Below are 54,938 nucleotides of genomic sequence, written 5' to 3'. Positions count from 1 at the left end.
GATGGTGGCCATGTACGGGGATTGTGCTGGCCGCCATCGCGCCACCGTAGAGGCCTGGCCGAAGCAGCGTTGATAGCCGGATTTCTGCGGGTTAAAGATGCGCCCAAAGTATCGCCATCGCTCGCCCGGCTCTCATGGATTGACGTTCAACAACGCGAGCTTACCTAAGACACAGTGTTCCGTGCAGATGACCATGCTGATTCGCCCGACGAATGGATCGAACTCGCAGAGCGCTGGGCCAATATTGCTACAGCGGCTCACTCAAAACCGGGAAGTGAGTCGGAAGTTTGGTCGATCGCAGGTTTTGTTTGCGAATGCCTGCTAAAAGGGCTGGCAATGAAACGTCTTGGCTTAAATTCTTGGCCGTCCCGCGACACGTGTAAAATGCAGAATTACCAAGCGCTCTACTCCCACGATTTGAGGGCTATCGCAGCCTTGGCTGGCCTGAACGTAAATGCTCATGACGTGATCGCGCCGCGCTGGAAAATCGTTTTGCAGTGGCGGCGCTATCATATGTACGCCTCTGGACACGGTATGTCTGAGGCGGTCAAACGAGATTTGATTGAGTCGGCTATTGGTTCGAATGGAGTGGCGGAATGGCTCAAAAAACAGATCAATTGAGGCAAAAATTGCCACCCGAATATTTCGAACTTGGCAAGACTTATCTTCGCGAGTTACGCCGACTTGGCATAAATCCTGAGGCTATGATGTGGGCATTTGAGCGGGATACACAGAAATTCGCTCTGTTGATTGTCTGGTCTGGCGTTGAAAAATATGGACCGCTTAGGTTATCGGAATTGCTCTTCAAAGCATATCGTTTAGGTGCTTTGCCGCAGCAAATTGATCCGTTTGCGGTTCATGTTTTTGGATACGGCCATTTGATATCCAGTTTGCTGCTCTCCACCCCGCCCGAAGGCGCGCATTATTTGAATATTTTTCACTCTGAAAATGGTGGGGCACCTGTCGAACTGGACGATGAGTCGACAATCTTCTGGGCAGAAACCTCTTGGGTGTATTGCCGCGCTGATCGTAAAAAAAGCGGCTTGGCAGTCGGAACCGAATGGCGCCGATTTCAGAGAAATGTGGAAAGACTTGCTGCTTAGTCGAGGGCGGGTTTCCCCGAGTTTTCAGTAGCTACTTAATATACTGTGCTCAATGCGCGACCTGCTTCTCAGCCAAAGCATGGACTTTCCGAATTGGCATCAAAGCAGGTCAGAGCTGTACTGAGCCGCCACGCAACTACTCGGTCAGCGCCGCCAATGCATTGGTCAGGCACCGTCGCGCCCAGCGTATCTCGGTCTCCGTGGGTGTCCGGTACTGCGCACGCTTCAGGATCGCGGCAGCATGCTCGGCTTGAAGGTAGGCGGGCAGGTCAGCCTGGTTGTCGTTCTGCTCCCGCGCGCTCCCGATCACCATGAGACCCAATCCAACTCCGCGTCGTCGACCGCCTCGAACATCTCAGGATCGGCGCCGGTGTCCCCCAGGCGCTTGCGCACCGCATCTGGGGTGCCGTCTTTCGGGAAACCGCGATCTGACTTCGCGATCGAGGCGAGCTGTCCGACGAAGCCGCCCCGCTCAGTTTGCTCCAAGATCCATCGGCCAAAAGGCAGCGACTTTGTTCGGGTCTCGGACGCTCCGAGGTCGAGCGGACCGTCCATTTTGGCGAGGTGGGGCATCTCAGAATCACTCCGTGCTGGAACGCCCTGAGGCTATATGTTCCACATTCGTTCCGCAATCGGTTATGGGGAACGTCATGGGAACGAAGCGATTCGAGACGGTCTTCGATTACAGCAAGCACGGCGTCGACGTGGGGGTGAAGTGCACCTGTGGCCATACCGCGCGCCTTGACCCGAAGGCCATCTCCAAGACCTGCATCACGAAGGGCCTCGACACCCGCATGCCGGCGATCAAGGCGCGCCTGAAGTGCAAGGCGTGCGGTAGCCGCGACGTCGAATGCTCGCCGGTGGAGCGCGACTGATGGCTTGCCGCTTCTGCACCACGAATGACGAGGAAGCCTTGGTCGAAGAGTTGGCCGCCCGGATGTGGGCATCGTGCGAGACATCGGACCCAGTTACGGAGTGGACCAAGGAATGGGAGAAGGCCGGGCCGCACTGGCAGTTCGTCTTCCGGAACTACGCTCGCACTTTCGTATGGGCGATCCGTAGAGATCACGATGAGTAAGCCGAACCCGGGACGCATGAACCGGTTCGCTATCGACATTCTCGACGCTGCAGCGGCCGAGGCGGAGAAGGAGCCGATACAGCCTTCCCCGGCGATCCGGCTAGCGCTGGCCTGGCTATCGACCAGCGGCGTCGCCGAGGAATGGCAGGTCGAGCGGTTCTGGACCTGCATCACAAAGCCGCCTGGCACGCACGGGATGGACCCGTACTGCCGAACGCGGGACATGCAGATCTATCTCAACCGCTGGAAGCTCGTTGCCAAAGGGCAAGGTAGACGGTGATAGGCTCCCTGTTCACGCAGGAGAGAGATTCGCCATGGACATGATCGATCGCGCCGCGCGGGCGCTTGCAAAGGAGCAAAGCGGCGTCGACGTGTGGGACGGCCTCGATGCTGAATTGCAGAATGACCTGCGCCGCGATGTCCGAACCGTTCTCGAAGCGATGCGCGATCCAGAACCGGACTTCGGCATTCCAGGCGAAAGGCTACTCGGCGATGCGCGTGGCCATTCGGTCAGCCGCAACGATATGACCGATGCTTGGACCGCTATGATCGATGGGCTGTTCGACGACTGAGCGCGAGGCTGATTTCGTCTTCAAATTGTCGCAGCGCTGACGCATGATGCTATTGCGATCCGAGGGCTACCCTGCCCTTGCAACAAACTGGCCCGGCCTGCCCTTGCAGCGTCGGGCCTTCTTGCGAAGTCAGTCTGCTGGCGCTTTCTCGACGGCAGCTTGGTCCGGCCCCGGTTGATCGAAGATGCCAGCGCTCATGGCCATGATCCCGCCTGCAACGATTACCATCAGGATCAGACCAACGATGAGAAAGCGGAACCTCATGGGTTTACCGCCTTCATGGCCACCGGGGGGTGTCATGCCACTTTTCCGAGTATCCGACATTCGATGCTCCACAGAATTGATATCGTCCGAAACGAGAGTTGCCTGAACTGCCAGCACGGCCCAAAGTTTCTTGCTGCGTTGACACATGCGAGCCGGGTTAGGATCATGCCCCCATGTGCAATCTCTACCGCATGAACACGAAGGACGCCGAGGTCGCGAGGATGTTCGGCACGCGCTTCACCCCCGGCGCGAACTATGCGTCCGAGATCTGGCCCGGCTACACCGGCCTTGTGATCGAGAGTGGCGAGCTGCGGCCGATGACATGGGGTTTCCCACGGCATGCCAACAGCAAGAAGACCGGCAAACCGCTCAAGCCCTCTCCGGTGAACAATGCCCGCGACGACAAGCTGCGGATCTACCCCATCTGGAAGGAGGCGTTCCGACACCGGCGCTGCCTGATCCCGGTCACGCAGTGGTGCGAACCGGAAGGCGAGGATCGCCGGAACACACGCACCTGGTACTCGGTGGCTGGGGAAGAGGTGTTCATCGTTGCCGGGATCTGGACGCCGACCGACGAATGGGGCGATGCCTACTCGATGGTCATGGTGCCGGGGTCGGACCAGATGTCCCTCGTCCACGATCGCATGCCGACTATCCTGCGCCCCGATGACTGGTCGGTATGGACCGATGGCACGCCAGACGAGGCGTTCGCCCTGCTACGCACATGGGATGAGGATCTGGTGGTCGATCAGACTGATGAGCTTTGGTTTGAGAAGCGCGGATCCTCAGCAACGCTGCTTTAGGGTTAGACATTGGCCACCGGAGGCCGCAGGAACGCGTGGGACGGTCCGGGCAAGTTAGACATCCAACGCCCGCGGATTTCCGCAGATCGCGAAGCCCGGCTCGGAAATCCACTCCTTATTGACGAAATCTGGTGCAAATTCCTAGATAGCGATGTCGAGGGGCCCTGAGTGTACCTGGTGAGAGATGACTCGCTTTGTGTGACGGACGGCCTTAACAGCAAGTTTGTTTTTGATTGGAGGATCTGATGCTCGAAGGCGTAGATGGCATAACAGCCGTCTTTTTTGGCCAGCCCGCGTTGAGGGAGCAGCCAGACGCCACCGACGTATGGGCAAAGCTCTTCGATGGCGCAAAGCCGGACGCATATAATCGGAATGTCTCTGGACCGCTCCCGTTTAGCACTGCGCAGGGATTGTGGGGAAACGATAATGTGCAGGTTACGGCGCAAGTTGGCCGAATTGACCTTCAATGGACCAGACCGCCTGCTGACGAAATGGGAAGGCCCCAGCAGTTTCATGATGTCCAGAAATCACTTCGCACGGTTGTTGATGCGCTAAAGCGCCTTGCCGCTACCACTTCGCCTGCCAGACTTGCGCTGTTAGTTAACACCAGTTCGAAGACACTAGATTCCGATCCAGCAGAGGCACTTTCGTCTCTTCTCGGAAAAGTCTTCTTTCCTCCTGAAGCGACTGACGCAATATATCGCCTGAACTTGAGGCGAGAATTGACATCGGCACCGAACATTAGCCTCAATAGACTTTCCGTTTGGCAGACGGGAGTGCATCAACTTTTCGGCTTCAATCCGAATGACGCCACGCCCGCTGTATTGGAATCTGCAAACTTTATTGCACATAATATTGACGTTAATACAATTGGTATTTTGTCTCAAGATCGTGAATATTCTGCTGTTATAGACGAAATGGAGTCAGAGGCGTTACTCATTCTAGAGCAGGGTATCTCCTTCTATGGCTGAAGTAATCGTTCCGGCCGATAGCGGGCTTCTTGATCCAGACATTTATTCGTCTGTCGGCAACGTGAGAGGCGAATATCAGCGGCTTTTTAAAGCCCGATGGTCAACCAATGCAGCCAGACGTTTCTTCTCGGACGTAACAGTACACGGTAACATGCTCGATAAAGCAGAGCCCATCACTAGGCCGACGTTTCCGATCTATTACGTCCGAACCGCAGCAAGCGCTCCTCCGGCCTTAGCAAGTAGTGTTGACACGCCAATAAACTTGTTGGCGGAACAATACTACAATCAGGTTCAAAACCATCTTGTTGACCTGCGTGACTTGAGTGACACTGAAGACGAGGTTGTTGAGCGTGGTGCAATCAACACGGCGCTCACCGTTTTGGACAAGCTTCACGAGCGCCACGTCGCCCCTCCAGAAATCACCCATCATGGTGGAGATGCTGTGGTAATGCTCTGGGCGTTAGGTAGCGCGACTTACGCAATCACGATTACCGAAGGTGAAGTTGGCTGGGTGGTACAGCGAGACCGGCGCCAAATTTCTTCAAAAGATTCCGTCCGCATCGAAAACTTTAGACTGATGGACCTGCGTTGAATGGCTGAGCCTATGTCGTCCGATGACGAGTTAGCCCGTAGTTTGGTCTTCAATCGTTTTTTTCCAGGTAACATCCATACGGATGAGAGCCTCTGGGCCTTCGGTAAAACGAGAGACGACGATAAGGCCCATGAATCGGGGCTGGCACTCTCGTTGATAGCGACGGAAGAAAACATTCACTCTGCTGGATGCCAGATTGCCGCTGCTCAAAACGCAGAGCGCGGCGAGCCGGAGCCTGGGCCCAAACGCAAATACTATTGCGGATATCGCAAGGCAAAAGTGAATGAGTTGCCCTTAGTAGGTGATGACTATGAAGTTTCACTTACGATCGATGGAGAAGGCGGTAACCCCGCGCATGTCGATGTCGCTCTTGCTTACAAAGTAGACACTAAGCATTTGCGGGCCCATGCACGAACGAAGGCCGGGTTATTACTGGCTGCAGCCTTCGCTCCAGCCGTTCCCCATATCTGCGAGTGCGCAAACGATGACGACGAGCATCCACTAGTCAAAAATGGTCTTGATTGCTTAACAACTGCATTTGCTGATCGATGGCCCGACTTGAACCTTGGTACAGTGGTTCGAGGGAGCCACGGCTGGTCAATTGAAGCAGGGCCGCCCCATTCAGAAACACCGCAGTTGCCTGAAGGCGGCGGCTAAGGTCGATTGAGGGTGGAGGCAACATTAAGTGATAATTGTTAGCCCCTTCGCCAGCAGCCAATGTGCCCAACAATGTGACGCGCTTGTGCCTCCATGTGCCGAACCTTGCCGCTTTGTTCCGCCCGGGCTTGACGGACGATCTTCCCCGACATAGGCGAATTGCGCGGAAACGCTGGCCTTCAATGGCGCGCCGGCTTAGCTCAGTTGGTAGAGCACCTGATTTGTAATCGGCAGTGCCGCCGACCCATGCCGCTACCGCAGCATGCCTCCCCATGATACCCTACCGGCATGCAACGCCCTCTCATGGAACGCATCGCCCGTGCCCTCTGCACGCATGACGGCAATCCGCCGAATGCCACGATGGACGGCAAGCCACTCTGGCAGGACTACCTCCCAGAAGCGCAAGTCGTGCTGCTGGCGATCCGGGAGCCTAACGATGACATGGTCGATGCAGGAATAGGCACTGGAGTCGAGCGGCCGGTGCGTCTCGACATCTCTCCACGCAGTGCCTGGGAAGCGATGATAGACGCTGCCCTCGACGGTCGCTGAGCTGAGCCTTTTCGTTTTCCGCACTGCCTCTAAGCCATTGAAATGAAATAACGGCAAAAACGGCCGTTTTCCAATAAGGTTGGCTGAAACGCTGGATTGCCGAGGGCTTGGGAAGCTGCTGCTCTACCATTGAGCTACACCCGCAAACCGGGCCGGAGCCGCAGCATGCGCTGTCCGGCAGTGCCGGAGCGACGGGCCTAGTGCCACGGCGACGGGCGCGTCGTCAACGTCTCTCTTGCACGTCACTGCGGGTCTGACCACGCGGGCGCGCGTTTCTCGAACAGGGCCTTGCCACCTTCGCGCACGTCGGGGCCGGTGAACATCGCGCGCACTTCGGGCAGCGCGAACATCTCGCGGTTGGAGGCCTCCATTCCGAGGTCGTGGTAGGCCTTGATGATCGCCTTGGTGGCGATGATCGAAGCGGGGGAGCAGGCGGCGATCTCGTCCGCCCAGCGCCGGGCGCAGTCCATCAGGTCGGCATCGGGGACGACTTCGGCGACGAGGCCCCAGTCCTGCGCCTGTGCGGCGGAAATGCGCCGCGCGGTCAGCAGCATGGCGTGGGCGCGCTTGGGGCCGAACTCCTGCACGATGCGCTGGATGCCGCCGCCGAGCGCGGCGAGACCCACCTTGGGTTCCGGCAGGCCGAAGCTGGCGCTTTCTGCCGCCACGATAACATCACAGGCGAGCGCCGCCTCGAACCCGCCGCCGAGCGCGAAGCCGTTGACCGCCGCGATCACCGGCTTGCGGCGGGCGAAGCGCCAGGTGAGGCCGGCGAAGCCCGTCTCCGGCACCGGCATCCCCTTGAAGGCGCGCGGATCGTCGTTGTTCGAGGGCGTGCGCAGGTCTGCTCCGGCGGAGAAGGCCTTGTCGCCCGCGCCGGTCAGGATCGCGACCCAGAGCGCCGGGTCGGCCTCGAAGCGGTCGAACACGTCTCCCAGTTCGAAGTTCGCCTCGCCGTGGAGGGTGTTGCGCAGGTCCGGGCGGTCGATGGTGACGGTCATGACGCGGCCCTCGACCGCGACCTTGCAGAACTTCGTGTCCATGGCTGTTCTCATCCTCTCGCGCCACGGTTGCAGGCGGCGGCTTCGCGGTCCACCGTGGCGCAATGAGACAGGCATCGACCATACTTTCCATCGACACACCGGGCCGCGGCTTCACCGATATCACGCGCGCGATGGCGGAGTGGCTGGCGGGCGTGGGCATCGAGGAGGGCCTGGTGACCCTGCTCTGCCGCCACACTTCGGCCTCGCTGCTGATCCAGGAAAACGCCGCGCGGGAGGTGCGGGTGGACCTTGCGAACTGGCTGGATCGGCTGGCTCCCGAGGGTGGGCACTACGTTCATGACGACGAGGGGCCGGACGATATGCCCGCCCATCTCAAGACCGTGCTGACCGGCGTGAACCTGCAAATTCCGGTGATCGACGGGCAGATGGCGCTCGGCACCTGGCAGGGGATCTATCTGGCCGAGCACCGCAAGCGGCCGCACCGACGCGAAATCGCGGTGCATGTGATGGGTGACTGAACGGCACCTAGACGTGCCAGAGCGTCCTTGAGGGCGCCCTCAACGCGACGGAACGATGCCGCAAAGGGGCGGTTTGCCTTGCCAAGACATCGTCTTGTCACAATAAGGGCCCATGCAGGAAAATCGCATTGCGCCCCCCGCCCGAATCCAGCGCAACCTCCTCGCCATCGGTGAGCGTCGCCTTCTCAACTGGCTCTGCGCGCGCATGCCCGCCTGGGTGAAGCCCGACCTGCTGACCGCGCTCGGCATGGCGGGCGCGGTGCTGATCTTCGCCGGTTACGCCACCAGCCTGCTCGACGAGGACTGGCTGTGGCTGTGTATCCCCGGCTACCTGCTGCACTGGTTCGGCGATTCGATGGACGGCAGCCTCGCCCGTTTCCGTCATATCGAGCGGCCGCGTTACGGCTACTTCCTCGACCATAGCTGCGACGGGATCGCGACGTTCCTGATCCTGCTCGGCATCGGGGTGAGCCCCTATGTGCGGCTGGAAGTCTCGCTGATCGCGCTCGTCGGTTATCTGCTGCTGTGCATCCACGCCTTCCTGGCGGTGCGCGTGCTGGGCGAGATGCGGCTGTCCTACCTCAACGCCGGGCCGACCGAGCTGCGCCTGATCCTCATCACCCTGACGTTCGCGATGCTGGTGCTGGGCGACAAGCAGCGCGACATGGAGGCGATGACCGGGTTCGACTGGTTCGTCGGCAGCGTCGGCGTGGTGCTGATCGGCCTGTTCGTGGTGCAGACCGCGCGCTCGGTGCGCAGGCTGGCAGGAATCGAACCGGCCAAGTAACGGCGCAAAAGGCGCGGAGACATTCCGCGCCGCCAGCCCATATCGGCTGGCGCAATGGTCGACACATGATCGACAACGATAAATCTCCTTGCCCTTCGTCGATGCTGCATTAAGCATTCCAGCGGGGTATTTTCGGGGGAATTTATCGTGCGTTACAGGATGTTTGTCGCTGCCGTCATGGTGGCTGCCTTGCCGTGTCAGGAACTGCTGGCCCAGGGCATGATGATGGTTCCCGTCGGGGGCGGCGAGACCAGGCCGGTGCCGCAGGATCCGGCGGTCGATCCGAAGGACAGCCCCGAAGAGATCGCGCGGGACTCTGCACGCGATCTCAACGGCAGCCGTTTCTACAACAAGCCGGGCGCCACCCGCGCCGACTATGACGCCGCGTGGCAGGACTGCCGCCTGATCGCGCGCGGATCGCGCACGCCATCTGGCATGGTGCCGTACTATTACAATCCTGCGGTGGTCTCGCCGCTTGCAGCAGGCGTCGGCGCGGGTCTCGGCGGACTGCTGGCCGGAGCGATTATCGAAGGCGAGCAGCGTCGCGCCAATCGCCGCAATTGCCTGCTGATCCGCGGATGGCGTCAGGTCGAACTGCCAACGCAGGAAGCCGCGCGCGTCACCGCGCTCGGCGAAGCGGATCGCAATGCATACTTCAACACGATCGTCGGTGCCGTCGACGTGCAGGGCGAGGTGACGAGCCGCACCAGCTTCACGCCGCCGCAGGATGCATCCATTCCCCTCGACGCGCCGCTATCTGGCCCGGCGAGCCTGTTCCTCGGGAAGAAGATCGACCCCGCGACGCCCTTCGTGCTGGCGCCCGGCGAGGGTGCGGTGGTCATCGCCTATCGCCGTTCGGCCAAGCCGTTCCAGGGGCACGGCATGGTCCAGTTCGCCCGCTACGACCCGGCCGGTCGGGATCTGGTCTATCAGCCGAAGGACTGGAAGAAGAAGGGCGACAAGACCACCTATCTCCTCAACGCGAGCAGCGCCGACGGCAAGGCGGCCTACGAGGTTCAGGTCGTGCGGCTGACGGCGGGCGACTATGTTCTCGCCACTAGCGGGCTGGGCCGCATTCCGCTCGGCGGGTCGAACTGCTTCGGCGCGCCGACCTTCCATGTCGGTGAAGGCGAGGTCAGCTATCTCGGCGACTTCATGCCCGCCGCCGGTGCCAGGCTGGCCGATGGCAAGAAGTTCTCCGGCCTCGCTTACGCCTCGCACATCGAGGACAGCAGGCAGGCCCTTGCCGCCCGGCAGCCGGATCTGGCGAAGGCGCTGAAGCCCGCGACGATCAGCAACGCGGCGACTTACGCCTGCGCCGGGACGGTCATGGATCGCTGGGATGTTCCGGGTGCGGGTGCCGTCGGACACGATGCTACGACCGCGGCGGCTCCCGGCACGCCGGTCGCTTCGACGCTCTGAGGAATACCGTGCCCACGCGCCGGGGATTGGCCTGAAAGGCAGTCTCCGGCGCTTGCGTCCCGATGCGACGGCCAGCCCGAGGCGGGAAATGGCGGGAATGCCCGGCCTGTCCGGCCGCTGCGGGATCAGCCCTGCTTGGGCAGGTCCGCGAAGGCGGTCAGGAAGGTGTCCGAAGGCTTGGTGGTTTCGGTCGCCAGCGTGCCGGCTTCCGCGCCCGGGGCGTAGATGAAGCCGAAGGTCGGGCTGGCGCGCAGGCCCAGCGACTGGGTGGGGGCGTACCACACGCGAACGCTGCTCCAGTCGCCCTTGGCCGAGACGTCTTCGGCCATGGCCGACTTCTCGATCATGCCGGGGCGCGACCAGTTGGCGTGGTTGAGGACGACGTGACGGTCATCGACGATCTTGCTGACGACGGCGACATGGCCCACCGGCATCGCGCCGGTCGCCTTGAACACCAGCACCGAACCGGTAGCCGGGGTGTTGCCGCGGGCGTAGGAACCTTCGGCCTGACCCCACCAGGTCGCTGCGTTGCCGTGCAGGTCGATGGCCGAATGTTCCCGCGCGTAGGGTGCGCACTGCAGCGGACGGGCCATGGCGGGCTGGGTCACCAGGGCAAGGGCGGTCAGAGCAATCGCGGGAACGAATTTCATGGTTGGGAGTTATAACGCGCAAACCTTGCTGCGATAGCGAAGGGGCCGGGCAGCCACCGTCCCTCCCGCACGGTTCGTCGCACCGTTCACCGCTCATCCACAGCGACGAAGCGTTGGCTTTAACGGGTTGGCCGGAAAGGCGAATCGTTGGGCTGTGTTGTGACCCTTCGACAAGCTCAGGGTGAGCGGAGGTAGTGCGAGAACCTCTCAAACCCGCTCAGGCTGAGCTTGTCGAAGCCCCCGGACCATCAACCAACGCCGTCATTGCGAGCGCAGCGAAGCAATCCAGCGTCGTGGGCCGACCGTGGATTGCTTCACTACGCTCGCAATGACGACAAGTGAGGAGCGCTGGGGCCGATCCCCGGCCAGCCTTATCCGACCGCCAGCGCCAGCTTCGCCGCTTCCTCGCGCACGACGCGGGGCTGGTCGGGCCAGATGCCGCGGGTGTCGTAGACCAGCTTGCTCGCGCGCTCGGCCAGGGGCACGACACGGAACACGTCGTGGTCCACCAGCACGATGAGGATGTCGCACTGCTCCAGTGCCTCGTCGACGTCGATCTGCTGCGCGCCGGTGTCGGTGAATTCGATGGGCAGTTCCGCCGCATAAGGCTCGACGATGTGGATGCGGCTGCCGAACTTGCGGGCGAGGCGGCTGGCGACGAAACGCGCGGGGCTCTCGCGGAAGTCGTCGATGTTGGCCTTGAACGCGAGGCCGAGGCAGGCGATCTTCGCGTCCGGATGCGCTTCCACCAGCGCCTCGGCCTTGGCGATGACGTGGTGCATCTTGCCGTCGTTGACGCCGCGCGCGGTGCGGATCAGCGGGGTTTCCTCGGGCGCACCATGGACGATGAACCACGGGTCCACCGCGATGCAGTGGCCGCCGACGCCGGGGCCGGGCGAGAGGATGTTGACGCGCGGGTGCCGGTTGGCGAGGCGGATCACCTCCCACACGTCGAGGCCCATGCGGTCGGACACGATCGACAGTTCGTTGGCGAAGGCGATGTTGACGTCGCGGTAGGCGTTCTCGACCAGCTTGGTCATCTCGGCCGAGCGGGCGTCGGTGGTGACGCATTCGCCGCGCACGAAGCGCTTGTAGAACGCCAGCGCCTTGCGGGCGCAGCGCGGGGTGATGCCGCCGATCGAGCGGTCGTTGTTGGTCAGTTCCTCAAGGATGCGGCCGGGCAGCACGCGCTCGGGGCAGTAGGCGATCGAGATGTCGGGCGTCTCGCGGGTGAGGCCGGGGATCTTCAGGTCCGGGCGCATCTCGGCGATCATGTCGCGCAGCTGCTCGGTGGTGCCGACCGGAGAGGTGGATTCGAGGATCACCACGTCGCCCGCCTTCAGCACCGGCGCGATGGTGCGCCCGGCGGCGAGGACGTAGGAGATGTCGGGTGCGTGATCCTTGTCGAACGGCGTGGGGACCGCGATCACGAAGACGTCTGCGGGCGCGACCTCCAGCGAGGCCGACAGCAGCCCGCGCGAGACGACGCCCTGCACCAGACCGTCGAGGTCGACTTCCTCGATATGGATCTCGCCGCGATTGATGGTGTCCACGACCTTCTGCGACACGTCGAGGCCGAGCACCCTGCTGCCCGAACGGGCGATCACGGCGGCGGTGGGAAGTCCGATGTAGCCGAGGCCGACGACGCAGACGGCGGGCTTATTGTCCGATTTCATTCGCAAGCAGCTCCACGATTCGGCGCGAAGTCTGCCCGTCTCCGAAAGGATTGTGGGCGCGCGCCATGGCCTCGTAGGCATCCTTATCGTCGAGCAGGGTTGATAATTCGGTAACGATGCGAAGCGCGTCGGTTCCGACCAGCTTCGCGGTGCCCGCCTCGACACCCTCGGGACGCTCGGTGGTCTCGCGCATGACCAGCACCGGCTTGCCGAGCGCCGGGGCTTCCTCCTGCACGCCGCCCGAATCGGTGAGCATGATCTCGCTGATCGACAGCAGGCGGGCAAAGTGCGGATAGTCCAGCGGCTCGATCAGGGCGACATTGTCGAGGCCGGAGAGGCGCTCGTTCATCACCTTGCGCACGTTGGGGTTGAGGTGGACGGGGAAGATCACGGCGGTGTCGGGGCGCGATGCGGCCTCGCGGATGGCCTGCGCGATCTGCTCCATGCCCTCGCCGAAGTTCTCGCGCCGGTGGCTGGTGACGCCGATGATGCGCTTGCCCGCGAACCGCGTTTCCAGATCGGCGAGGCCCGAGGCGAGGGCGGGGTTGCGCTCGATCTCGGCCGTGACCCAGTGCAGCGCGTCGATCACGGTGTTGCCGGTGACGTGGACGCGGGTGGGATCGACGTTCTCGTTGATGAGCGCGGCGGCGGAAGTGGCGGTGGGCGCGAAGTGCAGCGATGCCATGGCGCCGATGATCTTGCGGTTCACCTCCTCCGGCCAGGGGTGATAGATGTTGTAGCTGCGCAGCCCCGCCTCGACGTGATCGACCGGGATCTTGCGGTAATAGGCCGCGAGCGCGCCCGACATGGCGGTGGCGGTGTCGCCCTGCACGATCACGCGGTCGGGCTTGACCGCGTCCATCACCTTGCCGAGCCCGGTGAGCAGGTTCGCCGTCAGCGCATCGAGCGTCTGGTCGGCCTGCATGACGTCGAGGTCATGGTCGGGCACGATCCCGGCGATCTCCAGCACCTGATCGAGCATCTGCCGGTGCTGCGCCGAGACGCAGACCACGCATTCGAAGCGCGGATCGGCCTTGAGCGCGTGGACGACGGGGAAGAGCTTGATGGCTTCCGGGCGGGTGCCGAAGACGACGAGAATGCGTGCGGTCATGCGGTGGTGGATAGCAGCGGTGTATTAAGCTTCGAATAAAGCTCAACCCGCCAGCGTATAGTGCCCGTCGATGCTCGTGCCGGTGGTGCAGTAATCGACCTCGTGCGGCGCATGGCCCGCCTCGGCATAGGACAGCGCGAAGGCGTCCTTGCCTGCCGGGGTCATGACCAGCGTCGGCAGGCCCTCTTCCAGCGAGGCGACGGTCCATGTCTGCTTGTCGTCGTCGCGGGTCATGACGCCGTCGAGGGTGCAGGACGGGCGGCCCTTGAAGGACAGCGCGACGACCAGCATCGCCTTGCCGTCGATCAGTGGGACGATCCGCACGGTGCCGGTATAGCCTGCCTCCTCCCGCGCGAAATGGCCGTTGGGGAAGGGCAGGAAGGGAATGCGCGACGGCTTGCCCTCGGCGAAGTCGAGGCGGGTCTGGCGGCGGCGCAGGCCGGTCTCGATGCACTTTTCGTTCGGGCAATGCGCTGCGCGGGTGCGGGCCTGCTCGACCGCCGCCTTGTAGACTTCGGCATGGACCGGGACGTCGAGCGTCTTCTTCAGCCAGTCGAGCTGTGCGTCCTCGCGCGTCGCCAGCGCGGCGGAGCGGGCCTTCGCTTCGGCGCTCGGCTCTATTTTCGGAGCGGGCGATTGCGTATCAGGCGCCTTCTCGCAGGCGGAAAGGCCAAGGAGCGGCGCGGCGAGAGTGGCCAGCAGGCGGGCGAAGCGGCGGTGGGCCAGGCAGCGGGAAACGGTCGTCACGCCGCGAAGTCTATCGCCGCCCCTCACGCGGGGCAATCGCCAAGGCCGGGGCGTCACGAACGGCGCGGCTTCGTGGACAAACGGCCCGTCGCCCTTGCCCGTCCGCGCGGCTTGGGCAACACCTGCGCCCATGTCTATCCTCAGCGACAAGTGGATCCGCCAGCAGGCCCTCGAACACGGCATGATCGAGCCGTTCGTGGAGGCGCAGCGGCGTGACGGGTGCATCTCCTACGGGCTGTCGTCCTACGGCTACGACGCCCGCGTCGCGCCCGAGTTCAAGATCTTCACCAACGTCGATTCGGCGGTGGTCGATCCCAAGGACTTCGCGGCCAATTCCTTCGTCGATCGCACCACCGACGTCTGCGTGATCCCGCCCAACTCCTTCGCGCTGGCCCGCACCGTCGAATACTTCCGCGTGCCCCGTGACGTGCTGGTGATCTGCCTGGGCAAGAGCACCTACGCGCGCTGCGGCATCATCGTGAACGTCACCCCGCTGGAGCCGGGCTGGGAAGGCCACGTCACGCTGGAATTCTCCAACACCACGCCGCTCCCCGCCAAGATCTACGCGAACGAGGGCGCGTGCCAGTTCCTGTTCCTCAAGGGCAATGAGCCGTGCGAGGTCAGCTATGCGGATCGCGCGGGCAAGTACATGGGCCAGAAGGGCGTCACGCTGCCGCGTTTGTGAGCACGTCGTCCCGGGCTCGCCCCGGGACCGCTGGCCGTGAACAGCCCACCCGTCGGCGTGGCCCCTTCTAAAGCTCGCCCCACGGGAACAAACCCCGCGCCAGCCCGCTTTTCCCGGCACCATAACAAGGCCGGGAGACATGCCGTGTCGAAGATCGCCGCCATCATCGGGCGCATCCTGATCGCCCTCATCTTCATATTCTCCGGGGCGGGCAAGCTCGCCGACATTTCCGCGACCGAGACGATGATCGTCGCCGCTGGGCTGCCCTCCGGCCTCGCCATCCCGACCGGGCTGTTCGAACTGCTGGCGGGCCTGTGCCTTGCCGGCGGGTTCATGGTGCGGCTGGTGGCGGTGCTGTTGGCGGGCTTCACCGCGATGACGATCCTGTTCTTCCACGGCCAGATCGGCGACCCGATGCAGCGGATCATGGCGCTCAAGAACCTCGCGATCATCGGCGGCCTCGCACTCGCCTTCGCGCATAGCCAGATGTGGAGCCACTACTACGCCATCGCCCGCGAACGGCGTGGCGAGATCGCCGCGCGCAACGCCGACGAGCGTGTGCGCGACGCCGAACTGCGCGCCGCCCGCGCCGAAGCCCGTGCCGAGGCGCTGGCGCAGGGTCAGACGGCGGTGGTCCACGAACCGCGCACCGTCGTTACCGACGTCAACCATGACGGCATCCCCGAAGTCCGCCGCACCGGTTGGCGCAATCGCCGCTGGTTCGACTGGTAAGCCGGCCTTCCCAAAAGGGAACTTGATCTCCCGCCGATGCGCGCTGACCATGCGTTCAAAACGGCGGGAGAGCGCATGTCCGACACGACCTTGGAAGAACGGCTCGCCGCGCTGGAGACGCGCCTGCGGGCGGCCGAGGACCAGCTTGAGATCCAGAACCTGCTGATGAGCTACGGCCCGCTCGTCGACAGCGCCACGGCCGAACCGGCGGCGGCGCTGTGGGTGGAGGGCGGCGGCTATTCCTTCACGCTCCCCGACGGCGGCACGAAGCGGCTGGAGGCGCCCGGTGGAATCGCGGAGATGTACGGCTGGCCCGGCCATCTCGACCTCGTCAACACCGGCTGCGCGCACCTGACCGCGCCGCCCCGCATCTCCGTGCATGGCGATACGGCAGAGGCGGTCGGCTATTCGGTGGTGGTGCTGCGCGAGGGGGAGCGCTGGTTCCTCTGGCGCGCGGCGGTGAACCACTGGACGCTCGCCCGCACCGCGCAGGGCTGGCGCATCGTCGAGCGCCTTAATCGCGCGCTCGACGGCAGCGCGGACAGCCACGCGATCATGCGCAAGGTCATGGCGCCGTGAGCCGCGCGGAAGGGCGCTTCGCGGGCAAGGTGGCGATCGTCACCGGGGCATCGACCGGGCTCGGTCCCGTCATGGCGCGGATGCTGGCCGAGGAAGGCGCGCGGCTGGTGCTGGCGGCGAGACGGCTCGAACTCGTCGAGGCGGCGGCGCGGGACATCGGCGGCGAGGTGATCGCGGTGCGCGCCGACGTCACCGACGAGGCGGATGTCGCCGCCATGGTCGATGCGGCGATGACGGGCTGGGGGCAGGTCGACGTCATGATGAACAACGCGGCGGTGCCCGGCACCGACCGGTTCATCTGGGAGCAGACGGTCGACAACTTCCTCGACACCTACAAGGTCGACTGCATGGCGGCGATGCTCTGCGCGCGCGAGGTGCTCAACCGCTCGATGATGGAGCGGCGGACCGGGGCGATCGTCAACTTCTCGTCCAGCGCGGGGTGGGACGGGATGCCGCGCAAGAGCCACTATTCCGCCGCCAAGGGCGCATTGCGCATCCTGACCAAGACGATCGCGCGCGAGGTGGGCGAATACGGCATCCGCTGCAATTGCGTGGTTCCCGGCGCCATCGGCACCGACCTCATGCTCGGCTACATGAAGCGCATCGCCGCCGAGCAGGGCCGCACGGTGGAGGAGATCGAGGCGGGCATCGTCGCGCCGCTGCCGCTCAAGACCTTCTCCACGCCCGAGGACGTGGCGCGTCTCGCCCTCTTCCTCGCCTCGGACGATGCGCGCACGATCACCGGGCAGTCGGTGAACGTCGACGCCGGGCTGGTGATGTCGTGACCCTCGACGATCTGCTCGCGCGCGAGGCGATCCGCGATCTCATGGCGCGCTACACGATGGCGGGCGACCGGCTGCGCATCGACGACTTCGTGGCCTGCTGCACCGACGACGCGGTGATCGAAAGCGAGCGCGTGTCGCCCGACCGCCTATTCCGCCACGAAGGCCGCGCGGCGATCCGTGCCTGGCAGGAGCGCTGGCTGTCCGGCGGCAGCGGCACGCATGGGGCGACCTTCGTGCGCCATCACCTGTCCACCTCCGCCGTGACGCTGCACGACGCCGACCGCGCGGAGGCGCGCACCTACTGGACGGCATGGACCGACATCGGCCCGGACCATGCGGGCTACTACCTCGACGCCTTGCGCAAGGTGGACGGCGCCTGGCTGATCGCCCACCGCCGCATCCGGCTGGACTGGGAGGCGCCGGGCAGCCTGTTCCGCTCGGCGGTGGCGAACTCGGCGGGCTAGGCGCCTCCCTCTCGTCATTGCGAGCCCCGCAGGGGCGCGGCAATCCCGCGGCGCATCCGGCCAGGGATTGCTTCGCTGCGCTCGCAATGACGAAGAAAATCAGTGCAGCGGCCAGAAGTGCATGATGAGCGGCGTCCCCAGCACCAGCACCAGCAACGACAACGGCGCGCCCAGCCTTGCATAGTCGCCGAAGCGATAGCCGCCGGGGCCCATGACCAGCGTGTTGCACTGGTGCCCGATCGGGGTCAGGAAGTCGCACCCCGCGCCGATCGCGGTCGCCATCAGGAAGGCGTCGGGCCGATAGCCGAGGTCGCCCGCGAAGACGGCGGATATTGGCGCCATGACCAGCACCGTCGCCGCATTGTTGAGGAACGGGGTCACCGCCATCGATGCCGCCAGCACCAGCGCCACCGCGCCCCACGGCGGCATGTCGCGGGCGAGCGCGGCAAGGCTCGTCGCGAGCACTTCGGAGGCGCCGGTGGACTGCAGCGTGCCGCTCACCGGGATCAGCGCGCCCAGCATGATGAGGATCGGCCATTCGACCGCCTCGTAGGCGTCGTCCACCGGCAGCGCGCCGGTCATCACCACCAGCCCCGCGCCCGCGAAGAAGGCGGCGGCCACGGGCACCAGCCCGGTCGCGGTCGCCAGCATCGCGGCGGCGAGGATGCCCACCGCCAGCCAGCCCTTGCGCGTCGCCCCCAGCGCGATCTGGCGCGAGGCGAGCGGCAGTACGCCCAGCTGGCGCAGCCGCCCCGGCATGGCGGAAAGCGAGCCTTGCAACACGATCACGTCGCCCGGCTGCATCAGGATCGCGGCGGGCTTGGCGCGCAGGCTCTCCCCCTCGCGCGAGATGGCGACGAGGCGCAGGCCCATCCGCTCGCGCAACATCAGGCGGCTGGCGGAACTGCCTGCAAGGGCCGAGCGCGCGGTGACGACGCCCTCGATCACGCCCACGTCGTCGCGGGCGCGGGCGTTGTGTTCCTCGATCTCGTCGTCCTCGTCATGCCCGCTCGGGTCGAGCTGTCCGGCGGCGACGGCGCGTTCCAGCGCGTCCGGCTCGCCGGCAAGGATCAACACGTCGTCCTCCACCAGCACGAGGTCGGGGCGGACCTCGCCCGACAGGCCGTGGCGCAGGACCGCCGTCACCTCCACTTCGCCATCGTGCTCCCTGAGGAACGCGGCGACGGTGCTGCCGACCGCCGGAGATGCGCTGCGCACCCGCGCCTCGATGGTATAGTCGGCGATGTCGAGCGCCTCTCCCATCGTCGCCGCCGCGCGCCGGTCGGCGGGGAGCAGGCGGTAGCACAGGCGCAGGAAGACGAGGCCGATCACCAGCAGGCCGAGGCCGGTCGGCAGGTAGTCGAACATCCCGAACGGCTCGCCCACCATCTGCTCGCGCACGCGACTGACGATGATGTTGGGCGACGTGCCGACGAGCGTGGTCAGCCCGCCGAGCAGCGCCGCGAAGCTCATCGGCATCAGGAAGCGCGAGGGGTTGGTGCCGCTGCGCCGCGCCAGTTGCCCGGCGGCGGGCATCAGCATCGCCAGCGCGCCGATGTTCTTGATGAGCCCGGACGCGACGCCGACCGATGCGGTGAGCACCAGCAGTTGCGATCCCATACCCTTCAGCCACTGCCCGGCCCAGGCGACCGCCTTCTCGATCAGCCCGGAGCGCTGCACGGCGGCGGAAAGCACCAGCGCCGAGCCGACGATGATGACGATGTCGTCCGAAAAGCCGAGGAACGCCTGCTCCGGGCTCACCAGCCCCAGCGCCATGCCTGCAAGCAGCGCGATCACCGCCGTCACGTCGTAGCGGAACCGACCCCAGATGAAGAGGGCCATCATGGCGCAGAGCAGCGCGATCGACAGGTACTGCTGGAACGTCATCGCGCCTCGGGAAAGCCTTGGGACATCGACAGGAAATGCATCGCAACGCCCATGGTGCCCGCTCGCCCATTGACGGCGGCGGATTGAAGCGGCAATAGCGCCGCCTGCGCACTGCGCGGGCGGTTAGCTCAGTTGGTAGAGCATCTCGTTTACACCGAGAGGGTCGGGGGTTCGAGCCCCTCACCGCCCACCATTCGTCGCTGATTTCAGCAACTTCGTCGACATTTTTTCAGATTTGTGCGGGCGCATTCGACGGGAATCGCGCGGCGGCGTCGTTGTGCCGCCGGACATGGGCAAACACGACGACAGCGATAGGCAGGACGAGCGCTGGGTGCGCTTCGGCAGGTTCCGGTATTCCGGCAGCCGTGGGCTGCTGTTCGATGAACAGGGCATGGTCTCGCTCGGCGGACCGGAGACCGTGCTCCTCGCCACTTTGCTGGAAACGCCGGGACGCCTCGTCACCAAGGAAGAGCTTGGCCGCCGCATGTGGCCCGACCGCGTCGTCGCCGACTGCAACCTGCGCTGGCAGGTGTCCTCGCTGCGCCGGCGGCTGGGCTGTGCGTCGGGGGCTCGGCACATCGTCGCGGTATCCGGGCGTGGCTATCGCTTCGTCAGCGCGATGGCCTTCGACGCCGAACCGGTGGGGGATGCGGCCGAGCTGCCGCAACTGCTGGGGCGCGAGCGGGAACTGGCACAGATCGTGTCCCTGCTGGAGCAGGGCGGCGCGGCCAGCCTGTGCGGCCCTGCGGGTATCGGCAAGTCGGTGATCGCGGCGGCTGCGGCGCGGGCGCTGCGGCCGCGGTATGCGGACGGCGTGACTCATGTCGCGCTGGCGGGCTGTGGCGCCCCGGCGGACCACGTTGCGGCGGCGCTCGGGCTGGAGCGGCGGGAAATGCTGGAGGATCGGCTGCGCGATCGTCGCCAGCTGCTGGTCCTCGACGATTGCGATGCGGCGCTTCCCGAAGTTTCGGCGCTGGTGGCGCGGCTGCAGGCGACATGCCCCGGCGTGGGCGTTCTCGTGACGTCCCGGGCGGCGCTCGCGATCCGCTCCGTGACCGTCGGCTTCCTTGACGAGACGGCAGCGCTGGAGTTGTTCGAAACGCACTCCGGGGACGGCATTCGCAGCGGTGACCTGGGTGTCGCCGCGCTCTGCGCAAGGCTGGACGGCTATCCGCTGGCCCTTGCCCTCGCCGCGTCACAGGCGCAGCGGATCGGTATCGCGGGGCTGGCGGGACTGCTCGACGACGGTTTCATGCTGGAGATGGAGGCCGAGCCCGGCGGCGATCCGCGTCACCGCACGCTGGCCATCGCGCTGGACGGCCAGTACCGCGCGCTTGCGGCGGGCGAACAGCGCCTGCTGCGGCGGCTTTCGCTGCTGCGCGGCGCGTTCGGCCTCGCGACCGTGCGCGCGCTGCTGCCCCAGGGTGAGGCGGGCGTCGGTGCGGTCCTGGCGCGGCTGGTCGCCGCCGGTCTGGTGATGCCGCATGAGGGTGAGGAAACCTTCCGTCTCCCCGCCCCGATCCGCGCCTTTGCCTTGCAGCGGCTGGCCGAGGAGGAGCGCGAGACCGGGCCGGACGGGCCCGGCGCGCGCCACGCCGAACTCGTCTGCATCGCGCTCGCGGGGCGGACGCGGCTGCCGATGGACCTTCTCGCCAACGCGGAGGCGGCGCTGGACTGGGCCTTCGCAAGCGACGACCGGGCGGAACTGGCATTGCGGCTGGTGCTCGGCGCGTCGCGGCTCTGGCTTGGGCAGGGGCATCAGGCGCGGGCGCTGCACTGGCTGCGCCGGGCGCGGGACATCGCGCAGGACGCGCCCTCCCATGTGCGCGTGCCGCTTCACGGCGAACTGGCGCGGGCGCTGGTGGCGGAGGAAGGGCGCGGACCCGAACTGCGCGGGGCGGCGCGCGTGCTGATCGACGCTGCCGGTGGGCGGGGCATCACCCCGCGTCTCTACGGGCTCTGGGCGCAGTGGATGGACGAGGTCAACACGGGCCGGGTCCATCCCGCGCTCGCGACGGCCGGGCGCTACGCCCAGATCGCGGCGCGAACCGGCGACGGCGACCTTGCCGCCGTGGGCGACCGGCTGCGCGGCATCGCCCTGCACCTGACCGGCGACCAGCGCGCAGCGGCCGAACATCTCGACCGCACGCTGGCGATCTTCGCCTGGCCCGAGCGCGACCTGCTCAACCTGCCGTATCACTTCGACCAGCGCGTGGTGGTGCTGAGTTTCCGCGCGCGCGTCGCGCTGCTCTCGGGCGATTCGCAGCAGGCCCTGCGCATGGCCGAGGCCGCTGTGGCCGAAGGCGACGGCATGGGCCATCTGCCCAGTGCGCTCTTCGCGCTGGTGACCGGCCAGTTGCCGGTCGCGCTCCTGCTCGAACGGCTTCAACTGGCGGAGCGGGTGGTCGCCCGGCTGGAGGCGCACGGCGCGGAAGGCGGCGTATGGCGAAGGATCGCACGGGCAGCCTCCGGCTGGCTCGCGGCGGTGCGCGGGGCCTCGGGACCGGGGGCGCTGGAAGCGACGCTGGCCGATATCGCACAGGCACCGCTTGGCGCGGTGGCTCCGCTGGCGGTCTGCGCGCTTGCCGAAGCGGCGGGGCGTCTCGGCCGTCTGGATGAGGCGCTGGCGATGACGCGCACCGGCTTCGTCGGGGCGGCGGCGCCCAACTGGTATCTGCCCGAACTGCTGCGCGTGCGGGCCGACCTGCTGGCGAGGGCCGGAGAGACAGGCCAGGCGCGCGCGGAAATCGCCGCGGCGACCGCGCAGGCACAGGCGCAGGGCGCGGGATTCTGGAGTGAACGGATCGCACTGACGCGCGGCATGCACCGGCTGGATGCGCAGGCCAGGCTGACATCCTGCTGATTGTTCTCGGGCTTCACGGGCGCGTTGTCGGCGCCCACACAAGATCCCACAATCTCACACTGGCCTCGACGTCCAATACGTAGGCTTCTGTGCACCGGCAGTTAACGGGACATGCTGGCGTACGGCGGGCGGGGGCGCTCCGCCGATACCTCGGTCTATCCCGTATGTCCGCGGAAATCCGTGTCTCTCGTGATCCGATGCGCGCCATCTAGCGGCATTTCATGTCGGTTTGGTGGCGCCCAGCGGGATGATCGGCTTGGTCTAGGGGAATAATCCGGTGTCTTCACACGTTCGTCATGCTTCTCACGGTCGCGTCCGTCGCACGCTGCGCCTCGGCGCTGGCGCGGCAGCGCTTGCTTCGTCGCTGCTGCTCGCTCCCGGTGGCGCCCTCGCCAAGGATCGATGTTCCGGGTTGGCCGGAGCAGGCTGCACTCTGACCGCGCCCGTTCTGGCGCCCGCGACCCCCGCTGCCGCCGAACCGCTGCCGCAGGATCTGACCCTGCGCGTGTCGCCGGTGCAGGCGGCAGTCGTCGCACCCCGCAGCGGAGGCATCATGGTGGCGTCGGCAGGCAGTGCCGCGCTCGCGCCGGTGAAGGCGGCCAATGTGATCGACCCGACCGTGGCGGCCGTCCCCGGCTGGCCGGACAGCGACGTGGTGGTCGATGAAGGCACCGTCGTGAAGACGGGCGACAACACGCCCGGCATCGGCACCGTCACCAACGGCACGACCACGATCAAGGCCGGTTCGATCAGCACCGACGGCTCCGTTTCGGCAGGCGTCCATGCCGAAGGTTCGGGCCAGATCACCATCGATGTCGGCACCGTGGAGACCGTCGGCTGGCGCTCTGACGGCATCTTCGCGACCACCAACGTCGGCGGCTCCACCGGCGGTATCGCCATCACCGCCGGCAGCGTGAACACGACGGGCGACTTGTCCAACGGCATCACCGCCACCGCCTATCGCGGCGATGTCACCATCGACGTCGGCCAGGTCAAGACGACCGGCTATGGCGCGGGCGGCATCTATGCCAACGGCGGGCAGGGCAACACCACGGTCAAGGCCGGGACGGTAGAGACGTCCGGCGAAAGCGCGCGCGGTATCGTCGCCTATTCGAACGGCGCCACCAAGGTCGTCGTCGACAGCGTCAGCACCGTCGGCGGCGGCGCTTTCCAGGATGCCAACGCGGGTGCGATCATCGCCATGGGCACCTCGGTCGAGGTGCAGGCGGGCAGCGTCAGCACGCAGGGCGACTATTCGGACGGCATCTACGCTACCTCGAACTTCGCCTACGACAACGGGCAGGCCTCGCACGATATCTCGGTGACCGCCGGATCCGTATCGACGGCGGGCAACCATGCGGCTGGCGTCGTCGCGATCAACGTCTACGGCGACAACCACATCGACGTCGGCACCGTGAAGACCACCGGCGACTTCGCGCCGGGCATCTATGCCGTCTCGGTCTATGGCGGCAGCACCAATATCAAGGCGGGCGAAGTCTCGACGGCCGGCTACGCGTCGCATGGCGTCTACGGCAAGGCCATCTTCGGCGGCGATGTCTCCATCGACGTGGGCAAGGTGACGACTGCGGGAGACTTCTCGCCGGCGGTCTACGGCCTCGCCTACTATGGCGACATCACGATCAAGGCGGGCGAAGTCAGCACGTCGGGCATGCAGTCCGGCGGCATCATCGGCAATGCGGCGTTCGGCGGCCATGTCGGCATCCAGGCCGGGCAGGTGACCACCACCGGCGATTACTCCGCCGGTGTGCAGGCGATCAGCGGCCAATATCCGGCGCCAAGCGCCGGGCGGGGCATCGACATCGATATTCAGGACGGCGTGACCACAAGTGGCCGCGGCAGCCACGGAATCGTCGCCTACTCGTACCATGGCGACATCAATATCGCCTCGAAGGGAGACGTCGTCGCTTCCGGCTTCGGCGCGATGGGCATCAACGCCATATCCTACATGGGCGACATCGCCATCAACGCGGGCAAGGTCGAAACCGCAGGCACGCTCGGCATCGGTATCGCCGTCCTCGCGATCGGCGGCGACGTATCGATCCATGCCGACAAGATCGTTACCTCGGGTGACTACGCAACCGGCGTCTCCATATTCGCGCCGCGGTCTGACGCGACCGTCACGGTGGGCGACATCTCCACGGACGGCCTGCAATCCTTTGGCGTGAGCATGGGGGGCGAGAACGCCAGCCTGCACGCAGCGAACATCCTCACCGGCGGTGACGACTCGATAGGTGCGAACGTGCAGGCGTACCTCGGAGATGGGAGCCTGACGGTCGACGGCAGCGTGGTGACCAAGGGCACCGGCTCGACCGCGCTGAACATCCGCGCCGCATACGATGCGACGGTCAACGCAGGCAGCATCCATACTTACGGCGACAAATCCCGAGGCATCGTCGCCACGAGCGTATACGGCGACGTGATCGTCAACGTCGGCGACATCACCACGCAGGGCGCGCTGGCGAGCGGCATCGTCGCGACCACGCTGGGCGAAACCGGCGGCGTGACCATCAACGGCACCGGCACGATCCACGTCTCGGGCTATGCCGCCAACGGTATCGACGTCATCAGCGATGCTGGGCCGATCAAGATCAACAACCCCGGCACCATCCAGGTCGATGGCGATTACGGGGCCGGCATCTATGCGAGAGTGCTGAACGGCGGTGGCGCGATCGACATCGACGCCGGGGATCTCGTCCTCAACGGTTACCGCAGTTCAGGCGTGGTCGCACTCGGTCTTGGCGACGTGAACGTCGATGTCGGCAATATTTCCGGCAAGGGCGGCGCTGTCCTTGGCCTTGTCGCGATCTCCAACGGCGGCGGCGCGGTCAATGTGAAGGCTGGAGACATAAACATCGTCGGAACCGCGATCTAGGTTGGAACTGACGGCAACGTCACTATCGACGTGGGAGACATCGAAAACTCTAGCGGATCCAGCAGGTCGATTCGCGTCGAGAGCAAGGGCGATGTGGTCATCGACGCAGGATCCGTGACGAGCCGAGGCACCTTCGATGCAAAGGCCATCGATGTCATGACTGAAGGTGCAGTCGTAGTCAGGGCCGAGAACGTGCTGACGAGCGGTTACAATGCCAATGCCATCGATGTGCGCGGAGCAACCGCGGACATACATGTCACCGGTGACGTCGTGACTGGGTTGGACCAGTCGCTCGGCATTCATGTGCGTTCAAACTCCGGCCAGGCCAACGTCAAGGTCGATGGGACCATCTTCACAAACGGCATCGGCAGCAAAGGCCTTTACGCTGTCGGTTCCGAAAATGTGTTTCTGTCGGTCAACGAGGTCATAACGAAACGCGATGGCTCTTACGGGGTCGTCGGAGTGAGCACCGGTGGCGACGTTGAAATCGTTTCCAACACCGTCGCGACAGATGGAGCCAATTCGGTCGGCTTATACGGTGCAGTGCACGATGCTTATGGCACGGGATTCACAGGCGACGTGACAATCGAGGCGGGGAATATCGCCACCCGCGGTGCGAACTCCGTGGGCGCAGCTGGTATAAATACGACCGTGGGCGGCAACGTAACAATCACCGTGAAGGACGTAACGACGCGGCGGGAAAACGCTTTTGGCGTACTGGCCTATTCTGCCTATGGGTCGGGGACTGTCGTGGCCGGGAACATATCGACCCGTGGGCCGGCGGCGAAGGGCATCATGGTCGATGTCAACCAGAAAGCAGACGTGACCGCGAACTCAGTTTCGACGCTCGGTGACGTATCGACCGGCATAACGGCGTGGAGTTTCATGGGATCGAAGGTGTCGGTCGCCAAAGTGGAGACATCGGGCCCCGGTTCCCATGGCGTAGACGGCCTTGCAGGCTTTCAGCAAGACCTGGTTGCGCTGCGCGGCGACGTTGATTTGACCGTAGGAGAGGCAATTACTCACGGTGACTTGTCGATAGGCATTCTCGCCAAATCTGCCTATGGCGATGTGAATGTAGCGGCTGGGTCTATAACGACCAGTGGCGACGACTCGATTGGTCTTTTCGTCCAATCATTTGGTAACATTAAGGCGCGTGACAAGGTTATTAGCGAACTAAATGTCGATTCGGTTTCGACGAAGGGCAAATTCTCCGACGCAGTATACTTTGGTGGAGAGCTCAGTGAACTCAATCTTGTTGCGGGAGATCTTTCAACCAAGGGAGATAACGCGTCCGGCGTAAGGACGTTTACGACTGCAACTAATCAAGATATTGTTGTCGACAATGTCACTACCGACGGTGTTTTAAGCCGGGGCATTTTTGCGCATTCGGTAGCTGGCGACATCAATGTAAAGGTCAATGGCACGATAACGACGTCTGGTCAGGACGCGGTCGGTATTCGTACGAACAGTTCGGTAAGCCATGTGACGATCGAGGCCGGGCATATCGTCACGACCGGAGACAAGGCACAAGGCATATATTCGTTTCTCGTGGGCATCGGCAGTGCCAGAGTCGCGGACATCAAGGTTGAAACGATCACGACCGCCGGTGCTGCCTCCCATGGTATCTACGTCTATAACCTGAACGGCGGTGTCATCGCATACAGTCAGGAGGCGGCCATGGCGGACGCCGGTACTTCCGTTTCGCAAGTACGGCACCTCGATGGCCATGACACTCCAACCATCGGCAAATCGACGATCCCGACAAGGACGGTCAAAGCGGGTTCATTCGTTCCTGGACGCTCGCTGCCAGATATGTTCGACGTGGCAGCGACTGATGGCGCTGGCTTGAACGACATCACCATCGAGGCTGGCAAGATCGAAGTCGGCGGCAAGGGCGCCAACGGCATCTTCGTGCGTGGCAGCGGACGGGTGACCACCAAGATCGGCAGCGTGAAGGCAGCGGACGCCGAGGCGATCAAAATTTCCGCGCTTGCCGAGAACACGCTGGCCATCGCCGGTTCGGTAACTTCCGGCAACAACGATGCGGTGTTCCTGTCGGGCAGCGATGTCAGCATCACCATGGCTGGAGGCAGCAAGGTCGGTGGGCAAAACGGCATCGTCGCACTTGCCAACGGTCCTCAGCCCGATGGCGAAATAGGTATTCCCGTGGAGCCGGGGATCGGCCTTCCGGAAGAGCCGGGTATCGGAATTCCAGGAGGTCCGGAGGAGCCGGGTATTGGCATCGGTATCGGGGGCGTTCCGTCCCGAGGCGCAGTCGCCCCGCTGGACGGACCGGCCGGCGGTACGGTGCGGATCGAAAACGCGGGCACCATTTCCGGCGTTATGAAGGCCATCGACATTGGCGCAGGTACTGCCATCATCAACAACCGGGGCGTCATCGACGGCGCCGTGGTCACCGGCGGCGGCGACGATAGTTTCGTCAATTCGGGCACCTGGATGTTTGCAGCCAGCGGTTCCTACGCCAACGACTTTGGCGCTGGTAACGACACGCTCGTGAACAGCGGCATCGTGCGCCTTGCGACGCCAACGGGCGGCAAGGCCGGGAAGGGCTGGATTTACGGCCTCGACCGTTTCGAGAACTCGGGAACGCTCAGTCTGCAGAACGGCGTGGCCGGCGATATCCTGACGCTCGACGGCAACTATGTTGCTTCCGGCAAGGCGCGGCTGGGTATCGATATCGGCGGCAACGGCAAGGTCGCCGACACGCTGGTGGTCGAAGGTGCGGCGACGGGATCGACCTCGATCTCGCTCACAAGCACAGATGGCTACGGCGCGACGCTGCTGAACGGGCCGCTCAAGATCGTGACCGTGGGCGCAGGTTCGTCGGCGAACGCCTTCACGCTCGAATCCACCGATATCGGCTTCGTGCGCTATGGCCTTACCTATGACGCTGCCAGCCGCAGCTACAGCGTGCTGAGCACCGCAGGCGCGCCGGTCTACCGCTTCGCACGCCTGAACGAAGGTGCGCAGTCGATCTGGCTCAAATCCGCAGAGGCATTTACTACCCACATGCGCACCAGCCGCGATCTCGGCGATCCGGGCAAGCGTATCTGGGGTCAGATGTCGGGCGGCGTGTCCAACCGTGACGAGACCCGCGCGGTGGCAGGCGGCAACGGCTTCGCGGCGGCCAGCTATGACCTCGACTATCGCCAGGACTTCTACGGCGGCGAACTCGGCTTCGACGCGGTACAGGGCGAAGGCGTGACGGCGGGCATCATGGGCGGCTACACAAGCTCGACCCAGCGCTTCAAGGCGAACGGCGACAAGGGCCGCACCGATGCGCTCAACGTGGGCGTCTATGGCGGCGTGACGAAGGGCGTGGTCTTCGCCAACCTGCTGGTGAAGTACGATCACTTCTCGACCCACGTCTCCAGCCAGGAAATGGACTGGAACGACAAGATCGGCGGCCACAGCATCGGCGTGCAGGGTGAAGTGGGTGCGCGATTGGGATCGGCGAAGTTCTTCGTCGAACCGGCAGCAAGCCTTGCCTGGCAGTCCACCTCGCTCGGCGACATCGAAGCGCTCGACCAGAAGATCGCCTTCGACAAGGCCGATGGTCTGCGCGGCCGCATCGGCGCCCGTCTCGGCGGCGTCACCAAGCTCGGCGGCACCGAGCTGACCTTCTACGGCGCGGGCGATTTCGTTCACGAGTTCAAGGGCAAGGACGGCGCCACGCTGCTGAGCGGAGGTCAGAGCGTCTGGGTGCCTGGCGCTCGCATGGACGATTACGGTCAGGCCACGCTGGGCCTCGACATCAAGGGCTCGGGCCCGGTCTCGGGCTTCATCCAGGGCTCCGGCACGTTCGGAAGCAGCTACTCGGGCGTCGATGGACGCGCGGGCATCCGCTTCGCATTCTGATCCCTCTCGGGTCGCAAGGGGGGACGGTGGAGAGTTCGGCACTCTCCACCGTCTTTGCCCGTGTTCTCACGAAAAACGGGCGTTGCAGCGGTTGTGAAAAAATCCGCGAAAAGGCGATTGCACAGCGCGCCTTCCCCATGTAAACGCCGCGCCTGCCCGCAAGGGATGCCGCTTTAGCTCAGTTGGTAGAGCACATCATTCGTAATGATGGGGCCACGTGTTCGAGTCACGTAAGCGGCACCAGGGCACCCCCTTGTCAAGCGTTTTTTCGCTCCAAAAACCCCCAGAAATCAGGCATAATTGGTCATCGGCTTTCCGGTGACGTCCCCCTTTGTCCACCTCCGTCCAGGTGAATTGGGGGCCCCGAATCGGGGGCCTTTACGACACTATCGAGTCGAGGCCCCCAATGCTGACCACGATCCAGATCAACGCCCTGAAAGCGCGCGAAAAACCGTACAAGGTTGCCGACGCAAAGGGGCTCTATATCCTCGTCAACCCGAACGGGTCCTTGCTCTGGCGGGTCAAGTTCCGGTTCCATGGCATCGAGAAGAAGATGGCGCTCGGGCGCTATCCTGATGTCGGCCTGAAGGAGGCGCGTCAGAAACGCGACGAGGCGCGCGAACAGCTTGAAGGTGGCGTTGACCCTCTGGCGGCTCGGATCCAGGCCAAGATCAAGGCCGAAGCTGCGGCACGCACCACATTCCGTGTCGTTACAGACGAATTCATCGAGAAGATGGAAAGGGAAGGCAAGGCCCCCGCCACGCTTAAGAAAATGCGCTGGTTTCGAGACGAACTGCAGCCCACCATTGGTCATCGCCCCATTGCCGAAATATCAGCGCACGAACTCCTCAACGCCCTCAAGCGCTTTGAACGCAAGGAGCACTTTGAATCCGCGATCCGGGCCAGATCGTTCTCCGGCCGCGTGTTTCGCTACGCAGTGGCTACCCTTCGCGCCCAGCACAATCCGGCCGACATTCTACGCGGCGCCCTGATTACACCGAAGGTGAAGCATCACGCGGCATTGCTCGAACCGGCAAAGGTCGGGGAACTCCTACGAGCGATCGACGGGTATGGAGGCAAGATCGAAACGCGTATCGCCTTGCAACTTGCTCCCCACGTCTATCTTCGTCCCGGCGAATTGCGCAAGGCGGAGTGGGGCGAGATAGATTTTGATGCAGCCGTTTGGCGGGTGCCCGCCGAACGTACCAAGATGCGCAAGCCGCACGCCGTTCCGCTCTCGACCCAGGTGGTCACACTGCTTCGAGAACTGCGGGCGATGGGCAACCTTGGCAGCTACCTGTTTCCTGCCAATTCCACCTTTCTCAAGCCAATCTGCGAAAACACATTGAATGTCGCACTGCGCCGCCTCGGCTTCACACGGGATGAGATGACATCCCACGGCTTTCGTTCCATCGCGAGTACATTGCTCAATGAAAGTGGGCTTTGGCACCCCGACGCGATCGAGCGCTCGCTTGCACACCGGGAGCGGGACAGCGTTCGTGCGGCCTATCATCGAGGGGCGCATTGGGAGGAACGGGTCCGCATGGCGCAATGGTGGTCCGATTATCTTTGCAAGCTGCGCGATGGCGCCGAGATCATCCGCCCCAAGTTCGGAACCTGACCCGCCCAGAAACCCGCTCGCTTCCTCTTGCCAATTGGCATCAAAATAGACATATCTTGCCATATGGAGGATCAAATGACGCTGCTGCAAACTATCGACACGGCTCCCGCGCCGTTCCGGCCAGAGCCGATTACGCAGGAAGAAGGTGGTGCGCTCTTCCGTGCAGCACTCAATCTGTTTTCTCGGTGGGGCGTGACGGACGAACAGGCGGCAGTGCTGACTGACATGCCGGTGCGCACCTTTCGTCGCTGGAAGGCTGAAGGGCCAGGACGTATTTCACGTGATGGACTGGCGCGGCTGTCCAACCTTATGGGAATTCACAAGGCGCTGAGGATCATCTTTCAGGAACCTCAGCGTGGTTATGACTGGGTCAAGGCTACCAACGCCGCCTTTGACGGAGCCAGCGCGCTGCAGGTGATGCTCGGCGGCGAACTCACGGATATCATGCGGGTTCGGCGTTATCTCGACGCGGAGCGCGGCGGCTGGTGACAAGGGAGGGAATGCCCCCGGTCAGCAAGGTCGAGTGGGCGGGGGCGGTCAGGATCATTCGCAGCGTCTTTCCTCCGATAGACCTCTTCGAAGACATCGCGGATCCTGCGGATTGGCCTCTTCTTCTCTCGGCCGAGCAGAAGACAAACCCGCGTATCATGGCAACGATCGGTAACATCGACCTTGTTCCGCCCGAGCGTAGGGTCGGCGGACCCGGGGCTTCCTATCTCATGGCGTCGTTCACCCATGTCAGCACGGACCGGCCGAGCCGGTTCTCGGCCGGGCATTATGGCGTACTCTACGTCGCACGCAGTTATGAAACGGCCGTGTTCGAGACGATCCACCATCACGCACGCTTCATGGCCAAGACCTCTGAGCCAGCGGGATGGACGTCGCAATTTCGAGAGATCATCCTGGCAATCCGCGCCGATCTCCATGACTTGCGAGGTGAAACTTCAAGTGCTGCCTTGGATCCGAACGATTACTCTGCAGCCCAGCAACTAGCGACCAACCTTCGAAGCGCCGGTTCGGATGGAATTGCCTATCCCAGCGTCCGGCATCCTGGCGGTGAATGCGTAGCGCTATTCCACCCTGACTGCGCCTCGCACCCCCTTCAAGGGCGCCATCTTGATTACCACTGGGACGGCCAGAGAGTTGATCTTGTCCGGGACGCCGGCAAGGGCACTGTGTTCCGGGTCATCGATGCTTCGTGAGGAAAGAGCTTGTCGGACGAACGTCGCAGTGACTGAGCGCCATGAGAAGATGATCGCGGAATTGAACGGTCATCCTGACTTCAAGGTGCTGCGAAAGCTCCGCCCGGTGGCTGCCTTTCATGAAGCCGATCCTGGGACGGGCAGCCGTATCGGTGTGGCGATTGATGTGGAAACAACGGGGCTAGATCGCGAGGTCGATCGCATCATCGAACTTGCCGTCCAGCGGTTTCGATTCGACGGGCGCGGGCGTGTTATTCAGGTGGGTCTTCCGCGAGTGTGGCGCGAGGATCCTGGCATTCCACTAGACCCGAAGATCACCAAGCTTACCGGCCTGACCGATAGCGACCTAGCGGGACAAGCGATCGATGAGGCGGCGGCGGTGGACATTCTTTCATCGGCCGACATCATTGTCGCACACAATGCCGCATTTGACCGGCCCTTCGTCGACCGCCGGCTCCCGGCAGTCGCCGGCCAGCCTTGGGCGTGCTCAATGGCCGAACTGGACTGGCTGGAATTGGGCTTCGATGGCCGGGCGCTCGCCCATCTCGTTTCGCAATGCGGTTGGTTCTACGAGGGCCACCGGGCGGAGAATGATATTCTCGCCTTGATCTACCTTCTTTCCCATGCCGCACCCGATGGTGAAACGATCCTCTCCCACCTTGTCACATGTTCGCAGAAGATGACCTATCAGGTGAATGCCATCGATGCGCCATTTGACGCCAAGGATCGCCTGAAGTCGCGTGGCTATCGCTGGAACGCCGAAATGCGGTTCTGGTGGAGAGCCGTTTCCGAAGAAGAAAGCGAGCCAGAACGCACTTGGCTTATGGGCGAAGTCTATGCGGGCTACGGTGAGCCGGCATTCATCCCGATCAGCGCACGTGAACGGCACCGCTAATCCGTGGCGACAACGTAAGCGTCAGAATGTGGGATAATCCTGCCGTCCGCAGGGGCCTCGCCGAACGGCGGGTTCAGCCGAGATCTGCCATTTGCGAGTGTCCCAAAATGATCGAGTTTCGGAACTGCCGTTGCCCAAAGGCAGCACCGGAGTGACCGCTCGTGCCCCTCCTGACGCATATATAGCAAGCCCAATCGGATAACTAGCATCTGCAGCGGTGGGCCTGCCTAGGTTCTCCGACCGACTAAGCGTAATTCTGTGCTCGTCCTACGTCATGACCTCTAGGGATGCTGATCGCCTGTATCATCGCCGGCGTCCGCACTGGCGTCGATCGAATGCAAGATGCCGCGAGCGATGGCTGCCCGTTTGATTCGTTGGCCGAGCGTCTTTTGCTTGCTGCCGCCGAACTTCTCGAAGCTGGCGAGGGCGTGCGCCGGATTGGCCGCTTTGTCGCCTTCCGCCGGTAGCGGATCTTCCTCACACGGAATATCGCAGGCGCCAAACTCCGCAACGCTGATGCCGTACACCGCGGCGGACGTGTAGCCGTTACTGGTAAAAAGATCGAACGCAGCCGCCGCCGTCGTCATCGCCCCACGATCGACGCTGAGCTTGTTTTTATCAGATTCTTTGGGCCGAAACGCGCTGCTCGCCGGCGTGCCGTCTTGAACAAGATCTGGATGAATTTGGCGAAGAAGCACCTCAGCTCCGTCCGTCAATGGCGCTCCCATCAGTGACGCACCTTTCCGTCGAAAGCAGCCAGAAGCTCGTCCCCGACACCGCTGAAGGTCTGCGACTCCATTTCATCAGCGCCATCGATCTCGATCCCGTAGATCTCGACCGATCCATTGGACGCGAACTCGAGCGACATATCCCACCCGCCGGTCTCGAGCTCGATGAGCACCCCTGCTCCCTCGTTCGGGTAGATGCGCATGGCGCCGGCAAGAATCGCGCGTTTCGCGATGAATTGTTGCGCCGACCGCAAGGCCGCCTCGTCAACCGCCGACCCTTCGCCGTCGAGCCAACCAGCCTTCATACGCGACAGTTCATTCAGACGTTCATAGGAGCGCGACACAGCGGCCTCCAAGCTCGCATCGACAACCGCAACATCAAATACGTCGACGACGTTACGGATGCGTTCATTCCGATCCATTTCGACCATGATGTCATACTGAACGGGCTGATCGAGGCTCCCATCGAAGTTCTGCTTGATCTCTTCGGGATCAATTTCGACGGAGATGTCCCCGTTTTCTGTTCGGATGATGATGTGACCATGTACCGAATTTGAAACCAGGGTTCCGACACCCGTCAGACGAACATTGTAAGTCTCGCGGACTGAAGTGATGAGCCGCTTGCGCCGCTCGAAATCGAGAAAGACGACATTGTCGCCGGTGACCGGTATCAGCTCGATCCGCTCATCCGGACGCAGGCCAGCACCGAATTTGTCGAGTGCTCGCAACTTGTCGGGGCTGAGATCAGGGGATCCATCAGCGCCCGCGGCGCCCTCGAACAGCTGGGCGATGTCAGCATAGGACGCTTCCACAATCTCGGCGAGTTCGTCTTCGATACCCGGCAACATCTCTTGCGCTAGGTCTCGGCTCCACACCAGATTGGGTTGGGCGCTGCCGTCCTCGATCTGCGTCAGGTCCAACGTGAGGCTTGCGTCGAAGCCCTTGGGGACGCGCTTCCGGTCCGTGTGGCGTTCCAAATACTCGTCTCGTGCGAACGAAACGAGTAGGTCGCGGAACGCCGGCAGATCGGACAGGACGTTCACCGGCATACGAGCGCCGTTGAAGCGGGTGCCGACGTATCGGAGCTTGAAGGTTTTATCGTCGGCCATGTCCGTTGAGAGGTGTATAGACCCGCACTGGCAGCGCCAACTAATTTCGAAGTTGGGCAATTGGTAGGCACTCGGCGTGCCCTGAAGCTCTGCCCTGGGATTAAAGAGCGCCTCTCAAGCTGGCGCCCGTCCCGAAAACTAACGTGATGGGGCAGCCGGTGACTGCAAGTGCAGGCACCCGGGTGGCAGGCTTGGCTTTCTCGAAACCTGTTCCCGATTGTGTTTTCCCGAGATGGCGCATCGGAGATGGAGAAGCGGGACGGTTGCGCTACCCCAAAGAGCAGGTCTGGGGAAGCAAGGGTGATCGATCGAACGGCGATGCCTGCGGCGTTTACTGTCCGGCAGTTTAGTGTCGCTGGATCGGCGGCTTCCATCAAATCCGGACGTTCGGATCAGCACAGGTGAATGGCGACAGGAGGTCAGCAACCGTCGGAAGTTAGTGGGGCATGTGTCCCATTTCTGCTGGGTCAACTCGAATGACGGTCCAGGCAGGGTCGGAACGTCGTTCACAGTTTTGAGCGACACAGCTTGCTCAGTTCGGTAGGATATGCCCCGACTAGATCGAGCCCTAAGCGATTACGGTAACGTTTGGCGAAACCGACAGAGCACCGACCTCAACCGCTTCGTGTCGCGCACTACTCCATATGCTGAGTGGCTTGTCCGCCCAACGGAATGGCGGGTACTTCCGCTAGGGAAACTGCCGGGGCCAGGAAGGGTTATCCTCCCATGGCCGGCAAACGATCCTCTCTATCGACCGATCAGACCGACGCTCCAATCGCGCCGATGGAGGCGCTGCTGGTCGAAACGCTGCCGGAGCCACCGGGATGGCAATATGAGCCGAAGTGGGATGGCTTTCGCGCCCTCGTCGATCGCAAGGGCGACGACATCGCGATCTGGTCGAAGTCGGGTAAATCGCTGGGTCGCTATTTTCCGGAAGTGATCGAGCATATTCGCACGCTGGACCAAAAGATCCTGCTGCTGGACGGGGAACTTGTCATTCCGATCGGCGATCGTCTTTCGTTCGATGCGTTGCAGGCTCGGCTTCACCCGGCCGCCTCGCGTGTCGCCAAACTGTCCCGCGACACGCCCGCGCAATTGATCCTGTTCGACGCTCTCAGGATCGGCCGGATCGATCTCAGCGTCAAGCCGCTCGCGGAACGGCGCACCGCGCTCGAGGCGCTGCACAAGACAATCGCGAACCCCGCCCTGATCCTGTCTCCCGCATCGCAATCTCTGGAGCAGGCAAGGACCTGGCTGACCGCGACCGGCGGGGCGCTCGACGGGGTGATCGCCAAGCCGCTCGATCAACCCTATCAGCAGGGTGAGCGGGCCATGCGAAAGGTCAAGCAGCTGCGCACTGCGGACTGCGTGGTTGGTGGCTATCGGACCAATGCCAAGGGCGAGGTCGCCTCGTTATTGCTCGGGCTCTTCAATGAAGCCGGAAAGCTGGACCTTGTCGGGTTCAGCTCGGCATTCCCGGCAGCAGAGCGAAAGGCGCTTGGCGCGATCCTCGAGCCGCATGAAGGCGGCCCGGGCTTTACCGGCAAGTCGCCGGGAGGCCCAAGTCGCTGGAACCCGGACAAGAGCGGCGACTATATCTCACTTGATCATGATCTGGTCGTTGAGGTGATCTACGACCAGATAACAGCCGGCCGCTTCCGCCACGGCACGCGCTTCCATCGCTGGCGCCCGGACAAAGCGGGCCGGCAATGCCGCTATGATCAGCTCATCCGTGAGCTGAAGCCCGCCGAACTGATGGAGCTGATCGCACCGAATTGAAGTGCTGGGGAACTGTAAAGCCGGGCTCCCGTTTGTATAGAACAAACAGGAAACGAGAGAGCGATCATGACCGATCAATTGCACAACCCCAAGCTCGAAGACCGCCCCGGCTCCAACACCGAAAAGAATCCCAACGACTGGGTTTCCGGCGATGAACCCATGACCGGAGCGCAGGCAAGCTATCTGACGACCTTGAGCGAGGAAGCCGGCGAGGAACTGCCACCTGAAAATCTGACCAAGGCCGATGCCTCTCAGCGGATTGACGCGCTCAAATCGAAGCTTGGTCGAGCCTAGTCACGGGTAATGTCGCCGGGCTCGGCGCGGCCTGCAGTCAGTCCTACGGTATTAGGTCTGAACCGAGCATGGCGTGGTTGCTTGTCGGCAATCTCGAACCATCCGATGCTGCTTGCGCACCAGATATGAAATCGCGGAACGACCCTTTCCGGCGCGTCGAGCGTCGCGATCGTGAAATCTATCGTGTCTGGCTGGTGCTTCACATGCATGGTGAGCGGGGTGCCGCACGCGCCGCAAAATCCCCGCTCGCCAAAATCTGATGATCGACGCAGCGCCAGATGTCCCTCGATGATGTGAAACTCGTCAATGAGCACCGTCGCAAACGCCATGACGGGTGCACCACTAGTCCGCTGACACATCCGGCAGTGGCAGTAACCCGCGTCGAAAGGCTGCGAGCCAAGCGCATAGCGGACCGCACCGCACGCGCAGCCGCCCGTCCACTCGTTCATGGCTCGCCGCCGGTTCGTGCCCCCGCCGCGCCGGTCACTGGGTCGCGCTTGGGATCAGGAAGCGCCCCCATCCGCGCGCGGCCTGCGTCATCGGGTGCGTCACGGCAAATGTCCCACGTCTGTCCCTGCGGATAGGCGCCCACGACCCGGAAATCCTCGCTTGCAGAAACTGCGCGATGGCCGGTGCCTGTCGGTAGCATGACCGCATCGCCAGCTGTAACGGACACCTTCCGCCCGCCTGGCCCGCCAAGCTCCAGGGTCGCCTCGCCTGCAAACACGCCCAACGCCTCATGCGCGGTCGAATGATAGTGATGATAGTCGAACACCCCGTCGCGCCAGTCCGGGGTCCAGCCATGCTCGTCGAACAATGCCTCGAACCGGTCAGCCAAGTCGTTCCCTTCGCCCCCCAGCGCCCCGCGATAGACGACCACGGGCAACCGAGCATTGTTAGGTACCCAGCCATTCTCGCTGATGAAGAAGCTCTCGATCTCCATCACATCTTCGCCTTCGGGGCTCGCTTGCGCTTGGGCTTGTCGGCCAGTTCGATCCAGACCGGCGCGTGATCGCTGGTCTTTTCCCAACCACGCACATGGCTGTCGACCTGCGCATCGAGCAGTCGATCAGCAAGAGCGGGGCTGAGCAGCAGGTGATCGATGCGCAGGCCGGCATTGCGGCCGTAGGCGTTCCGGAAATAGTCCCAGAAGGTGTAGATGACCTCGCCTGGGTGCAGCGTGCGCAGCGCGTCGGTCCAGCCTTGGTCCAGCAGCCTGAAATAGGCCGCCCTGACTTCGGGCGCGAACAAGGCATCATCAAGCCATCGCTCTGGCTTGTAGACGTCAAGATCTGTCGGCATGACATTGAAGTCGCCCGCCAGCATCACCGGCAGCCCGCTCTCCAGCAGCCCGGCGGCATGCTCGATCAGCCGGTCGAACCAGCGCAGCTTGTAATCGAATTTGGGACCGGGACGCGGATTGCCATTAGGCAGATAAAGCCCGCCGATCAGGATGCCGTTGACGGCAGCCTCGATATAGCGGCTCTGGCTTGGGTCGGGATCGTCGGGCAGGCCCCGACGCGTCTCGTGGATTTCCCCGACGCGGCTGAGCAGCGCGACGCCGTTCCAAGACTTCTGGCCGTGCCAGATGACATCGTAGCCAAGGTCACGGATGGCGCTTTCCGGAAACTTCTCCTGCGGCGCCTTCAATTCCTGGAGCACGACCACATCGGGCTCCCCTTCCTCGAGCCAGCGCAGCAGCACCGGCAGTCGGCCGTTTACGCCATTCACATTGTAGGTGGCGATCTTCATAGGTCAGGCAATGTCTGATCGGCGCGGCCCCAGCCGCTTAGCGCCTTCGAGCCGGCCCGCTTCACCAGCTCAGCGCCGTCGCGGATGCTCCAGTGCGAAGGCTTGTCGATCGTCTCCATTTCCTTCCAAGTGATCGGCACGGCGACTGGCGCGCCTTCGCGCGCGCGGACGCCGTAGGGCATGACTGCCGTGGCGCCGCGCTGGTTACGAAGGTAATCTACGAAGATGCGGCCCTTGCGCTGCACTTTGGGCAAGGCGGCGGTGAAATGCTCCGGGTCGCTCTGGGCGACAGCCTGGGCCAGCCGATGCGCGAAGTCCTTCACATCCGGCCATTCCGCCTGCGGAACCAGCGGCGCGATCACATGGACGCCCTTGCCGCCGGTCAACATCGGGAAGGTCTCGAGCCCGATCGATTTGAGGATTTCGCGAAACTGGAAGGCGGCGCTGCGCACATTCTCAAAGTCGAGGCCCACGTCGGGATCGAGATCGAACACCAGCCGGTCGGCTTTCTCGACATCCTCGATCCTGGAGCCCCAGCCGTGAAACTCGATGGTGCCCATCTGCACGCAGGTAAGCAGCCCTTCTGCCGTATCGATGTAGAGATAGGGCTCGTCATGCCCGTCTTTCTCGCGAATCGCGACATGCCGGACAGCGTGGCCGAAGCTGCCCGCGTCATGCTTCTGGAAGAAGCATTTCTTCGCGCGACCCTGGGGGCAGCGCACGAGGCTGATGGGCCGTGAGCCAACCCAGGGCAGCATGATTGGAGCGACTTGCGCATAATAATCCGCCAATTGGCCCTTGGTGAACTTGCCCTCGGGAAAGATGACGCGGTCGCGGTTGCTGATGGTGATCGACGAGGCTGGAGCGATCGCCGCCGCGACCGGTGCCTCCTTCTCCACCACGACCGCTTCAGGCTTCTTATCTGCGCGCAGGCCGAGGTATGACGGATGCCGGAGCGTTCCCTCGTTGGTCATCTCGGTAAAGGCGATCTCCGCGACCAGCTTGGGGCGCAGCCAGTGCGCTCCGCGCACTTCCGCACGCGGTGCCTCGACGGGCGGCGCCTCCTGTTCGAGCGGCGCCATGATTGCCATCAGGTCGACAATCTCCTGGTTGTCGAAACCGGTGCCGACCTTGCCCGCGTAGCGCAGGACGCCATCCTCATGCACGCCGAGGATCAGCGAGCGGAACAATCGCGATGTGGTAGAGGGTGTCCAGCCAACTACGACAAACTCCTGCCGCTTGATGCATTTGGTCTTGAGCCAGCCGCCCGATCTTGAGCCAACATAGCGGCCGTCGGCCTGCTTGGAGATGACCCCCTCCAGGCCCGCAGCGCAGAACTGGTGGAGCAGCTTTTCGCCGTTGCCCGCAATGTGATCGGAATAGCGCAACCGCGACTTGCCCTTGGGCAGGATTTTCGCGAGCTTCGCCTTACGCTCGGTCAGCGGCAGCTGGGTCAGGTCCTCACCGTCAAGTTCCAGCAGATCGAACGCGAAATAGTCGATCGATCCAGGGGCGCCCTTGAGCGCATTTTGCAATGCCTGGAAGCTTGAGCGACCATCGCCATCGAGCACCACGGCCTCGCCATCGATGAGCGCGGAGGAGACCTTGAGCTTTGCCGCATCTGCGACCAGGCCGGCGAACTTCTCCGACCAGTCGAGCCCCGAACGCGTATAGGCTACGGCTTCGCCGCCGCCCACGCTCAGCAGCACGCGGTAGCCGTCATACTTCATCTCATGCAGCCAGCGATTGCCGGTGGGAACGGTGTCGACAAGCGTGGCAAGCTGCACCGCTCGAAACGGCGGAGCGCTCCTCGTCGAAGCTGCTTTTCGGCGCGCCGGGGTCACGCGCGCCATGGTGGATGGCCGCTGTTTGTCATAATAGCCAAAGTGCGCGAGCAATGGACTCGTTCCACCGCGCGACGGACTCCGCTCGCCGGCCGGCGCACCGCTTCTCGCGGATTAAGGAAACTGCATCATCACCGCGGCGTTGGAAATCAGGTCACCTATGAAGGAGATGAGCCATGGCAGACGACAAGACGAATCGCGGCCCGCAGGATCGCTCGCGCATCGCGCTTGGGGAGGATTATGAGGTCGAGTATTGGACCGGCAAGTTCGGTGTCAGCAAGGAACGGCTGGAAGCCGCTGTGCAAGCCGTCGGAAGCAACGCCGATGCTGTCGAGCAGCATCTGAAAGGCTAAGGTCAGTCTGCTGGTCAACGGACCAAATCTCTGGGTCGCGATTGCCGGCAATTCCGTTTGCGTAGACGCACTCTCGACTGCGAATGCTTTGCGAGGTGAAAAATCGCGGAAATGCGCCTCGTAGACGCCGTCCCGCTGACCGCAAATATCAATGCGGCCGCGATCGAACGGAGCTTTGGTTCGGCTGGTCGCTGCCGAAAGCCGATGAGAGGGGACTGTCGTTTCCGTCCGTCTTGGCACCTTGCCGCTCAGCGGGGGAACGGCAACGAAGCGGCGATGGATCAACCTCGAGTCAGGCTCTTGAGGCTTTCATACCGTATCAGCGTTGCGTGACCGACCTTCACCGTCTCGAGATGGCCTGCAAGGATCAGTTCGTAGATCCGCGACCGGCTGAGGCCGGTGATGCGTACAGCCGTCGGGATGCGGACCGTCAGTGGTTCAAGATCTTCGTCGCCGCGACCAGCGTTCATCCGATCCTCCCGCCACGCGCCCGCGAGAAGTTGCGGTCGCTTTCGAGAAAAGCGGCGAGCATAGCGGGGATGAGTTCGGTCAACGGTTCTTCAATCCCGTATTCCGCGGTGTAGAGCGCCGCATAGGCTTGCAGCGCATTCTGAAGGTCTGGAGTAATGGTGATCGCCAGCTTTACCGGCGTGCGATCGGGTAGCTTGCCCAATTTCAGCTGGACCATTGCTTGCCTCTCCTGTCGCCACTTTCGATGAGAAGGTCGCGTGTGACGAGCACGCGCACCGGCGCGCCCGGGCGAACGGTAATGGTGGGCTGCACGTCGAGATTGCGCTGCGTGATCTGGTCGCCTGCTCGTGACGTGCTGGACTGTGCCGATTGCCGGATCGCCTCGACTATGTCGCTTTCGCCATCGATGCTGAGCTCCGATCCAACCCCGAGCAGGGTTGCGATCGCAACTCCCTTGAGGAGCGACCAGGTATGGAAATCGACCTTGTCCGAAAGGCCTGCGTATCCGGAAGGATCTGTCGCCGGCATGTTATCCAGTCGCACCGAATTGCCGTCGGGCAGGATAAGACGCTGCCAGACCACCAGCGCCCGCTTCTGCCCGAAAGCCACGACGCTGTCGTACTTGCCGACCAGACGTGATCCCTGGGGGATAAGCAGGATGCGGCCTGTCACCGTATCATAGGCATTCTGGGTAACCTGCGCGGTCACCATGCCCGGCAGGTCCGAGTTCAGCCCGGTGATGAGGCTGGCGGCAATGACACTGCCTGCGAGCAGCATGTTGGGCGAAGCGGGGCGGACGAGCCCATGTGGGTTGAGGTCGGGCCCATCGTCGCGCGCCTTGGCAAAGCGCTCCTTTCTGGTTGCCGACGTTTCTGCCGGGGTTGCCGGGTTTTCAGACGAGCCCGGGGTCGAGGTTCGTGGAGTGCTGCTGAGGCTGCTGGGGCCCGCGGCGACCTGCACCAGCAATCCCGACTCGCGCGCCGCCTGGCTTTGCGCGAGCCGCTGCTGGCGCCGCGCCTCGGCATCGTCTGCTGGTGCGGGCGTGCCGGCATCCTGCACGCGCTGCTGCGCACGCAGGATGGGCCGGCCGAGGTCGCCTGGCAGCGGTGGCCCCAGCTTCGGCGCGTCGCCATAGCTGGAAGGAAGCCCGGCGAGCGCGTCCGAGGCAGAGCCGGCTACGGGCTGCGACAGCTCGCTGTCCGGTGCCTGCCGGTGCAACACCTGCGGCTTGAGAGCCAGCCACGCGATGGCCATGAGGCTCGCCGGTCCCGCCGCTGCAATCCCGATTATGGCACCCCGCCGAAACCGTATCGCACGCGTCGGCCGCGACCGCAGCGCAAGTGTTTCAGGATCTACCTTTTCCGGCGCAGGAGCCTCCGGTGCCTCGGTCATCGGTCGCTCCCGTTGACTGGAGGTGACACGCGGGTGATGCGCACGACCTGCTGCTTCCTGAGGCCGAGCCGCAACTCGGCGGCGGCAAAGATGCGGTCGACCACATAGTAGCGGTCGCGAAGGCGATAGTTCACCAGCTCTGCCTTGCCGTCAGAACCCACAAGGAACAGCGGGGGCGCCTCTCCCTGAGCGAGCGACGCGGGAAACTCGATATAAGTCCGGCTTCCGTCGTCGAAGGCGCGCAGCGGTCTCCAGGCCGGCCGATCCCCGGCGATATGGTAGTTGAAATGCAGCTGCTCGATCGAGAGCCCGGCGGCGACCGGCGCAGCCGCTTGCGCCGCATCGGCCTTTCGCTTCAGCGCCAGGAGTTCATCTTGGGGATACGTCCAGCGCACGGCGGAAATCGCCGTCCCAGGCGTACTGACCAGCTTGATGTGGTAGGTCCTGCGATCGGTGGTGATGACGAGGTTGGTGACGAGCCCCGGTGCAAAGGGCTTGACCAGGACATGCGTTTGGCGCGCGTCGCCCGCGCCGCTTATGGTGTCGCCGATCACCCAGCGCGCCGTGTCGCCACTGGCTATGGCCACCAGTCCCTCTCCCGGTTGGAGCGCAAGATCCGTGACCAGGCCGGGCGAGACGTAACTCTCGAAAATGGCGTTTTCCCGATAGGAATAGACCTGGGCGCCCGCTACGAAGCCACCGGCCGTCGGTTGCACGATCGCGGCCCGGTTAGCCGCCGCGACCTGCTGGATGTTTGACTGGGCATGGGCGGAACCCGCGCATGCGAGGCCGGCCAGCGCTGGCAGGATTGCCTGCTTCATTCCTCGATCTCCTGCGTGTTGGAAGTCTGCCCGCCGCGCGTCGGTTCAAGCGGCGATCCAATCGGGAGCCTCGCCTTCGTGGGCGGAGGCTGCGGCGCAGCTGCCGGCGGCTGGGAAGTTGGCGCTTCGAGCTCGCGGCTCCAGTCGATCGCGTCGACATAGATCCCCAGCGGATTCCTGCGCAGAATATCGGCGGATGCCGGGGGCCTCGTTACGACCGTGAGGATCGCCGTCCAACGGGCAATGCCGGCCTGCGAACCACGCTCGTAGGCGGTTTCCGTCCACTTCACCTGGAACGACGTGTCGGATGCGCGAATCACGCTCGTTACCTGGACCGAGACGGTGCGTTCCCCAGCGTTCGCGAACGGCGATGCGCCGCGCGCATATTCTCCCAGGAACTGGGCGCCCCGCTTCGTCGTGAAATCATACGCCTCGAGCCAGTCGCGCCGCATGAGCACCGGATCGAGCGAAACCGAGCGCACCGAGCGCACGAAGCGCGCGAGATGCCACGCCACCTGCGGGTCCGTCGGACGATAGGCGATCTCGGCCGGTTGCACAGTGCGAGCCTCGCCCAGCCGGTCTACTTCCACCACATAGGGGATGACCCTGCTTTGGACCGACTGCCAAGCGAGCGCAGCGGAGGTGCCGCCGGTCAGCGCCAGGCTGCCGAAGGCCATGAGGCGCCAGTTGCGGGCCTGGACGCGCGCGGAGCCGATCCGCTCGTCCCAAAGCTGGCCCGCACGCTGGAAGGGCGTCTCGGGTTGTGGCGTGCGCCCGTAGCGCTGGACGCTGCGCTTGAAGAACATGGCTCAATCATTCCTTTCCTTGATGTCCGGAGTGGCCGAGCCGCCGCCGCGGTCGCCCTGCTGGAGTGCATGGATCGCAAGTTGGCGGCGATGACGGCTCGCCTGTTCGTTGCGAAGCGAACGCGCCCACGCCGGAGCGCCGGTCTCGCCGCGCCCGACATTGCCGCCGCCAGCGTCAGCGGACGCTGATGAGGCAGTGGTGTTCTGGTTGAGTGCGCTCCAGACGGCCTGCCGGCCACTCGACGCAGCCTCGCCAAGACCAAGAGCCGCGCTTACCCGTCCTTTGGCCGCGTTGCCTGCCGCTTGCGCCACTCCCGCAAGGCCAGCGCCGATCGTCGGCTTGCCGGCGGTCTCCCGTCCCATCTTGAATGCGGCGGACGCTCCCGAGCCCATGGCCGTGCCCGACCGGACCGCTCCCAACGCCGCGCCGCCGGCGAGGCGAGCACCGCCCACCGCCGCTCCGCCCGCGAGCATGGCGATGCCGCCCGCGCCGGCAGCCGTTCCGATGGCTGCGCCGGCGCCGAGCTGCGGGGCACCCGAGACAAGGCCGGAGGCGATAGTCGGTCCAAAGATGCCCAGCCCGAACAGCGACAGGCTGGCGAGGACCAGGCTCATGGCCTGGGCGATATCGGGCTCCTGCCCATTCAGCGCATCGGTGAACTCGGTGAAGAAGTTGGAGCCGATACCGACGATGACAGCGAGCACCATCACCTTGATGCCCGAGCTTACCACATTGCCCAGCACGCGCTCGGCGAGGAAGCTGGTCCGGTTCCACAGCGCGAACGGCACGAGGATGAAGCCGGCCAGGCTCGTCAGCTTGAACTCGAGGATGCAGACGAACATCTGCACGGCCAGGATGAAGAAAGCGATGATGACGATTGCCCAGGCAAGGAGCAGCACCATGATCGTCAGGAAGTTGTCGAAGAAGGTCGTGAAGCCGACCATCTCACTGGCCTGGTTTAGAAGCGGCCATGCGGCCTCAAAGCCGATGCCGGCGAGTCGCCCGGGCTTGAGCAGGTCGCCCGCGGTCAAGCTGCCGCCACCCGCCGTCAAGCCGGCCTGGGCGAAGGACCTGAAGACGATGTCGGCCAGGGTCGAAAAGCTGTTCAGGATGAACGCGAACGCGCCGATGTAGAGGATCTTGCGCAGGAAGCGGCCGACGACATTGTCTTCGCCGCCTATTGCCCAGAACAGGCCGGCAAGCGTGATATCGATGCCGATCAGGGTGCTTGTCAGGAAGCCGACATCAGGTCCGAGCAGGCCGAACCCACTGTCGATATAGGTGATGAACGCCTGCAGGAAGCGGTCGATGACATTGAGGTCGTTCACGGGTTGCGCTTCCTCATTGAGATGCAAGGGTGTCGCGGGACGCGGCAGGGAGGGGACCGCGCCCCGCGACGGCAACGGCGGGAGAGGGAGCTGCCGTTGCCTGTCCGGATCGGGCGCACGCGCCCGAGGGGACTAGTCGGGCGTGTAGGCCGATCCGGAACCGAGGAACTTCTTGGTTGCAGTCCGCGCTTCTGAAGCCTGCGTCGCCTGGCGCGCCTGTTCGGTCGCCTCGCTGCGGAACTGCGCCGCCATCATCTGCTGCAACTGGAACTGCTGCTTGGCGGTCAATGCCAGGAGCTGGTTGGTGGCCTGCTGGGCCTGCAGCGATCCTTCGGCGCCTTGGCTGCGCGCGATGATCTGGCCCAGCACCTCGGCATCGTCATGGATGTTCTCGACGACGCCGGACTGGATCGTCATCGTCTGGCGATAGGCGGCCAGGCTGGCGTCGAGCCGGCTGCGCGCATCGCGCACGCGGGCGTCGGTAGTCAGTGCCGCGCTGAAGTCCTGCGGGTAGAGCTTGGCGAATTTCGCGTCGAGCTCGTCGACCTTGAAGTCGATGTTGGTGGCCCGGCCCATCAGCCTGTCGATCTCGCTAAGCTTCGACTTGATGGCATCGAGCTGGGGAAAGTCGATGCGCGACAGGTTCTTCCCCTGGTTCACCAGCATCCGTGCCTCATTCTGCAGTTGCTGGATCTGCTGGTTGACCTGTTGCAGCGTGCGGGCGGCGGTCAGGATGTTCTGCGCATAGTTGCTCGGGTCAAAGACAATGCTCCTCAGCTGGGCATTCGCCGGAGTGTTCGGCATGATCAGGCCGAGGGTCAGCGAGCCGCAGGCTCCAAGGCCAATCACGGCGGCGGCCATCGGCCTTGCATTCAGTCGACGCATCACTCTTCTCCTTCTCTGGGGGGCTGGAAATGGGGGAAGCCGGCGACGAGGTCGGCGGCCCATTCGAGTTCGCAGGCCCGCAGGAAGGCTTGCGCGAACGGGCCATGGCCATGCTCGGCAAGCACGGCATCGATCCTGGTCTGGGCCATGGGATCGGAGGCCCCGCACAGCGCCAATGCCACAGGCCCCAAGCCAAGCTCGAACAGTCGATTTCCTCGCGCCGACTGAAGATAGTAGTGGCGCTTGGGCGTGGCGCGCGCGATCAGTTCGACCTGGCGGTCGTTGAGGCCGAAGCGGGCGTAGATCTCGCGACCCTGTGGTTCGATGGCGCGGTCGTTCGGGAGCAGGATGCGCTGCGGGCAGCTTTCGATGATGGCGGGCGCGATGGCCGACCCTGCAATGTCCGCCAGGCTTTGCGTTGCGAACAGGACGGCGACATTCTTCTTGCGCAGCACCTTCAGCCACTCGCGAATGCGCGCGGCGAACAGGGGATGGTCGAGGAAAATCCAAGCTTCGTCGAGGATCAGCAGCGTCGGGCACCCGTCGAAGCGCTCCTCGAGCCGATGGAAGAGATAGGTGAGCACGGGCGCCACTGCCGCACCCATTCCCATCAGCGCCTCCGTCTCGAAGCACTGCACGTCGGCGAACGCCAGGTGCTGCTCGGCGGCATCGAGCAGCGGACCGTGTGGCCCCTCCAGCGTGTAGGGCTGCAGAGCGATGCGCAGCGCGTTCGACTGGAGCAGGAGCGCAAGCCCGGTCATGGTTCGCTCCTCGCGCGGGGCCGAGGCAAGGCTCCCGAGCGCCGTCCATACGGCGTCCTTCACGGCAGGATCGACGAGGACCCGCTCATGCTCGAGCAGGGCGGCGATCCATTCGGCCGCCCAGCCGCGCTCGGCCATGTCATCGATACCGGCGAGCGGCTGGAAGGCGAGCGCCCCGCCGTCGGCCTCCATGCTGCCCAGGGCATGATGCGCGCCGCCCATCGCCAGCACGGCGGCCCGAGCCGAATTGCCCTTGTCAAAGATGTAGACCTGCGCACCCGGATAGCGCCGGAACTGGAGCGCGATCAGGCTGAGGAGGACTGACTTGCCCGCGCCGGTCGGTCCCACGACCATCATATGGCCGACATCGCCGACGTGGGTCGAGAGGCGAAAAGGCGTCGAGCCGGCGGTCTTGGCGATCAAGAGCGGTGGCCCGGCCAGGTGCCTGTTCTCTTCCGGTCCCGCCCAGACCGCTGACAGGGGCATGAGGTGAGCAAGGTTCAAGGTATGGACGAGCGGCTGGCGCACGTTCGCGTAGACCTGGCCCGGCAGCGACGAGAGCCAGGCCTCAACAGCGTTCGCGCCCTCCCGAACGCAGGTGAAGCCCAGGCCATTGACGATGCGCTCGACCCTGCGGACCTTTTCCTCGACTGCCCCGCGCTGCGTGTCCGTGACGGTGATCGTGGCGGTGAGATATCCGAAGGCGACATGGTCTCCGCCCAGCGCTTGGAGCGCTTCGTCGGCATCGACCACCTTGTTGTCCGCGTCGCTGTCGAGAAGCTGCGCCGGGCTGTTGTAGAGCACCTCGCGCAGCAATGCGGTGATGGACTTGCGCTTGTTGAACCACTGCCGGCGCAGGCTGGTAAGGGTCTTCGTCGCGAGCGTCTTGTCGAGGGCAATGAAGCGCGTGACCCAGCGATAGCCGAAGTCCTGATGATTGAGCGCGTCGAGGATGCCCGGGCGGCTGAGGCTGGGAAAGCCGAGGATCGTGAGTGTCCGGACGTGCAGGTCGCCAAGCCGGGGCTCGAGGCCGCCCACGAGCGGCGTGTCCGCGAGGACGCCATCCAGGTACATCGGCGTGGCCGGCGTGCTCACCGGGTGGCGTCGATCCGAGACGGTGCCGTGCAGGAAGGTGAGCGTTGCGTCGTCGTCCAGCGGGCGGACATCGGCCATGAACCCCGAGAGCAGGTCGAGCACGCGGTCGGTCTCGGCGATGAATTGCACAAGAGCCCCGCGCCAATCTCGCCCACTGTCCGCATCGGGACGCTCGACCAGCGAGCGGCCGGCACTGTCCTGCGCATCGCCGGGCGGAAGCCAGGTCAGGCCGAGATGGTATCGGCTCTCGAAATGCGTGCCCTCGGCCTGGAAGGCCGCGCGGCGCTCCGCCTCCACCAGCCAGCTTGCGGCATCGGGAAACGCGCACTGTGGGTAGGCATGGCTCTCGCGGCGCTCGGCATCGAAGAACAGCGCCCAGCCGCTGCCTAGCCGTTTCAGCGTATTGTTGGCCCTCGCGCAGGCCGAGACCAGCTCAGCCTCCGTCGCCGATTCCAGATCGGGCCCGCGGAAGGCGAGGATGCGCAGGAAGCTGCCATCCTTGTTGAGGACGATGCCAGGCGCGACGAGCGCCGCCCATGGCAGGTGGTCGGCGAGACGCTCCGAACGGTTGCGATATTCCCGCAGGCTCAGCATGCAAGATATCCCTTCTGGGCGAGATGACGGACTAGGACGGGAGCGAAGCTCGGGTCACGCCGCGCGGCCATGACCGCGATGCTGTGCCCGGCCGCCCATAGGACAAGGCCGGCGAGCCATTGCTGGAGACCAAGGCCCACCGCAGCCGCGAGCGTGCCGTTGATGATCGCGATGCCGCGCGGCGCACCGCCGAGCAGCAGCGGGCTGCCCAGCGCGCCATGGATCGGGACTTCGAAGCCCTCGATATGCTGGGCACTGTAGGCATGCGCGGCGATCACGAGATCAGCGCCCCGCCGCCGAAGCTGAAGAAGGAGAGGAAGAAACTGGACGCAGCGAAGGCGATCGACAGCCCGAACACGATCTGGATCAGTCGCCGGAACCCGCCCGCTGTCTCGCCGAAGGCGAGGGTAAGGCCGGTGACGATGATGATGATGACCGCCACGATCTTGGCCACTGGCCCCTGGACGGACTCGAGCACCTGTTGAAGCGGCTCTTCCCATGGCATGCCCGATCCGGCGGCGTGGACTTGGGTGGCGAGCGTCAGCGCGACGGCGGCGAACGAGGCACGCAGGCATCGGGCGCGCGTTTGGAAACGGGTCATCGGCATTTCTCCTTGGCAGCAGGCGGGATGAGGTCGGCGAGGACGTAGAGGCCGGTTTCCGGCGCGAGGCCGATGACCCTGGCGACGGTCGCGACACGACGATCGACGCCGCGGCCCGCGATGAACACGACGACGTCGATCGCCTCGGCAATGAGCGGGCGCGGAACGGTGATCACCGCCTCCTGGCAAAGCTGCTCAAGGCGTGTGAGTGCGGCCGCCGCGCTGTTGGCATGGATCGTGGCGACCCCGCCGGGATGGCCGGTATTCCAGGCCTTGAGCATGTCGAGTGCCTCGGGGCCGCGGACCTCGCCCACGATGATCCGGTCAGGGCGCAGGCGCATCGTCGATCGCACCAGATCGGTCATCGCGACATGCGGCGGGCGCGTGCGCAGTGCGACCGTGTCGGGCAGTGGGCATTGCAGTTCCCGCGTGTCCTCAATCAGGATGACGCGGGAATCGACGGCGGAATTCTCAGGCGCCATCTCGGCGAGAAGCGCATTGGCAAGCGTGGTCTTGCCCGAACTGGTGCCGCCAGCCACGAGGATATTGAGGCGCTCGGTCACCGCCGCGCGAAGCGCACAGGCGACTGTCTCGCTCATCAACCCGTCGGCGACATAGTCCGCGAGCGTGTGAAGACGCTGTGCTGGCTTGCGGATCGAGAAGCAGGGCGCGCTCGACACGGGCGGCAGCACGCCTTCGAACCGCTCGCCGGCGCGACCGTCGGCATGCGGGGGAAGCTCGGCCGAGATGATCGGCCGGCCGGCGTGAACTTCGGCACGGACATGGCTGGCGACCAGGCGAATGATGCGCTCGACCTGATCGGGTGCCAGCTTCACCTTGGTGTCGATGCGCCCGCTGCCAAGACGGTCGAGGCGCAGGGCGCCATCGGGATTGACCATGATCTCGACGACCGTGGGTTCCTTCATGGCAGCCGCGATGTCAGCCCCGAGCGCGGTGATGAGCATGCGTCGACGCCGCTCGGCGGACAGGCTTTCGCTCATGGCTGCTGCTCGGAGCTCGGCTGCAGCGTCCGGCGCCCGGCAGCGACTTGACGGCCGACCTGCTGCACGAAGGCTTCGAACCGCTTGGCGGCGACGGCCCGGCCCGCCTGGTCGTTGTCCGCGAGCGGCACCTGGATGGAAAGCTCGAAGCGAATGAACAGGGCGAGCGTTTCCAGGATCACATGGGTATCGCGGTCGACTCGCCCGACGGCCTGGGTCATGCGGTCGAGCCGGATCGAGAAGCGATCCTCCAGTTCGGACGCGCCCCGGCGGTTGAGCCACGCGGCGACGGCGTCCGTGAGGATGGCGGACTTGGAGGCTCCGGGCTTGGCGGCAAGCGCCTCGAGCCGTTCGCTGAGCGGCTTGGGCAGGAAAAGTTGGTGGCGCACTTTCTCGGCCATGGTCAGAAGTCCAGCTGAAGGTCATCGGGACGAGCGCTGCCGGCATCGAGCCCGTAGACCGCGCGCGCAGCGCTCATGGCCTGCACCCGGTCCATGGCCCGGCGCTCCGCCGCCGCGTCCGTGTCGTCTTCCGCGAGCCCAAGCGGATCTATCGCATCGGGATCAGGACGGAACGCAGGTTCGCCCCCGTGCGCCGGGTGGCGCGATTGCTCGAGCCCGCCGTCTTCGTCGCCGCTGACTTCCACGGTCTCGGCCAGGCGGGCATCGGCCTGCCGGACTTGCCCCGCCCAGTCGTCGACCCGCTTGGGTGGCAGGTCTCCACGACGCCCCTCGTCGGACGCCGGGGCGGGCAGGACACGCTGCGCAAAAGCCGGGTCCTCATAATAGCGCAGCTTCTTCGCCCGGATCGGCGGCTGTCCCGAGACTAGGACCAGCTCGTCGGCGGGGCTGAGCTGCATGACCTCGCCCGGGGTCAGGAGCGGCCGTGCAGTCTCTTGGCGGCTGACCATGACGTGCGCGAGCCAGGGGGCGAGCCGGTGACCTGCATAGTTGCGCATTGCCCGCTGCTCGGTCGCTGTTCCCAGCGCATCCGAGATGCGCTTGGCCGTGCGTTCGTCATTGCTGGCGAAGGCGATGCGGACATGGCAGTTGTCGAGGATGGCGTTATGCTCGCCATAGGCCTTCTCGATCTGGTTGAGGCTCTGCGCGATGAGGAAAGCCCGCACGCCGTAGCCGGCAAGGAAGGCAAGGCTCGTCTCGAAGAAATCGAGGCGGCCGAGTGCCGGGAACTCGTCCAGCATCATGAGGAGGCGGTGGCGACCGGGATTGCCGGCATCGCCCGGCGCACTTGCCTGCAGTCGCTCGGTGAGCCGCCTGCCGACCTGGTTCAGGACCAGTCGGATCAGCGGCTTCGTGCGGCTGATGTCGGAAGGGGGAACCACGAGGTAGAGCGAGAGGGGATGGGGCGCCTCGACGAGATCGGCGATGCGCCAGTCGCTGCTGGAGGTGACGGCGGCGACCGTCGGGTCGCGGTAGAGGCCGAGAAACGACATGGCCGTCGACAGCACACCCGAGCGCTCGTTCTCGCTCTTGTTGAGGAGTTCGCGCGCCGTCGATGCGACGACCGGATGCACCGCCGGCGCGATTTCGGTTCCGAGATGATTGGTGGTCATCATCCGCCGCAGGGTGGCGGCGAAGGAACGCTGCGGGTCGGAGAGAATTGTCGCGACGCGCGCCAGCGTCTTTTCCTCCTCCGCGTAAAGGACATGGAGGATCGCGCCGACCAGCAGCGAGTGGCTGGTCTTCTCCCAGTGGCTACGCCGTTCAAGCGCACCCTCCGGGTCGACCAGGATGTCGGCGATGTTCTGTACGTCGCGGACCTCATTGATGCCGCGGCGCACTTCCAGCAGGGGATTGTAGCGTGCCGAGCGCAGGTCCGTCGGGTTGAAGAGCAGGCAATGGGAGAACAGCTGCCGCCAGCCAGCCGTGAGCTGCCAGTTCTCGCCCTTGATGTCGTGGACCACGGTCGAGCCGGTCCAGGAGAGCAGCGTCGGGACGACCAGGCCAACGCCCTTGCCCGAACGCGTCGGTGCAAATGCCATGACATGCTCGGGACCGTCATGGCGCAGGTAGCGCGCCCCCATCCGGCCCAGCGCGACGCCGCCCGCCCCGAACAGCCCCGCCTTGGCGGCATCCTTGCTGGTTGCCCATCGTGCCGAGCCGTAGGTCGTGACCTCGCTCGACTGCCGCGCCCGCCAGACCGAGCCGAAGATCGCCGCGCCGCAGCCGAAGAGGCCACTCGCCGCCGCGATGCCACCGGCCTCGTCGAACACGACCGGTGCATAGGCGTCGAACGAGAACCACCACGGGAAGATCGACCAGGGGTGATAGACGCGCAGGCCGAGCACGTCGAACCAGGGCGGCCCCAGTTCGGGCTGGTAGGCAAGCTTGGCTGCTGCCCATTGCGTCGCCGCCCAAACGCCCGCGACAATGATCGCGAGCACCACGAGGATCTGTCCTATGAGTAGTTTTGTCGGGGTCATGCCGGTCTCCGCCCTCGCCAGGAAAGTGACTGCGGGCTCGGGCATATCGTCCCAGAAGGCCGGCCAGGGCGTCAGGGTGCCGCTGGGATCGTGAGGCGCCTCTCCGCGGTCCCCAGGAACAGCGTCGCGTTGGAGGCATTGCGCGCGACGGATCGGGCATGCGGTTCCCCGACCTGCGGCCTCGGTCACGCCAGGCGCCCACTTTGTGCTCGCCCATGCAGTGGAGCCCTCGACGCGCAGATAAGGGGCTGCCGCTCGCGACCCGCTTGGCTACGGTCGGCCACTCTTGCCGAAAGGAGCACCGGGATGCCCCGCAATTTCACGCGACGTGAGTTCTATGATCTCGGCTGGTCCAAGCCGATCACCCACATCGTGAAGGAGTTCGCGCTTTCCGACGTCGCGATCCACAAGATCTGTCGCAAGCATGCGATACCCACGCCGCCGGCCAGCTACTGGGCCACGAGGCATGCAGGACAGAAGGTCGAGCAGACTGCCTTTCCAAAAGATTCGCCGTCAGGAAGGGCCCAAATTACGATTGCCGCGCCCGAGATACGAGGCGAGACCACTGCCGTGGCGGCAGCACGCGAGGCGGCCCGCGTGCGCGCCAGTGACGAGCCAGTCGTCGCCGCACAAGATGCCATCGTGGACAGGACCATAGCCGCCCTGCGCGCCGCTGCACCATCTCATAAAGGCATCGTCAGTGTTGAAGGACCGGAGGTAATTCAGTGCGAGGTCTCTCCCGCCTCCATCGACCGCCTGGAAACAATTCTGGGTCGCATCACTGCAGCGGCGCAACGACAGGATTTCACGCTTGAAGTAGGCGATCGGCGCGCGCGCTTCCGTGGAACCGGCGGGACGATCGGCCTTTCGATCACGGAGACCGTGAAGCGCGAGAAGCACAGGCCGACACCGGATGAGGAGTCTAAGGAAGCTGCATGGAGGCGTAAAATCGAGCGCAGGCGGCCAGGAAACCTAAGGGACTGGGAGTACCCGCCGCGCCCCGTTGTTCCCGAGTGGGACTATATCTGCACAGGCCAGCTCGGCATCGAGATGGAAGGGGTTTATGTCGCGAGTGGCCAAGGACCTCGCAAGACGTTTCGGGATGGCAAGGTCCAGAAACTGGAAACCCTTGCCGGCGACATTGCGGTCGCCCTTGTTGTTCTCGCAGTGACAAAGCGGAATCAGCGCGAGCGCCGGGCGGACGAAGAAAAGATTCGGAGAGAAGCGCGGTGGGAGCGTAAACGCCCCCTGCGCGAGGACTCTATACGAAACCACCGCCGCTTTTTTTCTTGATGTGTTCCTTGAGGAGTTGGTGGCGCTTGATCGATTGCGAACCTTGGATAGTGATCTTTCCTAAATCGAGCGGAAGGATGGCCTTGACCGCGTGAGGACGTTCGCACGACTGGTTGGAGCCGAATTGACACGCCGCGGCCGTCTCGCCCGCAAGGCTGGAGTAGCGATTTTTCGCCGAACGTATTTTTGGCGATGACGACGACTACGGGTTTCCATCGAACGCCTGGTAGCGTGACGATCACCTTCTAGATTGTGCCGACTATGTCACCGATGCTTCTACGACCCCTGGGTGGAGCGCTGCGAGCCGCCGACTGAGACAAGACCCATGCGGGCGCGGCGACGGCCGGTAAGGACGCTCGCCGGGGCCACGATCGGTTGACTAGCTCGCGATTTTTCGCCGCTCGATTTCCGCTGACACAGCTTCTTCCAGGTCCGTGAGGTTCTCGACATCGGTTACGGCAACCCAAGCTTGCGTCAATTGTTCGTCCGTCATTCCGGCCGCCGTTTGCTCAGCCGTGACAGCATCGACTTCAGGGTGTTCATGTGGGTTTTGTTCGCTCATTGTATATTCCCGCGTTGCACTAGGTTTGCTGTG

General features: G+C 64.1%; 58 protein-coding genes and 2 tRNA genes. 31 read left to right on the top strand and 29 right to left on the bottom strand.

Translation table 11 applies throughout. The features are described 5' to 3' along the window. Positions 1-174 precede the first annotated feature (174 nt). Both LO787_RS05825 and LO787_RS05820 read left to right on the top strand, forming a co-directional pair. A complete protein-coding gene (locus LO787_RS05825) occupies positions 175-621 on the top strand; it encodes a hypothetical protein (RefSeq protein ID WP_232494906.1) in 447 nt (148 codons plus the stop codon). Further along, complete coding sequence (locus tag LO787_RS05820) at positions 597-1,103, top strand: hypothetical protein (protein WP_232494905.1); 507 nt, start codon at positions 597-599, stop codon at positions 1,101-1,103. The genes LO787_RS05825 and LO787_RS05820 overlap by 25 nt, the downstream gene beginning before the upstream one ends. A gap of 136 nt (positions 1,104-1,239) precedes the next feature. On the opposite strand, the gene LO787_RS05815 is transcribed toward LO787_RS05820, so the two are convergent. Together LO787_RS05815 and LO787_RS05810 are read right to left on the bottom strand one after the other, a co-directional pair. After that, positions 1,240-1,416, bottom strand: a complete 177-nt coding sequence (locus LO787_RS05815; protein WP_232494904.1) for a hypothetical protein — start codon at positions 1,414-1,416, stop codon at positions 1,240-1,242. Next, complete coding sequence (locus LO787_RS05810) at positions 1,410-1,676, bottom strand: hypothetical protein (protein ID WP_232494903.1); 267 nt, start codon at positions 1,674-1,676, stop codon at positions 1,410-1,412. Before LO787_RS05810 ends, LO787_RS05815 begins: the two co-directional genes overlap by 7 nt. Positions 1,677-1,753: 77 nt before the next feature. Between LO787_RS05810 and LO787_RS05805 the strand changes: the two genes are divergently transcribed. The 3 genes from LO787_RS05805 (at position 1,754) to LO787_RS05795 (ending at position 2,753) form a co-directional block, all read left to right on the top strand. Then, a complete protein-coding gene (locus tag LO787_RS05805) occupies positions 1,754-1,978 on the top strand; it encodes a hypothetical protein (protein WP_232494902.1) in 225 nt (74 codons plus the stop codon). Positions 1,979-2,173: 195 nt separating this feature from the next. Beyond that, the gene (locus LO787_RS05800; protein WP_232494901.1) at positions 2,174-2,461 is read left to right on the top strand and encodes a hypothetical protein; all 288 of its coding nucleotides are present in this window, start codon (positions 2,174-2,176) and stop codon (positions 2,459-2,461) included. A 34-nt stretch (positions 2,462-2,495) separates the two neighbouring features. After that, positions 2,496-2,753: a hypothetical protein gene (locus LO787_RS05795; RefSeq protein ID WP_232494900.1), complete on the top strand. Its 258-nt coding sequence runs from the start codon at positions 2,496-2,498 to the stop codon at positions 2,751-2,753. 129 nt (positions 2,754-2,882) lie between these two features. On the opposite strand, the gene LO787_RS05790 is transcribed toward LO787_RS05795, so the two are convergent. Beyond that, on the bottom strand, positions 2,883-3,134 hold the full coding sequence (locus tag LO787_RS05790; RefSeq protein WP_232494899.1) for a hypothetical protein: 252 nt from the start codon (positions 3,132-3,134) through the stop codon (positions 2,883-2,885). Positions 3,135-3,208: 74 nt separating this feature from the next. On the opposite strand from LO787_RS05790, the gene LO787_RS05785 reads away from it, so the two are divergent. The 5 genes from LO787_RS05785 (at position 3,209) to LO787_RS05765 (ending at position 6,589) form a co-directional block, all read left to right on the top strand. After that, entirely contained in the window at positions 3,209-3,820 is a 612-nt protein-coding gene (locus LO787_RS05785; RefSeq protein ID WP_338045415.1) for an SOS response-associated peptidase, read from the top strand. A gap of 245 nt (positions 3,821-4,065) precedes the next feature. After that, on the top strand, positions 4,066-4,791 hold the full coding sequence (locus tag LO787_RS05780) for a hypothetical protein (RefSeq protein ID WP_232494897.1): 726 nt from the start codon (positions 4,066-4,068) through the stop codon (positions 4,789-4,791). Beyond that, positions 4,784-5,383: a hypothetical protein gene (locus LO787_RS05775; RefSeq protein WP_232494896.1), complete on the top strand. Its 600-nt coding sequence runs from the start codon at positions 4,784-4,786 to the stop codon at positions 5,381-5,383. The genes LO787_RS05780 and LO787_RS05775 overlap by 8 nt, the downstream gene beginning before the upstream one ends. Then, on the top strand, positions 5,384-6,040 hold the full coding sequence (locus LO787_RS05770) for a hypothetical protein (protein ID WP_232494895.1): 657 nt from the start codon (positions 5,384-5,386) through the stop codon (positions 6,038-6,040). A 288-nt stretch (positions 6,041-6,328) separates the two neighbouring features. Further along, complete coding sequence (locus LO787_RS05765; protein WP_232494894.1) at positions 6,329-6,589, top strand: hypothetical protein; 261 nt, start codon at positions 6,329-6,331, stop codon at positions 6,587-6,589. Between the two features lie 242 nt (positions 6,590-6,831). Here LO787_RS05765 and LO787_RS05760 read toward each other — a convergent pair whose 3' ends face one another. Next, a complete protein-coding gene (locus tag LO787_RS05760; RefSeq protein ID WP_232494893.1) occupies positions 6,832-7,632 on the bottom strand; it encodes an enoyl-CoA hydratase-related protein in 801 nt (266 codons plus the stop codon). A 62-nt stretch (positions 7,633-7,694) separates the two neighbouring features. Here LO787_RS05760 and LO787_RS05755 point away from each other — a divergent pair, with 62 nt between their 5' ends. The 3 genes from LO787_RS05755 to LO787_RS05745 all read left to right on the top strand — a co-directional run bounded on the left by LO787_RS05755 (position 7,695) and on the right by LO787_RS05745 (position 10,320). Beyond that, the gene (locus LO787_RS05755; RefSeq protein ID WP_232494892.1) at positions 7,695-8,111 is read left to right on the top strand and encodes a secondary thiamine-phosphate synthase enzyme YjbQ; all 417 of its coding nucleotides are present in this window, start codon (positions 7,695-7,697) and stop codon (positions 8,109-8,111) included. Between the two features lie 112 nt (positions 8,112-8,223). Then, positions 8,224-8,898: a CDP-alcohol phosphatidyltransferase family protein gene (locus tag LO787_RS05750; RefSeq protein WP_232494891.1), complete on the top strand. Its 675-nt coding sequence runs from the start codon at positions 8,224-8,226 to the stop codon at positions 8,896-8,898. A 147-nt stretch (positions 8,899-9,045) separates the two neighbouring features. Then, a complete protein-coding gene (locus tag LO787_RS05745; RefSeq protein WP_232494890.1) occupies positions 9,046-10,320 on the top strand; it encodes a hypothetical protein in 1,275 nt (424 codons plus the stop codon). A 125-nt stretch (positions 10,321-10,445) separates the two neighbouring features. Here the strand turns inward: LO787_RS05745 and LO787_RS05740 are convergent, their stop codons facing one another. From LO787_RS05740 to LO787_RS05725, 4 genes are all read right to left on the bottom strand, one after another. Next, the gene (locus LO787_RS05740; protein ID WP_232494889.1) at positions 10,446-10,970 is read right to left on the bottom strand and encodes a CHAP domain-containing protein; all 525 of its coding nucleotides are present in this window, start codon (positions 10,968-10,970) and stop codon (positions 10,446-10,448) included. Positions 10,971-11,341: 371 nt separating this feature from the next. Next, positions 11,342-12,646, bottom strand: a complete 1,305-nt coding sequence (gene wecC / locus LO787_RS05735) for a UDP-N-acetyl-D-mannosamine dehydrogenase (protein WP_232494888.1) — start codon at positions 12,644-12,646, stop codon at positions 11,342-11,344. Continuing rightward, positions 12,630-13,757, bottom strand: coding sequence for a non-hydrolyzing UDP-N-acetylglucosamine 2-epimerase (wecB, locus tag LO787_RS05730; protein WP_232494887.1), 1,128 nt, complete (start codon positions 13,755-13,757; stop codon positions 12,630-12,632). Before wecB ends, wecC begins: the two co-directional genes overlap by 17 nt. A 42-nt stretch (positions 13,758-13,799) precedes the next feature. Beyond that, positions 13,800-14,504: a hypothetical protein gene (locus LO787_RS05725; RefSeq protein ID WP_232494886.1), complete on the bottom strand. Its 705-nt coding sequence runs from the start codon at positions 14,502-14,504 to the stop codon at positions 13,800-13,802. 130 nt (positions 14,505-14,634) lie between these two features. Here LO787_RS05725 and dcd point away from each other — a divergent pair, with 130 nt between their 5' ends. From dcd to LO787_RS05700, 5 genes are all read left to right on the top strand, one after another. Next, positions 14,635-15,189, top strand: a complete 555-nt coding sequence (gene dcd / locus LO787_RS05720) for a dCTP deaminase (protein WP_232494885.1) — start codon at positions 14,635-14,637, stop codon at positions 15,187-15,189. A gap of 144 nt (positions 15,190-15,333) precedes the next feature. Then, positions 15,334-15,921, top strand: a complete 588-nt coding sequence (locus tag LO787_RS05715; RefSeq protein ID WP_232494884.1) for a DoxX family protein — start codon at positions 15,334-15,336, stop codon at positions 15,919-15,921. 75 nt (positions 15,922-15,996) lie between these two features. Then, complete coding sequence (locus LO787_RS05710) at positions 15,997-16,500, top strand: nuclear transport factor 2 family protein (protein WP_232494883.1); 504 nt, start codon at positions 15,997-15,999, stop codon at positions 16,498-16,500. Next, a complete protein-coding gene (locus LO787_RS05705) occupies positions 16,497-17,285 on the top strand; it encodes an SDR family NAD(P)-dependent oxidoreductase (RefSeq protein WP_232494882.1) in 789 nt (262 codons plus the stop codon). Before LO787_RS05710 ends, LO787_RS05705 begins: the two co-directional genes overlap by 4 nt. Further along, complete coding sequence (locus LO787_RS05700; protein ID WP_232494881.1) at positions 17,282-17,749, top strand: nuclear transport factor 2 family protein; 468 nt, start codon at positions 17,282-17,284, stop codon at positions 17,747-17,749. The genes LO787_RS05705 and LO787_RS05700 overlap by 4 nt, the downstream gene beginning before the upstream one ends. Positions 17,750-17,848: 99 nt before the next feature. Here LO787_RS05700 and LO787_RS05695 read toward each other — a convergent pair whose 3' ends face one another. Then, entirely contained in the window at positions 17,849-19,636 is a 1,788-nt protein-coding gene (locus LO787_RS05695) for an SLC13 family permease (protein WP_232494880.1), read from the bottom strand. A 117-nt stretch (positions 19,637-19,753) separates the two neighbouring features. On the opposite strand from LO787_RS05695, the gene LO787_RS05690 reads away from it, so the two are divergent. The 9 genes from LO787_RS05690 to LO787_RS05650 all read left to right on the top strand — a co-directional run bounded on the left by LO787_RS05690 (position 19,754) and on the right by LO787_RS05650 (position 32,992). Beyond that, a tRNA-Val gene (locus tag LO787_RS05690) sits at positions 19,754-19,829 on the top strand. 96 nt (positions 19,830-19,925) lie between these two features. Beyond that, positions 19,926-22,499, top strand: a complete 2,574-nt coding sequence (locus LO787_RS05685; RefSeq protein WP_232494879.1) for an ATP-binding protein — start codon at positions 19,926-19,928, stop codon at positions 22,497-22,499. A 277-nt stretch (positions 22,500-22,776) separates the two neighbouring features. Further along, positions 22,777-25,392, top strand: coding sequence for a beta strand repeat-containing protein (locus tag LO787_RS05680; RefSeq protein ID WP_232494878.1), 2,616 nt, complete (start codon positions 22,777-22,779; stop codon positions 25,390-25,392). Between the two features lie 30 nt (positions 25,393-25,422). Further along, complete coding sequence (locus LO787_RS05675) at positions 25,423-29,274, top strand: autotransporter outer membrane beta-barrel domain-containing protein (protein WP_232494877.1); 3,852 nt, start codon at positions 25,423-25,425, stop codon at positions 29,272-29,274. A gap of 167 nt (positions 29,275-29,441) precedes the next feature. Beyond that, a tRNA-Thr gene (locus LO787_RS05670) sits at positions 29,442-29,517 on the top strand. A gap of 163 nt (positions 29,518-29,680) precedes the next feature. After that, positions 29,681-30,895 carry a tyrosine-type recombinase/integrase gene (locus LO787_RS05665; protein WP_232494876.1) on the top strand — a complete coding sequence of 405 codons (1,215 nt, stop codon included), beginning with the start codon at positions 29,681-29,683 and terminating at the stop codon, positions 30,893-30,895. Positions 30,896-30,970: 75 nt separating this feature from the next. Then, positions 30,971-31,384 carry an MbcA/ParS/Xre antitoxin family protein gene (locus tag LO787_RS05660; protein WP_232494875.1) on the top strand — a complete coding sequence of 138 codons (414 nt, stop codon included), beginning with the start codon at positions 30,971-30,973 and terminating at the stop codon, positions 31,382-31,384. 11 nt (positions 31,385-31,395) lie between these two features. Continuing rightward, positions 31,396-32,097, top strand: coding sequence for an RES family NAD+ phosphorylase (locus LO787_RS05655; protein ID WP_232494874.1), 702 nt, complete (start codon positions 31,396-31,398; stop codon positions 32,095-32,097). 28 nt (positions 32,098-32,125) lie between these two features. After that, on the top strand, positions 32,126-32,992 hold the full coding sequence (locus LO787_RS05650; protein WP_232494873.1) for a 3'-5' exonuclease: 867 nt from the start codon (positions 32,126-32,128) through the stop codon (positions 32,990-32,992). 281 nt (positions 32,993-33,273) lie between these two features. On the opposite strand, the gene LO787_RS05645 is transcribed toward LO787_RS05650, so the two are convergent. After that, positions 33,274-33,720 (bottom strand): hypothetical protein, encoded by a 447-nt coding sequence (locus LO787_RS05645; protein WP_232494872.1) that lies wholly within the window; start codon positions 33,718-33,720, stop codon positions 33,274-33,276. After that, the gene (locus tag LO787_RS05640) at positions 33,720-34,829 is read right to left on the bottom strand and encodes a hypothetical protein (protein WP_232494871.1); all 1,110 of its coding nucleotides are present in this window, start codon (positions 34,827-34,829) and stop codon (positions 33,720-33,722) included. Before LO787_RS05640 ends, LO787_RS05645 begins: the two co-directional genes overlap by 1 nt. Positions 34,830-35,555: 726 nt before the next feature. On the opposite strand from LO787_RS05640, the gene LO787_RS05635 reads away from it, so the two are divergent. Continuing rightward, positions 35,556-36,608: an ATP-dependent DNA ligase gene (locus LO787_RS05635; RefSeq protein WP_232494870.1), complete on the top strand. Its 1,053-nt coding sequence runs from the start codon at positions 35,556-35,558 to the stop codon at positions 36,606-36,608. A gap of 66 nt (positions 36,609-36,674) precedes the next feature. Further along, positions 36,675-36,902 (top strand): DUF3072 domain-containing protein, encoded by a 228-nt coding sequence (locus tag LO787_RS05630; protein WP_214866361.1) that lies wholly within the window; start codon positions 36,675-36,677, stop codon positions 36,900-36,902. Here LO787_RS05630 and LO787_RS05625 read toward each other — a convergent pair. Genes LO787_RS05625 through ligD form a run of 4 tightly spaced genes read right to left on the bottom strand, consistent with a single transcriptional unit; the run spans position 36,899 to position 40,507 of the window. Further along, positions 36,899-37,351 (bottom strand): GFA family protein, encoded by a 453-nt coding sequence (locus tag LO787_RS05625; protein ID WP_214866360.1) that lies wholly within the window; start codon positions 37,349-37,351, stop codon positions 36,899-36,901. The genes LO787_RS05630 and LO787_RS05625 overlap by 4 nt on opposite strands. Next, on the bottom strand, positions 37,348-37,845 hold the full coding sequence (locus LO787_RS05620; RefSeq protein WP_232494868.1) for a cupin domain-containing protein: 498 nt from the start codon (positions 37,843-37,845) through the stop codon (positions 37,348-37,350). Before LO787_RS05620 ends, LO787_RS05625 begins: the two co-directional genes overlap by 4 nt. After that, positions 37,845-38,654, bottom strand: a complete 810-nt coding sequence (gene xth, locus LO787_RS05615; RefSeq protein ID WP_214866358.1) for an exodeoxyribonuclease III — start codon at positions 38,652-38,654, stop codon at positions 37,845-37,847. The genes LO787_RS05620 and xth overlap by 1 nt, the downstream gene beginning before the upstream one ends. Next, the gene (gene ligD, locus LO787_RS05610; protein ID WP_232494867.1) at positions 38,651-40,507 is read right to left on the bottom strand and encodes a DNA ligase D; all 1,857 of its coding nucleotides are present in this window, start codon (positions 40,505-40,507) and stop codon (positions 38,651-38,653) included. Before ligD ends, xth begins: the two co-directional genes overlap by 4 nt. A 167-nt stretch (positions 40,508-40,674) precedes the next feature. Here ligD and LO787_RS05605 point away from each other — a divergent pair, with 167 nt between their 5' ends. Then, positions 40,675-40,851: a DUF3606 domain-containing protein gene (locus LO787_RS05605; RefSeq protein ID WP_232494866.1), complete on the top strand. Its 177-nt coding sequence runs from the start codon at positions 40,675-40,677 to the stop codon at positions 40,849-40,851. A gap of 281 nt (positions 40,852-41,132) precedes the next feature. Here LO787_RS05605 and LO787_RS05600 read toward each other — a convergent pair whose 3' ends face one another. From LO787_RS05600 to LO787_RS05540, 13 genes are all read right to left on the bottom strand, one after another. Then, positions 41,133-41,321, bottom strand: a complete 189-nt coding sequence (locus LO787_RS05600; RefSeq protein ID WP_232494865.1) for a helix-turn-helix domain-containing protein — start codon at positions 41,319-41,321, stop codon at positions 41,133-41,135. After that, positions 41,318-41,539: a DUF2274 domain-containing protein gene (locus tag LO787_RS05595; RefSeq protein ID WP_232494864.1), complete on the bottom strand. Its 222-nt coding sequence runs from the start codon at positions 41,537-41,539 to the stop codon at positions 41,318-41,320. The genes LO787_RS05600 and LO787_RS05595 overlap by 4 nt, the downstream gene beginning before the upstream one ends. Beyond that, the gene (locus LO787_RS05590) at positions 41,527-42,714 is read right to left on the bottom strand and encodes a TraB/TrbI/VirB10 family type IV secretion system protein (protein ID WP_232494863.1); all 1,188 of its coding nucleotides are present in this window, start codon (positions 42,712-42,714) and stop codon (positions 41,527-41,529) included. The genes LO787_RS05595 and LO787_RS05590 overlap by 13 nt, the downstream gene beginning before the upstream one ends. Beyond that, positions 42,711-43,535, bottom strand: coding sequence for a P-type conjugative transfer protein TrbG (trbG, locus tag LO787_RS05585; RefSeq protein ID WP_232494862.1), 825 nt, complete (start codon positions 43,533-43,535; stop codon positions 42,711-42,713). The genes LO787_RS05590 and trbG overlap by 4 nt, the downstream gene beginning before the upstream one ends. Then, a complete protein-coding gene (gene trbF / locus LO787_RS05580; protein ID WP_232494861.1) occupies positions 43,532-44,341 on the bottom strand; it encodes a conjugal transfer protein TrbF in 810 nt (269 codons plus the stop codon). Before trbF ends, trbG begins: the two co-directional genes overlap by 4 nt. A 3-nt stretch (positions 44,342-44,344) precedes the next feature. After that, entirely contained in the window at positions 44,345-45,670 is a 1,326-nt protein-coding gene (gene trbL, locus LO787_RS05575) for a P-type conjugative transfer protein TrbL (protein WP_232494860.1), read from the bottom strand. Positions 45,671-45,802: 132 nt separating this feature from the next. After that, entirely contained in the window at positions 45,803-46,531 is a 729-nt protein-coding gene (gene trbJ / locus LO787_RS05570) for a P-type conjugative transfer protein TrbJ (RefSeq protein WP_232494859.1), read from the bottom strand. Between the two features lie 23 nt (positions 46,532-46,554). Then, complete coding sequence (gene trbE, locus LO787_RS05565; protein WP_232494858.1) at positions 46,555-49,005, bottom strand: conjugal transfer protein TrbE; 2,451 nt, start codon at positions 49,003-49,005, stop codon at positions 46,555-46,557. Further along, the gene (locus LO787_RS05560; RefSeq protein ID WP_232494857.1) at positions 48,999-49,283 is read right to left on the bottom strand and encodes a VirB3 family type IV secretion system protein; all 285 of its coding nucleotides are present in this window, start codon (positions 49,281-49,283) and stop codon (positions 48,999-49,001) included. The genes trbE and LO787_RS05560 overlap by 7 nt, the downstream gene beginning before the upstream one ends. Then, positions 49,280-49,606: a TrbC/VirB2 family type IV secretion system protein gene (locus tag LO787_RS05555; protein WP_232494856.1), complete on the bottom strand. Its 327-nt coding sequence runs from the start codon at positions 49,604-49,606 to the stop codon at positions 49,280-49,282. The genes LO787_RS05560 and LO787_RS05555 overlap by 4 nt, the downstream gene beginning before the upstream one ends. Continuing rightward, positions 49,603-50,607 carry a P-type conjugative transfer ATPase TrbB gene (trbB, locus tag LO787_RS05550; protein WP_232494855.1) on the bottom strand — a complete coding sequence of 335 codons (1,005 nt, stop codon included), beginning with the start codon at positions 50,605-50,607 and terminating at the stop codon, positions 49,603-49,605. Before trbB ends, LO787_RS05555 begins: the two co-directional genes overlap by 4 nt. Next, positions 50,604-51,008 carry a CopG family transcriptional regulator gene (locus LO787_RS05545; protein WP_232494854.1) on the bottom strand — a complete coding sequence of 135 codons (405 nt, stop codon included), beginning with the start codon at positions 51,006-51,008 and terminating at the stop codon, positions 50,604-50,606. The genes trbB and LO787_RS05545 overlap by 4 nt, the downstream gene beginning before the upstream one ends. Before the next feature lie 2 nt (positions 51,009-51,010). Next, a complete protein-coding gene (locus tag LO787_RS05540; protein ID WP_232494853.1) occupies positions 51,011-53,050 on the bottom strand; it encodes a conjugal transfer protein TraG in 2,040 nt (679 codons plus the stop codon). A gap of 306 nt (positions 53,051-53,356) precedes the next feature. Between LO787_RS05540 and LO787_RS05535 the strand changes: the two genes are divergently transcribed. Then, positions 53,357-54,343, top strand: coding sequence for a hypothetical protein (locus LO787_RS05535; RefSeq protein ID WP_232494852.1), 987 nt, complete (start codon positions 53,357-53,359; stop codon positions 54,341-54,343). 379 nt (positions 54,344-54,722) lie between these two features. On the opposite strand, the gene LO787_RS05530 is transcribed toward LO787_RS05535, so the two are convergent. Beyond that, positions 54,723-54,905, bottom strand: coding sequence for a hypothetical protein (locus LO787_RS05530; RefSeq protein ID WP_232494851.1), 183 nt, complete (start codon positions 54,903-54,905; stop codon positions 54,723-54,725). Positions 54,906-54,938: the final 33 nt, after the last annotated feature.

Source organism: Novosphingobium kaempferiae, assembly GCF_021227995.1.
Lineage (GTDB): Bacteria > Pseudomonadota > Alphaproteobacteria > Sphingomonadales > Sphingomonadaceae > Novosphingobium > Novosphingobium kaempferiae.
This window is presented reverse-complemented; position numbering and strand designations above follow the sequence as displayed.

What these genes read in the sequence shown, in the direction of transcription:
- LO787_RS05820 (WP_232494905.1), top strand. Translation starts at nt 597, where the DNA reads ATGGCTCAAAAAACAGATCAATTGAGGCAAAAATTGCCACCCGAATAT.
- LO787_RS05815 (WP_232494904.1), bottom strand. Translation starts at nt 1,416, where the DNA reads ATGGTGATCGGGAGCGCGCGGGAGCAGAACGACAACCAGGCTGACCTG.
- LO787_RS05810 (WP_232494903.1), bottom strand. Translation starts at nt 1,676, where the DNA reads ATGCCCCACCTCGCCAAAATGGACGGTCCGCTCGACCTCGGAGCGTCC.
- LO787_RS05805 (WP_232494902.1), top strand. Translation starts at nt 1,754, where the DNA reads ATGGGAACGAAGCGATTCGAGACGGTCTTCGATTACAGCAAGCACGGC.
- LO787_RS05800 (WP_232494901.1), top strand. Translation starts at nt 2,174, where the DNA reads ATGAGTAAGCCGAACCCGGGACGCATGAACCGGTTCGCTATCGACATT.
- LO787_RS05795 (WP_232494900.1), top strand. Translation starts at nt 2,496, where the DNA reads ATGGACATGATCGATCGCGCCGCGCGGGCGCTTGCAAAGGAGCAAAGC.
- LO787_RS05785 (WP_338045415.1), top strand. Translation starts at nt 3,209, where the DNA reads ATGAACACGAAGGACGCCGAGGTCGCGAGGATGTTCGGCACGCGCTTC.
- LO787_RS05780 (WP_232494897.1), top strand. Translation starts at nt 4,066, where the DNA reads ATGCTCGAAGGCGTAGATGGCATAACAGCCGTCTTTTTTGGCCAGCCC.
- LO787_RS05775 (WP_232494896.1), top strand. Translation starts at nt 4,784, where the DNA reads ATGGCTGAAGTAATCGTTCCGGCCGATAGCGGGCTTCTTGATCCAGAC.
- LO787_RS05770 (WP_232494895.1), top strand. Translation starts at nt 5,384, where the DNA reads ATGGCTGAGCCTATGTCGTCCGATGACGAGTTAGCCCGTAGTTTGGTC.
- LO787_RS05765 (WP_232494894.1), top strand. Translation starts at nt 6,329, where the DNA reads ATGCAACGCCCTCTCATGGAACGCATCGCCCGTGCCCTCTGCACGCAT.
- LO787_RS05760 (WP_232494893.1), bottom strand. Translation starts at nt 7,632, where the DNA reads ATGGACACGAAGTTCTGCAAGGTCGCGGTCGAGGGCCGCGTCATGACC.
- LO787_RS05755 (WP_232494892.1), top strand. Translation starts at nt 7,695, where the DNA reads ATGAGACAGGCATCGACCATACTTTCCATCGACACACCGGGCCGCGGC.
- LO787_RS05750 (WP_232494891.1), top strand. Translation starts at nt 8,224, where the DNA reads ATGCAGGAAAATCGCATTGCGCCCCCCGCCCGAATCCAGCGCAACCTC.
- LO787_RS05740 (WP_232494889.1), bottom strand. Translation starts at nt 10,970, where the DNA reads ATGAAATTCGTTCCCGCGATTGCTCTGACCGCCCTTGCCCTGGTGACC.
- wecC (WP_232494888.1), bottom strand. Translation starts at nt 12,646, where the DNA reads ATGAAATCGGACAATAAGCCCGCCGTCTGCGTCGTCGGCCTCGGCTAC.
- wecB (WP_232494887.1), bottom strand. Translation starts at nt 13,757, where the DNA reads ATGACCGCACGCATTCTCGTCGTCTTCGGCACCCGCCCGGAAGCCATC.
- dcd (WP_232494885.1), top strand. Translation starts at nt 14,635, where the DNA reads ATGTCTATCCTCAGCGACAAGTGGATCCGCCAGCAGGCCCTCGAACAC.
- LO787_RS05710 (WP_232494883.1), top strand. Translation starts at nt 15,997, where the DNA reads ATGTCCGACACGACCTTGGAAGAACGGCTCGCCGCGCTGGAGACGCGC.
- LO787_RS05695 (WP_232494880.1), bottom strand. Translation starts at nt 19,636, where the DNA reads ATGACGTTCCAGCAGTACCTGTCGATCGCGCTGCTCTGCGCCATGATG.
- LO787_RS05685 (WP_232494879.1), top strand. Translation starts at nt 19,926, where the DNA reads ATGGGCAAACACGACGACAGCGATAGGCAGGACGAGCGCTGGGTGCGC.
- LO787_RS05665 (WP_232494876.1), top strand. Translation starts at nt 29,681, where the DNA reads ATGCTGACCACGATCCAGATCAACGCCCTGAAAGCGCGCGAAAAACCG.
- LO787_RS05660 (WP_232494875.1), top strand. Translation starts at nt 30,971, where the DNA reads ATGACGCTGCTGCAAACTATCGACACGGCTCCCGCGCCGTTCCGGCCA.
- LO787_RS05655 (WP_232494874.1), top strand. Translation starts at nt 31,396, where the DNA reads ATGCCCCCGGTCAGCAAGGTCGAGTGGGCGGGGGCGGTCAGGATCATT.
- LO787_RS05645 (WP_232494872.1), bottom strand. Translation starts at nt 33,720, where the DNA reads ATGGGAGCGCCATTGACGGACGGAGCTGAGGTGCTTCTTCGCCAAATT.
- LO787_RS05640 (WP_232494871.1), bottom strand. Translation starts at nt 34,829, where the DNA reads ATGGCCGACGATAAAACCTTCAAGCTCCGATACGTCGGCACCCGCTTC.
- LO787_RS05635 (WP_232494870.1), top strand. Translation starts at nt 35,556, where the DNA reads ATGGCCGGCAAACGATCCTCTCTATCGACCGATCAGACCGACGCTCCA.
- LO787_RS05630 (WP_214866361.1), top strand. Translation starts at nt 36,675, where the DNA reads ATGACCGATCAATTGCACAACCCCAAGCTCGAAGACCGCCCCGGCTCC.
- LO787_RS05625 (WP_214866360.1), bottom strand. Translation starts at nt 37,351, where the DNA reads ATGAACGAGTGGACGGGCGGCTGCGCGTGCGGTGCGGTCCGCTATGCG.
- LO787_RS05620 (WP_232494868.1), bottom strand. Translation starts at nt 37,845, where the DNA reads ATGGAGATCGAGAGCTTCTTCATCAGCGAGAATGGCTGGGTACCTAAC.
- xth (WP_214866358.1), bottom strand. Translation starts at nt 38,654, where the DNA reads ATGAAGATCGCCACCTACAATGTGAATGGCGTAAACGGCCGACTGCCG.
- ligD (WP_232494867.1), bottom strand. Translation starts at nt 40,507, where the DNA reads ATGGCGCGCGTGACCCCGGCGCGCCGAAAAGCAGCTTCGACGAGGAGC.
- LO787_RS05605 (WP_232494866.1), top strand. Translation starts at nt 40,675, where the DNA reads ATGGCAGACGACAAGACGAATCGCGGCCCGCAGGATCGCTCGCGCATC.
- LO787_RS05600 (WP_232494865.1), bottom strand. Translation starts at nt 41,321, where the DNA reads ATGAACGCTGGTCGCGGCGACGAAGATCTTGAACCACTGACGGTCCGC.
- LO787_RS05595 (WP_232494864.1), bottom strand. Translation starts at nt 41,539, where the DNA reads ATGGTCCAGCTGAAATTGGGCAAGCTACCCGATCGCACGCCGGTAAAG.
- LO787_RS05590 (WP_232494863.1), bottom strand. Translation starts at nt 42,714, where the DNA reads ATGACCGAGGCACCGGAGGCTCCTGCGCCGGAAAAGGTAGATCCTGAA.
- trbG (WP_232494862.1), bottom strand. Translation starts at nt 43,535, where the DNA reads ATGAAGCAGGCAATCCTGCCAGCGCTGGCCGGCCTCGCATGCGCGGGT.
- trbF (WP_232494861.1), bottom strand. Translation starts at nt 44,341, where the DNA reads ATGTTCTTCAAGCGCAGCGTCCAGCGCTACGGGCGCACGCCACAACCC.
- trbJ (WP_232494859.1), bottom strand. Translation starts at nt 46,531, where the DNA reads ATGGCCGCCGCCGTGATTGGCCTTGGAGCCTGCGGCTCGCTGACCCTC.
- trbE (WP_232494858.1), bottom strand. Translation starts at nt 49,005, where the DNA reads ATGCTGAGCCTGCGGGAATATCGCAACCGTTCGGAGCGTCTCGCCGAC.
- LO787_RS05555 (WP_232494856.1), bottom strand. Translation starts at nt 49,606, where the DNA reads ATGACCCGTTTCCAAACGCGCGCCCGATGCCTGCGTGCCTCGTTCGCC.
- trbB (WP_232494855.1), bottom strand. Translation starts at nt 50,607, where the DNA reads ATGAGCGAAAGCCTGTCCGCCGAGCGGCGTCGACGCATGCTCATCACC.
- LO787_RS05545 (WP_232494854.1), bottom strand. Translation starts at nt 51,008, where the DNA reads ATGGCCGAGAAAGTGCGCCACCAACTTTTCCTGCCCAAGCCGCTCAGC.
- LO787_RS05540 (WP_232494853.1), bottom strand. Translation starts at nt 53,050, where the DNA reads ATGACCCCGACAAAACTACTCATAGGACAGATCCTCGTGGTGCTCGCG.
- LO787_RS05535 (WP_232494852.1), top strand. Translation starts at nt 53,357, where the DNA reads ATGCCCCGCAATTTCACGCGACGTGAGTTCTATGATCTCGGCTGGTCC.
- LO787_RS05530 (WP_232494851.1), bottom strand. Translation starts at nt 54,905, where the DNA reads ATGAGCGAACAAAACCCACATGAACACCCTGAAGTCGATGCTGTCACG.